Raw genomic sequence first — 53,337 nt, forward strand, 5'->3', positions numbered from 1 at the left:
GCTGTCGTGTCGGGGTGCCAGCCATTCGAGGCCCAGCAGCAACATTTTGAAGCCGATACCGATGCCGATCGCGGTCGATGCCTTCGCGATGGAATTGGGTGCGTAGAACCAGAAGGCGATCAGCGCGAACAGCATCGTCGGCTGGAACCAGGTGAAGAAGAACTGCTTCGCAGGGCCGCCCTGTACTTTGGGGATATTCTCCCAGCCCACGATGACGGGTGCCTGTGCCCCGATCACTCTCTTGCCGACGCGAACTCCGCTCATACTATCCCCGCGATGCCAAGTTTCTACGAGGAAGATGCCTGAAAATGCAGGGCGGCGTCATACGTCATCGGACGTATGCGGGGGCCGCTTGGCGAGAAGACGAGGGGGCGCTGGCACGTCTCGAATTGGTCGGGGACCGAGATGTGAGCCTGCTCACGCCCACGGACCAACTCGGCTCGCGCAATTTGCCGTTGGCCGCACCCCGCCGTCATGCAACACGATGTGTTCAGGTTTTTCGGTGTAGCGTGGACACGTCGCTGAAAGACAAGGTTCGAGGACGATCGATGCGCGCACCCCTGTTTCCCCGCCTGCTTCTTCTCGGTATCGCGACAGGCGTCCTCGCGCCGGCACCGGCGGTCGCCAGCACTGCAGATCTCGTCGGGCTCGAGCGCCAGCTGGCTAAGCTGGTCGCGGAACGCCCCGGCGACTACGGGATCGCTGCTCTCGACCTCAGCGATGGCTCGACGGTTGCCGTCAACGGCGACATCCCGTTTCCGATGGCGAGTACGGTCAAGCTCGCGATCGCGGCCGCCTACCTGGCCGATGTCGATCAGGGCCGGCGCAGCCTAAGCGACATGATCGTTGGCCGGCCCGCCGCGAAAGTCATGGAATTGATGATCATCCGCAGCGACAACCAGGCAACCGACCAGTTGCTGGCCGCGCTTGGCGGCCCCGTCGCTATCCAGCAGTGGCTGTGGACGCAGAAGATACCCGGCATCCGGATGGACCGGACCATAGCGCAGCTGCTTCGGGAACGCGGCCACCTTGCCGACTACAAGGACGTCGCCACGCCGATTGCGATGGTGACGCTGTTGCACAAGCTCGACAACGGCACCGTGCTGACGGCCCAGAGCCGCGTCTTCCTGCTCGAACTGATGAGCCGATGCGCGACGGGGACGCGCCGTATCCGCGCCCTGCTTCCGGCAGGCACTCGGGTAGAGGACAAGACCGGCACCTTGGACGGCATCACCAACGATGTCGGGTTCATCACCATGCCCGACGGTCGCCGCGTGGCGGTCGCGGTGTTCGCGCGGGGCGGACGTGATCGCCAGCCAGTCATCGCCGAGGTTGCACGCGTGATCTATGACCGTTTTGCAGATAGCGTCCGCAACGCGCTCTCCATCTTCATGCGCATGTAGCAGGACCCCATGGTTGATCCGCTATGGGCAAATCCCATACCATTTTAGCGGCAACTCTTCGCAAGTTAGCGATCGCCAGCGCCCTATGAAGTCATGAATCGGGGCTTCTGATTTCTGTAATTTCGGTGTTCGATAAGCCGGGAGTTTCCTCGTGCAGGAACCTCAGGAGTTCGCTGATATCGTGCGCGTCGAACTTGAGATCGAGGTTGTCCATTTGAATGGCGATCGAACGCTGCCTGTCTGCTGGCAGGGCGGCAACGATCTCGGCGCACTCTTCCAGCGTCCCTTGTCCAATCGCCGCCGACGTCGCGTCGCCGGGCGTGTTTTCGAGGTATATCGTTGCCGGCTCGCTCAGGGGGTAGGTCGTCATCGTCGTCATCGTCGTCACTTCCGTCGTTGGCCTGGATCGGATCGTCGCCCGCCGACATGATGCCGGCGGGCGATCGAACGTCATTCGTCTTCGGCGTCGATGTTGACGGTCGTCTCGGCGAGCTTCGTCATATATTCGTCGCCACCGTAGATGTCCTTGGTGGCTGCGCTAAGCTTCTTGTGGTCGTCCTTGAGACCCAGCGCCTTGGCGTACGCCGTCGCCGTGCCGAACCCGGCGATCCCGTAATGCGTCATCCGCTGATACTGTGCGATGATCATCACATCGAGCAGCGGACCCTTCTCCGGGCCTTCCTCAAGGACATGCTTGGTGGCTTCGGCGACGAGGCCTTCCATGCCCTTGCAATGCTCTTTCGAGACTTTCTCGTCGTTCGACGCGATCAGGTCCTTGAGCAGGTCGGTATGCTTCTCGATATCCGCCTGCGACTTGGTCAGCATGTCCTTCAGCGATGCGTCGCTCGCCTTTGACGTTATCTTCTTGAGGACCTTCTTCATCTGGTCGTTCGCGGACCACAGATCCTTCAGCTCGTCGGTGTAGATTTCCTGGAGATCTTCGGGTGCAGACATGGGATCATCCTCGTGGCTCCACCGGGCGGGATGCGCGGCGGCTGGTTTTGAATTGCGGGAAATGCAGACTTAGGCGCGGCGACCTCAGCCGGCGCCGGGCTGCTTCTGCTCGTCCTCGTAGTCGGCATCGGTACCGATCTTGCCGTTGGCCTCGGCTTCGGCGATGCCCGACGTCTCGACGACCTCGATCGTGTGACCTTCGGCCGAGATCGTATGGGGTTCGCGGTCGGCATCCGGGTCGGCGGCGATGGTCGTACGGTCACCGCCGTCCGAGCCTGCGACACCGTTGGCTGCGCTGCCGCCGTCTTCGCCGGCCTGACCGCCGCCGTGATAGGCGATGTCGGTCTGGCCGCCATGCGCCATGAAACCGGTGTTCGTCTCGGTCTTGCCGGCATGCGGGTTGGGATAGAACCCGCCGCCGCTCTCACCGCCTTCGCTCCGACCGTGAACGTCGGCGCCGTCCTTGCCACGGGGCGAGTCCGAGACGCCGTCCGGTACGCCCTCGCTCGCAGGGTTGCCGGGAACGGGGGTCTGAACCTTGTCACTCATCGGTACGTCCTTCTGAATGTAGCGGATCAAAAACCGGCCCGGTCCGCTCATCGGGAGCGGACCGGGCCGGGAAGGGGTTACGGCCGGAGCACGACCTTGATGACGCCGTCCTGCTTGTCGCGGAACTTCTGGTACATCTCGGGCGCATCCTCGAGGCTGGCCGGGTGCGTCACGACGAAGCTCGGGTCGATATCGCCCGCCTCGATCCGTGCCAGCAGCGGCTTGGTATAGGCCTGGACGTGCGTCTGGCCGGTCTTGATCGTCAGCCCCTTGTTCATCATCGCGCCGATCGGGATCTTGTCGCCCATCCCGACATAGACGCCGGGAATCGATACGGTGCCGCCCATCCGGCAGCTCATGATCGCCTCGCGCAGCACGTGCACGCGGTCGGTGGCGAGGAACGTCGCCGCCTTCACCTTGTCGATCACCGCATCCATCGCGCCATGACCCGAAGCCTCGGCGCCGACCGCATCGATGCAGCTGTCGGGGCCACGGCCCTTGGTGCGGAATTGCAGCTCGTCATAGACGCTGTCGACCTCGGCGAAGTTGATCGTCTCAGCGCCGCCGGCCTCGGCCATCGCGAGACGCTCGGGCACCTCGTCGATCGCGATCACGCGGCCGGCACCGAGCATCAGCGCCGAGCGGATCGCGAACTGGCCGACCGGGCCGCAGCCCCAGATCGCGACGGTATCGCCCGGCTCGATCTGCGCATTCTCGGCGGCCATGTAGCCGGTCGGGAAGATGTCGGAGAGGAACAGCGCCTGCTCGTCGGTGACGCTGTCGGGCACCTTGATCGGGCCGATATCGGCCATCGGCACGCGGAGATACTCGGCCTGACCGCCGCAATAGCCGCCCAGCATGTGGCTGAACCCGAACAGGCCGGCGGGGGAGTGGCCCATCGCCTTGATCGCCATCTCAGAGTTTGGATTGGTCCGCTCGCACGCCGAAAACAGCCCCTTGCGACAGAAGAAGCAATCGCCGCAGCTGATCGTGAACGGCACGACGACGCGGTCGCCGATCTTCAGATTGGTAACTTCGGAGCCAAGCGCGACGACCACGCCCATATTCTCGTGGCCGAGGATGTCGCCCGCCTGCATCGTCGGCTGGTATCCGTCGAGCAAGTGAAGATCGGACCCGCAGATCGCGCAGGCCGTAACCTTGATGATGGCATCGCGCGGATGCTTGATCTCGGGGTCTGCAACAGTATCGACCCGAACATCGCCTTTTCCATGCCAAACAAGTGCGCGCATCAGAAGATCTCCGTCATAGAATTGCAGCCTAGTGCTCACGCACGACACTACATCGCGTCAGACATGACTCGGCAATGGCGCAAACGCCGCCTGATCATCATCAACACTTTGAACCGTCGCCACGAAGTCTCGACCGCAACGTTTCTGCGTCGCCGCCGTCAGCGTGAACATATCCTGGGGAGTATAGCGATCAAAGTGGCGTCATCGTTCCTGCTTCACGCCAATATCCGTAGTAAAAATTTCATGTTGATTATGATCAATATCGATGAACTTAAACTAAATTGAGATACCACAATGAAAGTCCATAGATCGTAAGGACTTGTCTGGCCTGATCGCTCTGCGACATCGTTGCGGTTGCGACATTGATGCTGCGGCTTCCTCTGCGCGACGGCGATTGCCCTACCAAGTTTGCGGACGCCGGGGCCAATTCGGAGTGTGGACCGTTAGGACGCTATCGCAGTCTGCCGACGCCGTTCGCCCGCCACGCCTTGCACGCCGCCGCGGCGTTGGGACGGGCGGGTGCACGATTTCAGATCCGGGATAGCCTCATGCAGATCAAAGCCATTCTCTTCGATATCGACGGTACGCTGGTCGACACCAACGACATGCACGTCCTGGCCTGGGAGGCAGCGTTCGCGACTGTCGGCGCGTCGTTCGACCGCCAGGTGATCCACGACCAGATCGGCAAGGGGACCGACATGCTCGTGCCAACGCTGCTGCCCGACGCGGACGAGGCGCAGCAGGAAAAGCTCGGCGACACGCACGGTGCGATCTTCAAGGCGAAATACTTGGAGACCGCCAAGCCATTCGCGCAGGCGCACGACCTGCTGGCACACGCGCACGGCCTCGGGCAGCAGGTCGTACTGGCATCGTCCGCCTCCGAGGCTGAACTGGACCACTATATAGACTTGCTCGACGCACGCGACCTGATCGCCGCGACGACGAGCAGCGACGACGTCGAGAAGACCAAGCCCGCACCCGACATCTTCGCGACCGCGCTCAAGAAACTGCCGAACATCGATCCCACCGAGGTGATCGTCGTCGGCGATACGCCTTATGATATCGAGGCTGCGGCCCAATGCGGCATCGCCGCCGTCGCCGTCCGGTCGGGCAAGTTCAAGGACGAGCAACTCCATTCGGCAGGCGCGATCGCGATCTACGACGACGTGGCGGCCTTGCTCGCCGGCTACGCAACCTCGCCACTGGGGCGCTGATCGCCATGGCCATCACCCTGAAACCCCTCCGCGACCAGATCATCGTCGTCACCGGTGCAACCAGCGGCAACGGTCTCGCGATCGTCGAAGAGGCCGTGAAACGCGGTGCCGCCGTCGTGGCCACCGCGCGGAACGAAGCAGCGCTCGAGGCACTCCGCGATCGCCTGTCGGTCGACAGCGGACGTATCGCGATCTGCGTTGCGGACGTCAGCGACATGGCCGCGGTCGAGCGTGTCGCCGCCGTCGCGATCGAAGCGTTCGGCGGGTTCGACAGCTGGGTCAACAACGCCGGCACGGGAACCTATGGCACGATCGAGCAGGTGCCGGTCGCCGATCACCGCCGCGTATTCGACGTCAATTATTTCGGCGTGCTGCACGGATCGCTGGTCGCGGCGCGGCATCTGCGCGGCCGCGGTGGCGGGGCCATCATCAACGTCGGCTCGATCCTCAGCGATCGTGCGATCGTCGAGCAGGGCCCGTATTGCGCGACCAAGCATGCGGTGCAGGCGCTGACAGACACGCTGCGGATGGAGTTGGAGCAGGAAGGGGTCGGCATCTCGGTCACGCTGATCAAGCCCGGCGCGATCGACACGCCGTTCCCCGAGCATGCGCGGAACTTCATGGACCAGCCACCACGCCTGCCCCCGCCGCTCTACGCACCCTCGGTCGTCGCCGACGCGGTGCTGTTCGCCTGCGAGACCCCGCGACGCACACTGTATGCGGGGGGCGGGGGGCTGTTGTCCTCGCTCCTATCGCGCGCCGCGCCACGGTTGAGCGACAAGATCATGGAACTGGTCGGCACCGTCGCGCAGCAGAAGCCGGACGATCCCGGCGACCCGGCGCGCCGCGACAACCTCTATGAGCCGCGCGTCGATGCGCTGCGCGGCAGCCAGGACGTCCACGCGCGGAAATCGAGCACCGTGTTGCAGGCCCAGAAACTTCATCCCGCCATTCTGTTGCTCGGTGTCGTCGGAGCCGGGATCGCGGTTGCCCTCAGCCGGCCGAAGGATACCAGCCGGTGACACCGGACGCCGAACGGGCAGGGGCCGCGCGTGATTTCGACGTTGCGCTCGTCCTCAGCGGCGGCAACGCGCTCGGGGCGTTCGAAGCGGGCGTCTACGAAGCGCTGCACGCGCACGGCCTCCAGCCCGACTGGATCATCGGCGCCTCGATCGGTGCGATCAACGGTGCCCTCATCGCTGGTTCCGCGCCTGATCGCCGGATCGAGACGTTGCGAACGTTCTGGCGACCCGCACCGTCTGGCGCCGCGGCGCTCCCTTGGTTGAGTGCCCTCGAAACCAGCCGCCGGACGAACGCGGTCGGCTGGTCCGCAACGCTCGGTCGCCCCGGCATCTTCGGCCCCATGCTCTCCGCCTTCACGCCGTGGAGCGACAGCCAGACGTCGATCTTCGAAACCGACCAGCTCGCCACGACGCTGGAAACGCTGGTCGACTACGATCGCCTCAATGACGGCCCATGCCGCTACACCGCGACTGCGGTCGATCTCGAAACCGGCGACGACGTCGTGTTCGACAGCGCCGCGATGCAGATCGGACCTGATCACGTTCGCGCGAGCGCAGCACTGCCCGTCGCCTTCCCGCCGGTCGAGATCGACGGCCGCTGGCTGGTCGACGGCGGCCTGTCCGCGAACCTGCCGCTCGATCCGGTCCTCAGCGAACCGCCACCGCGACCAACACTCTGCATCGCGGTCGACCTGTTGCCGCTCCACGGTCCACGCCCGACGACATTGGGCGAGGCGACGAGCCGCATGCAGGATCTCATCTTCGCCGCGCAATCCCGCCGCACGATCGAACGGTGGCAAGCCGCGCACGCTGGCCGCCAGGACTTCGCACTGTCGCTCGTCCGGCTCGCTTATACCGAGCAAGAGGACGAGGTGGCGGGTAAGGCGCTAGATTTTTCAGGACCGACTATCGAACGACGATGGTCCGCGGGTCATAGTGCGGGAATGCTAGTGGTCGACGCGATCGACGCAGATACGCTGTCGATCGGTATCGCCGGTTTCAACACCGTCTAGAGTCATCGCTGCGGCATTGGCGTTCTGCCGAGACCGCTGGGCGGCTGCTGGTGAAGTGATGGGGCAAAACCACCATGCCGTAATCGAGCAGCCCGAACCGGGATGTGCGTTGTTGAGTAGTCGATCGCAGTTTTCCTGTCGATCAGCGGGACCCGTAACGCGGGCTTCCCAACGCGCTGTCGGACGTCGACGGTCAACCCTTGGCGTTAGAATAGCTGAGCGTTATCCCCACAGTGGCGAAACGCCGATAGCGGCACACGGTGTTGCACGAAGGTCGTGGTGCCGGTTGCAGGAATCGAACCCGCGACATCCAGTTTACAAAACTGGCGCTCTACCAACTGAGCTAAACCGGCCCGTTCGCGTCAGGCGTAATCGCCCCATGCTTCAAGATACGCCGAAGGTCCAGCCCTCGGTTTGCGCGATATGCGATGTCATCGCCGCCGGGTGCCAGAGTTCGGGGCGATCGGCGTTGGCGCGGAGCCACGCGGCGGTGAGGATCGCGTCGGTGGCGTGGTCGTCGTAGCGAGGGAGCGGCTGGTGCGGCTGGCTGCCGAGATTGGCGAGTGCCGTGTCGAGCGAGTTGCCGTCGCGCATCTTGCTGAAACCCTTGCGGATACCGGCGGCGCGGGCGGCGATGGTGGTGTAGATCTCGACGATTACGGGACCATGCGGTGGCAGCGGATCGAATGGCCAGATCGGTACGCGGTCGGCGAGGCGGTGGAGCACGCGCATGCCGGTGAGGCTCGACTTGCCGACCTGCGCCGCGCCGACGAGGTTGAAGCAACTCGTGGGGGAAAGGCCCATCGCGCGTTGCCCGTGTTCGCAGACGCGCATCCGCCCTGCGCCTCCGGGGAACAGGTCGCCGCAATCGCGGTGCTGGCGGAAGTGGCGGCGGATTTCGGGATCGGTGAGCAGGCTGGAGACGGCAAGGTGCGGGTCGGCTGCGGAGGCATCGTCGACCATTTTCCATAGGGCGCGGGCGTCGGATGGACTGTCGGGCGCGCCGGGAAAGTATCCGCCTTCGTCAACGAACGGAAAGGCGGGGGAGAGGTCGAGCCCGATCAGCGTCGGCACATCCTGGTCGAGCAACCAGTCGAGGACGTCGTCGCGCGACCATGCACTGGCGCTTGGTGGGACAACCAGCGCCGGCGCTGCATCGCCCGTCTCGCAGACCGCGACTGCGATGCCCTTGTGCCGATGCCCCTGCGCGCCGGACCAGTCGATCGCCGCAAACCGCGTGAAGCGTAGTTCAGCCATTCTTCTCGGCGCGCAAGCCATCCCAATAGGCGAGTCGTTCCGACAGCCGCTTCTCGAACCCGCGTTCGGTGGGCGTATAGAAGGTCTGCGCGCTCATCTCGTCGGGCCAGTAATCCGAGCCCGAGAACGCATCCTCGGTATCGTGATCGTATGCGTAGCCTTTGCCGTAACCGATATCGCGCATGAGCTTGGTCGGCGCGTTGCGGATCGATGCGGGCGGCATCAGCGAGCCCGTCTCGCGCGCCGATTTCCATGCCGCCTTTTGCGCCTTGTAGACCGCATTCGATTTGGGCGCGGTGGCGAGATAGACGCAGGCCTGGGCGATTGCCAGTTCTCCCTCGGGGCTGCCGAGAAAGTCGTACGTGTCCTTCGCGGCGATGCACTGGACGAGCGCCTGAGGGTCGGCGAGGCCGATATCCTCGACCGCGGCGCGGGTCAGGCGACGGAGCAGGAACAGCGGTTCCTCGCCCGCGGTCAGCATCCTCGCGAGATAATAGAGCGCCGCCTGCGGGTCCGAGCCGCGGATCGATTTGTGGAGCGCGGAAATGAGGTTGTAATGCCCCTCGCGATCCTTGTCGTACACCGCGACGCGGCGTTGCAGGAAGTTCGACAGGCCGGCAGGATCGAGCGGTTCGGGGAGATTCACCGAGAACAACGTCTCCGCCTGGTTTAGCAGGAAGCGACCATCGCCGTCGGCGCTGGCGATAAGTGCATCCTTGGCGGGCGGAGTCAGGGGCAGGGGGCGCTCCATCTCCGTCTCGGCGCGGTCGAGCAACTGTTCGAGCGCACCGCGGCCAAGCCGTTCGAGGATCAGCACCTGCGCGCGGCTGAGCAACGCGGCGTTGAGTTCGAACGACGGGTTCTCGGTGGTGGCGCCGACCAACGTCACCGTGCCGTCCTCGACATAGGGCAGGAAACCGTCCTGCTGCGCGCGGTTGAAGCGGTGGATCTCGTCCACGAACAATAAGGTGCGCTTGCCGATCTTGGCGTGCTCGCGTGCTTCGGCGAACGACTTCTTGAGGTCTGCAACGCCGGAGAACACCGCCGAGATCGCGACGAACCGCAGGTCGACCGCATCGGCAAGCAACCGCGCGATCGTCGTCTTGCCGGTGCCGGGCGGGCCCCAGAGGATGATCGAGGACAGGCGGCCGGCCGACACCATACGGCCGATCGCGCCTTCGGGACCGGTGATGTGATCCTGCCCGACCACCTCGTCCAGCGTACGCGGGCGCAGGCGGTCGGCGAGCGGCGCGTTTTCGGCATGCGTTTCGGTGGGGGCTGCGGGTTCGAAGCCCGCGAAGAGATCGGCCATTTCGGGAAGATAGGGGCGGGGGGCCGGTTTGCCCATCCATACGCCGCTGTCCCCGGATTGGATGGGGACAGCGGCGCTCGTCAGGTCACGGTGTCATGGCTCCGGTGAAGCCGCCCCCGCTCATGGTAAGTAAAAATATCAAGATATATCTCGGGCGCATCTTGACTACTTACATCGAAGATATATCTTAGCGCTATCGCAATATAGATGGGAACATTGATGTTTGACATGAACGGCCGCGGAGGCGGCCCAAGGGACGGTGCGGATTGGCAGCGCGATTTCCACACGATGCGCGATCAGATCCGCGAGGCGGTGCACGGTGCCCACCGGCATCATGGTCGCGGCGGCGGCGGCGGCGGCGGCGGCGGGGGGCGCAGTCGCCGGATGTTCGACGGCGGCGAGTTGAAGCTCGTGCTCCTGAAGCTGATCGCCGACGCCCCGCGTCACGGCTACGACCTGATCCGCGAGATCGAGGCGATGACCGGCGGTGCCTATGCGCCGAGCCCGGGCGTGGTCTATCCGACGCTCACGCTGCTCGACGAAATGAACCTGATCGGCGAGCAGCAGTCGGAAGGCGCCAAGAAGCGCTTTGCCGCGACGGACGAGGGCCGGGCACTTCTCGGGGAGAACGCCGGCGCCGTCGCGATGCTGATCGAACGCCTGACCGGGCTTGCCGCCGAGCAGGATCGGGTGGCGTGGAATCGGTCGCCGGTCCGTCGTGCAATGGGTAATCTGCGCGAGGCGATCCAGGGTCGCGTGCCAAAGGGCGAGACCGACGACGAAACAATCTACGAGATCGTCGCGCTAATCGACGAGGTCGCCCAGAAGATCGAGCGCCTCAAGTGAGCGTCTCGGTCGCAAGGGTGCCGACGCATTCGGCCAGCAAGTATCTTCAGCAGCTTGCCAAGCACTGGAGCCACAAGATGGAGGTCGCCTTCTCGGAGGAAGAGGGTCGTATCGCCTTCCCGAACGGCGCCGTGTTGGAGATGCGTGCGGACAGCGAAACGCTCGACGTCGCGCTGACGGTCCCGGAGGGCGACGACGTCGACCGGATGCGCGAGGTAGTGTCCAGCCATCTCGACCGGTTCGCGTTTCGCGAGGCTCCGCTGACGTTCGACTGGACCTCGTCATCCTGACGAAAGTCAGGATCCAGAGCCACGGGCGTCAGCGTCAATAACTCTGGATCCTGGGTCGAGCCCAGGATGACGGAGCCTGGGCGGAGCTAGCTTCCCCGCCGCGCCATCACCTCGAGATACGTATCCAGCACGGTCTGGTTGATCGTATCCCACAGATACCCGGCAGCCTTGTCATGCCCGGCCCACCCCATGGTCTCGCGCAGGCCCGGCTCCGACACGATCCGCCCGATCGCATCCGCATACCCGCCGATATCCGTCGGCGGCACCAGGAATCCGGTCACGCCGTCGTCCACCAGCCCGACCGCGCCCGATGCTCGCGCGGCGACGACCGGCACGCCGGCCGCCATGGCCTCCAGCGTCACGTTGCCGAATGTCTCGGTCACGCTTGGATTGAAGAACACGTCCATCGACGCGACCGCGCGTCCCAGATCGTCGCCCGACTGGAACCCCGCGAACACCGCGCCCGGGACGCGGCTCGCAAACCACTCGCGCGCCGGACCTTCGCCGATCACCAGCACCTTGTGCGGCACGCCGCGCTGTTCCAGTTCGCGGATCACGTCGGCGAAGACGTCGAGCCCCTTCTCCTTCACCAGCCGCCCGAGAAACCCGACCGCGACCTCGCCGTCGGCAATCCCGCGCGCGCGCCGCCAATCGAGATCGCGACGCGTCGGTGTGAAGCGGTCGTGGTTCACGCCGCGCGACCAGATCGCGGTCGGCGTCGTCACGCCCCAGTCGCGGACGATCTCCGCCATGCCGCGCCCCGGCACCAGCACCTCGTCCACGCGGTTGTAGAAGCGCTTGAGGATCTTCACCATGATCGGCTCGAAGAACGCCATCTTGTAATAGCGGAAATACGTCTCGAACCGCGTGTGCAGCGAGGCGACCGTGGCGATGCCGTTGCGCCGGCCATAGCTGATTGCGCGATGCCCCAGGAAATCGGGCGCCGACACATGGACGATGTTCGGCGCGAACGCATCCAGGTCGCGGCGGATCGCAGCAGGCAGCCCGCGCGCCATCTTGTATTCACCACGCCCGGCCGGCAGCGGCAGCGACGGCACCGCGACCAGATCGCCGGTCGGCGGGAAGGCCGGCCTGGCGTTGGTCGGCGAATAGACACGCACCGTCACGCCCTTCGCCAGCAGATGGCCGACGAGCAGGTTCAGCGCCTGGTTTGCGCCATCGCGTACGTAATTATAGTTGCCGCTGAACAGGGCGATGCGCAGGTCGGTGGCGTGCATCGTCGCGCGGATAACGCCGTGCGCCGCCAAGCGCCACTAAATCCGCAACATAGGCCGGCCGCCACCCATTGATGTTCCCGTATCGTTCTCGTACATCGGCGGTATGGCGAAACCCCAGAAGCGTTACGTATGTCAGGCCTGCGGATCGGTATCGCACCGCTGGGCGGGGCAATGCAGCGATTGCAGCGAGTGGAACACGCTGGTCGAAGAGGCGAACACCGCCGCTACGCCGTTCCATTCGAAGCATAATCTTCAGACCGGCGGCCGCGCGATCCAGCTTGTCGGGCTCGATGCGGAGATTAAGCTGCCCGACCGGATGGCGACCGGTATCGCCGAACTCGATCGGGCGCTGGGCGGTGGGTTCGTCGAGGGTTCGGCGACGCTGATCGGCGGTGACCCCGGCATTGGCAAGTCGACGCTGCTGTTACAGGCAGCGGCGAAGATGGCGCACGCCGGCCAGTCGGTCGCATACGTGTCTGGCGAAGAGGCGGCGGATCAGGTCCGCCTGCGCGCGCGGCGGCTGGGCTTGGGCAATGCGCCGGTGCAGTTGGCGGCGGCGACCTCGACGCGCGACATCCTGACGACGTTGCAGACCAAGCCGCCCGCGATGCTGGTGATCGATTCAATCCAGACGATGCACTCCGACCTGATCGAGGGCGCGCCCGGAACCGTCAGCCAGGTCCGTGCGTCGGCGCAGGAGCTGATCCGGTTTGCCAAGGAGCGCGGTACGGCTGTCGTTCTAGTCGGACACGTGACGAAGGACGGCTCGATCGCCGGGCCGCGCGTGCTGGAGCACATGGTCGACACGGTACTGAGCTTCGAAGGCGAGCGCAGCCACCAGTACCGCATCCTCCGTGCGATCAAGAACCGCTTCGGCGGGACCGATGAGATCGGCGTGTTCTCGATGCAGACTGAGGGGTTGGCGGAGGTCGGTAATCCGTCTTCCCTGTTTCTCACGCACCGCGATGACGCGATGACGGGGGCGACGGTGTTTCCGGCGCTGGAGGGGACGCGTCCGGTGCTGGTCGAGATCCAGGCGCTGACGGTCCGGCTGGCGTCTGGCGCAACGCCGAGACGTGCGGTGGTCGGCTGGGATTCGGGTCGTCTTGCGATGATCCTGGCGGTGCTGGAGGCGCGGTGCGGGCTGAGTTTCTCCAACGCGGAAGTGTATCTCAACATCGCTGGCGGTTACCGGGTGCAGGATCCTGCGGCGGATCTGGCGGTGGCGGCGGCGCTGATCTCGGCGATGTCGGAGCGTCCGGTCCCTGTCGACGCGGTGGCGTTTGGCGAGGTTGCGCTGTCGGGAGAGATCCGCCCGGTCGCACATGGCCCGCTGCGCTTGAAGGAAGCGAGCAAGCTTGGCTTCGAACGCGCGCTGGTGCCGGCGTCGATGACGGGGGAGAAAGGCGGGATGAAGCTGTCGGGGTTTAAAACGTTGGCGTCGTTCGTCGATCACATGATGGGGCGGGGGTAGGCGGCCAAGGAAGGCAGTTTATTTCCCCGCGAAGGCGGGGACCAGACTGGACTCCCGCCTTCGCGGGAGAACAAGGCAGCGTTAGTGACGGTGTTGGGTCAGAAGTACGTTTACGACGGGGATAGCTCCGGTTCGTTATTAACGTCCCGGCTAGTCACCACTCCGGCGGAGGTCGGGGCCCAATTTGGAAACGCTACCGGCGACCGCTGCGCTTCGTTACCACGACCTCTCCAATTGGGCCCCGGCCTCCGCCGGGGTGGTGTAGTGAGGGTCGTTGTCGGTCATCGGTCGATCGAGCTGCACACGACGTCGTCGCGGCGGGCAGGTTCGGCCAAGCGGCGAACGCATGGCCTCTCGCGACAGCCATGCTATGGCCGCCCGCATGGCGAACACGAAAAGCAATACCGGTACCGTCGAGGTCGACGGCACCCGATACGACTGGCACCTCCAGCGCGAACCGCAACACACGGATGCCGAAGGCTGGAAGGGCATGACGATCTCGTTGTTGCAGGACGACGCCAAACGTGAAGCCCTGCTCGAATTCCCCGCGCCGAAACGCCTGTTGAAGGGCTTGCCGCGCGGGCGGCTTCAGATTGACGACGCGACGATCGCGCGCGGCGTACGGGCGGCGTTGGCCGCGGGATGGGAGCCGATGTCGCGGGGCAAGCCGGTGGTCTTTACGGTGGATTCCGAAGGAAATTGAACCGTGGATCGGCGTGAAACCCCGACCCCGACGGACCCGCGCAGGCGGATGCAGCCCCATACCGACGTGGAGACCGCGCTGCTGGGGCCGATCCTGCCCGATCGAGAGTGCGGCGATTGTACTGCGTGCTGCACCGAACTGACCGTGGACACCCCCGAGTTCGCCAAGCCCGCGGGCACGCCGTGCATCCACCTCTCCGATAAGGGGTGCGGGATTCATGCGGTTCGCCCGCGCATCTGTCGCACCTGGTTCTGCGCGTGGCGACGGGTTGCGAGCTTGCCCGACGAGGCGCGGCCCGACAGGTCCGGGCTTCTCGTCTCGCTGAATTTCGTCAAGGAACCACAGAACTGCCTCGAAGGCGTCTCGATCAACGTCCGCGTGCTCGCCGGCAGCGACGCGATCGCGAACGGCATGGCCGCCATCGTGCTCGACAGCGTCTGCGACCAGCTGGTCCCGGTCTGGTTCAGCGACGGATCGAGGAAAATGCTGATGCATCCAGACACCGACGTCGCTCGCTTCGTCCTATCGGGCGAGGCTGCACCCGCGCAGCTGCAGGACGAAGTAGCCGCGTGGCGCGAGCGCTACGGTATGTTCGGTTGAACCACTAGAGCGCGTCGGTCGCCGCGCGCACTAGCGGTTCGCGCCGCGCGTCCCTATTCCAGAGACCATGAACCTCACCGCCCTAGACATCGTCGTCCTGATCGCCGTCGCCGGGTCCGCGGTGCTGGGGCTCGTGCGCGGGTTCGTCACCGAAGTGCTGTCGATGTTCGCCTGGGTGGCGATGGTGGCGATGTTGAAGCTGTTCCACATCCCGCTCGCCGCCGCGCTGTCGCCGATGGTCGGGACCGTCGGTGGTGCCGCGGTCCTCGCCTTCGCGATCATCACCGGGGTCACCTATATCGGCGGTCGACTGGTCGCCAACGCGATCGGGGCGCGGACGCGGACGTCGATCCTCGGCCCGGTCGACCGCGCGCTCGGCTTCGGATTCGGCGCACTGAAGGGGCTGATCCTCGCCAGCCTCGTCTTCCTGCTCGCGACGCTCGTCATCGACACGATGAGCGGCGGCCCGTCGCGCCGGCCTGGCTGGATGACGACGTCGCGGACCTATCCGCTGCTCAACGCGACCAGCGCGGGGATCGCCGATTTCGTCGACCGCCGCCGCCGCGGCAAACCCGTTTTCGGCGCAACCACGCCGCCTTCCAGATCCGATAACGCAAGCGAGCCGAAATCATGAGCGCGCCCCTCTACAATGCCGAGATCCTGCGCCTTGCCGCGACGATCCCGCATCACGAACGCCTGCCCGAGCCGATGGCGACCGCGGAGAAACGCTCGCCGATCTGCGGCAGCCGCGTGACGATCGACGTTGCGGTCGACGACGAGGGCAAGGTCAGCGAGGTCGGCCTGCTGGTCCGCGCCTGTGCCCTAGGCCAGGCATCGTCGTCTCTTCTCGCGTCGAATATTCTCGGCCGCACCCCCGCCGAACTCGCCGCCGCGCGCGACGCGCTGACGGCGTGGCTTGCGCGCGAGGGTGATGCGCCCGATTGGCCCGGGATGGACATCTTCACCCCCGCGCTCGACTACACCGCGCGGCACCCCTCGATCCGGCTCGCGTTCGAAGCGGCGTCGGAAGCAGCGGCCGAGGCTGCCGATACCGCTGCAAAGGCGAAGGTCTGATGGCGGAGGGTACGGCCCCGTCGCTGCTCCGCGATGGCGTCGTATTGCTCGGGTTCGGGCTGATGTTCGTGCTGCTGTTCCGCCGGCTCGGGCTTGGTGCGACGCTGGGGTATCTGGTCGCGGGTGCCGTCGTCGGGCCGCATGTGCTTGGCTTGGTCGGCGATGCGGAATCGAAGCTCGGGTTCGCCGAACTCGGCATCACGCTGCTGCTGTTCATCGTCGGGCTCGAACTGAACCCGTCACGGCTGTGGAAGATGAAGGAGGAGATCTTCGGATTGGGGCTCCTTCAGGTCGCGATCTGCGGCTTGGCAATCACGGCGATCGTCTGGGTCGGGGCGAAGTTCTCGCTTCCCGCCGCGCTCGCGCTTGGCCTGCCGCTCGCGCTGTCGTCGACCGCGCAGGTGCTGCCGATGCTTCGCTCGTCGGGGCGGATGCGGACGCCGTTCGGGGAGCGCGCGTTCTCGATCCTGCTGTTCCAGGACCTCTCGATCGTCCCCCTGATCACGATCGTCGCCGCGATGAGCCGCAATCCCGCCGACGCCAACGCACCTCCCGGGTGGCTGCTCGCGATCTACACCGTGCTCGCGGTCGTCGGCCTTGTCGTCGCAGGGCGCTTCCTGTTGCGCCCGTTCTTCCGCCTGATCGGCAATCTTGGCGAGCGCGAGATGTTCGTGTTCGCCGGCCTCTTCACCGTCATCGCCAGCGCGGCGATCATGGAATGGCTGGGGTTGTCGACAGCGCTCGGCGCGTTCATCGCTGGCGTGATGCTGGCGGACAGTCCGTATCGGCATGAGCTCGAAGCGGACGTCGAGCCGTTCCGCTCGATCCTGCTCGGGTTGTTCTTCCTCGCGGTCGGCATGGTGCTGGACCTCAACGCGATCGCCGAGCGGCCTTTCTTCGTGATGGCGATGGCGGCGGCGCTGATCGCGACCAAGACCAGCGTCATCATGCTGATCGGCATGGCGTTCAAGATGACGTGGCGGCAGGCGTTCGCGCTCGGGCTGTTGCTCAGCCAGGGCGGCGAGTTCGGCTTCGTGCTGTTCGCGCAGGCGCAGGCGGGGCTGCTGATCGAACCGCGGGCGGCCAGCCTGTTCGGCGCGATCATCACGCTGTCGATGGCGACGACGCCGTTCCTGATGGGGATCACGCGGCGTTTCCGGACCGAGCCGATCGCCGAGGGGCAGGAGCGCGACGGCCCGAAGGTCGACGGCGCGAACGCGATCATCGTCGGCTATGGGCGGTTCGGCCAGACGGTCGGCCAGATGCTGCTTGCGCAAGATATCCCGGTGACGCTGATCGACACCGATATCGAGATGATCGACATCGCCGGCGAGTTCGGCGCGAAGGTCTATTACGGCGACGGCACGCGGCTCGACCTGTTGCGGCAGGCAGGCGCGGCCGAGGCGGAGATCATCTGCTTCTGCATGGACGGCGATCAGCTCGATCCTGACACGATCGAGGGTGTGCATGAGGCATTCCCGGACGCTGCGATCTACGTCCGCGCGTTCGATCGCCGCGCGCTGGTGAAGTTGAAGAACACGTCGGCGACCGCGGTGGTGCGCGAAGTGATGGAGTCCGCGGTGAAGATGGCGCGCCTGGTCATGCGCGGGCTGGAGATCGCACCGGCCGATATCGACCGCGCGGAGGAGCAATACCGGGCGCGGGACAAGGAGCGGTTGCAGTTGCAGATCGATTCCGGCGACATGCGCGCGGCGCGTGCCGAGACCGCCAAACGCTTTCCCTGGGGGAATGATACGCAATGATTATCGCTATCTTGGCAGCGCTGTCAGGCGCGATCGCGGTGGCTGCGGGCGCTTTCGGCGCGCATGGCGCGAGCGTATTGGCGGCGGAGTGGTTGAAGACCGGCGCGCAGTATCAGCTTGTCCATGTCGTCGCGGCGCTGGTCGCGATCAGGATGGAGGCGCGGGGGCCGGCTTGGTTGTTCGTGGTTGGCGCGGCGATCTTCGCGTTGACGCTCTATGCGATGGCCCTGGGCGCGCCGCGCTGGTTCGGCGCGATCACGCCGATCGGTGGCGCGCTGTTGATCGGCGGCTGGTTGTGGCTGGCTTGGAGCGCCCGGGGATAACTAACAAGCTTGTTTCCCCGCGAAGGCGGGGACCCAGTCTGGGCACCCGCCTTCGCGGGTGAACAAACTTGTTTCTGGTTCTCGGGCGCTAACGCTTCTTCCGGCACGCATCGGAGCAGTAGATCACGCTGTCCCAGTCGCGCGCCCATTTCTTGCGCCACGTGAACGGCCGCTCGCACGCCGGACAGACCTTGGTCGGCAGGTTCTGCTTGGCGACACCGTTCGGCATCAGCGGGGCTGCGCGTCGAGGAAGGTCTCGACGTCGGCGAGGTCGACCGTCTTGTCGAGATACGTCTGGCCGATCCCGCTCGCGAGTAGAAAGGGGAGCGTGCCGGCCGCCATCTTCTTGTCGTGGCGCATGTGATCGACCAGCCGCGCACCGCTCGCGCCGATCTTCGCGGCCGCGAGACCATCCGGAAGCCCTACATCGCGCCAATGCGCCGCAACGCGCTCGGCATCCTGTCCCGAGCAAATCCCTCGCGATGCCGAGAACCCAAACGCCAGCGAACAGCCTGCCGCGACTCCCTCGCCATGGATCAGCGCCTGCGAGAACCCGGTCTCCGCCTCCAGCGCATGGCCGAACGTATGCCCGAGATTGAGCAACGCCCGGATGCCGTTCGTCTCATGCTCGTCCGCCGCAACGATCCGTGCCTTCGCCGAGACGCTATGCGCGATCGCGTATTCGCGCAGGCCGATGTCGCCCGCCAGCAACGCGGCGCCATTCGCCTCGCACCATTCGAAGAACGCGAAGTCGTCGATCAGCCCGTATTTGACGACCTCGGCATAGCCTGCGCGGAGTTCGCGGATCGGCAGTGTGTCGAGCACCTGCGGATCGATCAGCACCATCACGGGCTGATGGAATGCGCCGATCAAATTCTTGCCGGCCTTCGTGTTGATCGCGGTCTTGCCGCCGACCGAGCTGTCGACCTGCGCGAGCAGGCTCGTCGGGATCTGCACAAAGTTGCACCCGCGCTTCAGGATCGAGCAGGCGAACCCGACCAGATCCCCCATCACGCCGCCACCTAGCGCAATGACGTGATCGCCGCGCTCGACGCCGAGTTCGAGCAGCCGGTCGCACAGCATCTCCAGCGTCGCCCAGCTCTTGCTGCCCTCGCCCGGCGGAAGCACGATCGCCTCCGACGCGATCCCCGCCGCAGTCAGCGAAGCCTGTAATGTCGCTAAGTGGACCGACAAATTCTCGTCGGTGACGATCGCCACGCGCCGGCCCTTCGCGAGCGGCGCGAGGAACTCGCCGGCTCGGGCAAGAAGCCCTGCTTCGATATGGATCGGATAGGTCCGCGCACCCAGTTCGACGGTAACGGTCTTCATCGGCCAAGCGCCCTCAGGATAGCGGCGACGGTCGCTTCGTGCGGCGTCTTGTTGCTGACAATATGGATGTGCGCCTGCGCGTAGATCGGGTTGCGGACACGCGCCAGTTCGGCGAGCACTTTGCCCGCGTCGCGGTTGCGGAGCAGCGGGCGGGTGTCGCGCCGGCCGACGCGCTCGACCAGGATGTCGGGATGCGCGCTGAGCCACACCGACACCGCATCGCGCAGGATCAGCGCGCGCGTGTCGTCGTTGATGAACGCGCCGCCGCCGGTCGCGATGACCTTCGGCGTGCCGTCGATCAGCCGCGCGATCACACGGCGTTCGCCATCGCGGAAATAGTCCTCGCCGTATTTGGCGAAGATCTCCGCGACCGTCATGCCCGACGCGGCCTCGATCTCATGGTCGGCATCGACGAACGGCAGGTTCATGCGCAGCGCGAGACGGCGGCCGACGGTGGTCTTGCCGACGCCCATCAGCCCGACAAGCACGATCGGGCGATCGATCGGGGCAGGGCGGCGACCGCCCGAGGGGCCGCCGGAAGGGTTGTGGCTTTGCAACATCGTAGCCCGCGCTATACAGCGGCTCCGCGCGAGGGCAAAAGCTCTTGGCGCGCGATATTTCGCCGATCGTCCATTGCCCCGTTCACTACAAGGTTACGTCGTATGTCCCGTTTCATCGTCTCGGTCGTCGTCGTTCTTGTGGTCGTGGTCGGCGGCCTGTTCCTGCTGGCAGGGCGCGCGACCGAGCGTCCGCAGAGCCACGTCGAAAAGGCCGTGACGCTTGCGAACCTCTCTTAAGGCATCCTTAGCGGCGGCGGTTGCCGTCGGAGCCTTGGTCGCGCTGGCACCGGCGATCGGGCAGGATCGGCCTGAATCGATCCTGCCGCCGGGGTTCGGCGAACCGACGCCCGCTCCTGCACCACGACCGGCGCCGCCTGCCGGTACGCAGCCGACCCGTCCGGCTGGTCCGACGCAGCCAAGCGCTCCGGCTCCGGCACCCGCGCAACCGGGCGCGATGATCCAGCCTTTGCCGCTCACGACGCCGGGCGACGCGCCGCTAGTGCCCCCTGTCGCGACACCTGTGCCGGTCGATCCGGCCGTGCTCGCGCAGTACGAGATGCCGGCGTCCGCGCGGCGCTCGCTTGCGACGGTTGGTCCGGTCGCGGCTAGCGAAGGCGGTCTCGATACCGATGCCTTCGGTGAAGCAGACGGCCAATATGTCGAAACGCTGATGCGCCGCCTAAGTGCGCCGCTGCCGTCACGCTGGATGTCGATCCTGTTGCGGCGTGCGCTGGTATCGCATGTCGATACGCCCAGCCGCACGAACGGCGCGGACTTCGCTGCCGAGCGCGCGTGGCTGTTGCTGCGCATGGGCGAATCGGTCGCGGCGCGGGCGGTCGCGCAAAACGTCGACACCGGTAATTACACGCCGAAGCTTTATCAGGTCGCGATGAACACCGCGCTGGCGACCGGCGATCCGGCGGGCCTGTGTCCGCTGGTCACGGGCGCGATGCGCTATGCCCCGGCGCGCGGCTGGACGATGGCGCAGGCGATGTGTGCCGGCCTGTCGGGCAATCCCGCACAGGCGACCCCGCTGATCGCGACCGCAAAGCGTCGCAACGTCGCGAGCGGCGTCGACCTGTTGCTCGCACAGAAGGTTGTCGGTGCCGGCGCGCAGGGGCGTCAGGCCGTGACGATCGAATGGGACGGCGTCGACCGGTTGACCGCGTGGCGGTTCGGGCTCGCGATGGCGACCGGCGTCACCGTGCCCGACGAGCTGTACGGCACGGCGGGTCCGCAGGTGAAATACTGGCAGGCGCTGTCGCCCTCCGTTGCGCTTGGCGATCGGCTGGCCCCGGCGGAGGCTGCTGCGGGGCAGGGGGTGCTGTCCAGCGCCGCGCTCGTCGATCTCTACGCTGCGGCAGCGACCGACGACGATACGCAGAGTGGTGCGACCGCGACCGCCAATGATCTCCAGACGGCCTATGCCGACCGCAACCCGGACTCGCGTCTCAACGCGCTGCGTCAGTTGTGGGGCGGGGCAAACGCGCGTCCGAGCTATGCGCGGCTCGTGCTGACCGCGAGGGCGGCTTCCCGGTTGAACCCCAATCTCGCCAAGGCCGACGCCGATTTGCTGGTCGCTTCGATGCTGTCCGCCGGGCTCGACCGCACCGCAGCGCGCTGGCTGGGCTCGGTACCCGCCGGCAGCGACGCCTGGGCGATGATAATGCTCAGCGATCCCGACGCCTATCGCCGCCTCAGCTATTCCGACCTTGCGTCCTACACCGGTGGCGAAGGCGATTCGGCGTTGAAGCAGCGCATGTTGTTCGCAGGGTTGGCAGGCCTCGGTCGCCTCAACCAGGGCGATATCGAGCGCGCGGCACAGTCGCTCGGCGTTCGGATCGGCGCGGACAATGCGTGGACCCGTGCGCTCGATCGTGCCGCCCGTGACGGTCAAGCCGGGACGGTCGTCCTGCTCGCAGCCGTCGGCATGCAGGCGGCGAGCTGGAAGGACATCCCTCCGGAGGCGCTGTACCGCATCGTCGGCGCCCTGCGCGGCGTCGGTCTCGACGGCGAGGCGCGGATGATCGCGGCCGAGGCGATCGCGCGCGCGTGAGCAACGCCAGCGATCGTGCGCTGATCGATCGGTTCCTGGAAATGATGACCGCGGAGGTCGGTGCTGCGGCCAACACCGTCGCCGCCTACCGGAGCGATCTGACGCTTGCCTCGCAAGCGCTGGAAGGTGGACTGGTCGACGCGGACGCGGATGCGTTGGCCAAGCTCGCGAGTGGGTGGTCGGCCTTGTCCCGCTCGACCGTCGGCCGAAAGTCCGCCTCGCTCCGCCGCTTCTTCGCGTTCCTTGCCGACGAAGGCCACCGAGCCGACGATCCCGGCAAGGCGCTCCCGCGGCCGGGCACAGCACGCACCTTGCCGAAGATTCTCAGCCACGCCGATGTCGACCGGCTCTTCGCGGCGATCGCCGAACGCGCCGCACGCGATCCGCTCGACCCCAACGATCTCCGTCTCTCAGCTCTGTTCGAGCTTCTCTACGGGTCCGGCCTGCGCGCGACCGAGCTCGTCAGCCTGCCGCGTAACGCCGTCCATCCCGATCGACCGTTCCTGATCCTGCGCGGCAAGGGCGGGCGCGAGCGGCTCGTCCCCATCTCCGACCGAGCACGAGCTGCCGTCGCGATCTGGCGCATCCATGTCGCGACCGACCGACTCTGGCTGTTCCCCTCGGGCAAGGGCCATCTCTCGCGCATCCGCCTGTATCAACTCGTGAAGGCGATCGCCGTCGAGGCAGGCATCCCCCCCGACCGCGTCAGCCCGCATGTGCTGCGCCACGCCTTCGCCACCCATCTGCTCGCCGGCGGTGCGGACCTGCGCGCGCTGCAATCGATGCTCGGCCACGCCGATATTGCCACCACCGAGATCTACACGCACGTCGATTCGAGCCGCCTCGTCGAGCTCGTCAACACGCGTCACCCTCTGGCGGATATGCCGCCGCGTTGACGCGAGCGATCCCGCGCCGTAACCGCCGCTGATGCCAAGCTTCCTCGACTTCGAGAAACCGATCGCCGAACTCCAGGGCCGGATCGACGAACTCCGCGACACCGCCGCCGAAGGCAGCGTCGACCTAGCCACCGACATCGCCCGTTTGCAGGCGAAGTCCGACAAGCTGTTGAAGGACACGTTCGCGCGCCTGACCCCGTGGCAGAAGACACAGGTTGCCCGCCATCCCGAGCGTCCGCACTTCAAGGATTACGTCGCCGCATTGTTCGACGAATTCGTCCCGCTCGCTGGCGACCGCGCCTTCGGCGACGACCAGGCGATCATCGGTGGCTTCGCGACGTTCCGCGGGCGGAAAATCATGGTGCTCGGCCATGAAAAGGGCGACGACACCGCCAGCCGTCTCCGCCACAATTTCGGCATGGGCAAGCCCGAGGGCTATCGGAAAGCGATCCGCCTGATCGAACTCGCCAACCGATTCGGCCTGCCGATCGTTACGCTGGTCGACACTTCCGGCGCGTTCCCCGGCATCCAGGCCGAGGAGCGCGGGCAAGCCGAGGCGATCGCCCGCTCGACCGAAGCCTGCCTCAATGCCGGCGTGCCGATCGTCTCGGCGATCGTCGGCGAAGGCGGCTCGGGCGGCGCGGTCGCGCTCGCCGCGGGTAACCGCGTGCTGATGTTCGAACACGCGATCTATTCGGTGATCAGCCCCGAAGGCTGCGCGTCGATCCTCTGGCGCACTGCTGACAAAGCCCCTGAGGCCGCCGAAGCGATGCGCATTACCGCGCAGGACCTGAAGTCGTTCGGCGTGATCGACGACATCGTGCCGGAACCGCTTGGCGGGGCGCACCGCGACCGCGCGGCTGCGATCGAGTCGCTTGCTGATGCGCTGTCGTCCGCCTTGAACGATCTGTCGACGCTAGCACCCGCCGATCTGCGTAAGGATCGTCAGGCCAAGTTCCTGAAGATGGGACGTCTCTGACCACGTTCCGCTAATCCGCGGATATGAATAAGGCGGCAGAACCGAGGTTCCGCCGCCTTATTCATATCAATGTCCGGTGGAGGGACGGTCCGCGAGCGGCGCGTCCCTCCGCGTCGGCTGTTACTTGGACGAAGAGTTGAGCTTGGTCGAGACGTTGGTGAACGTCTTGTTGAGGCTGGCACCAAGCCCCTGCATCGCAGCAATCGCGGCGACGGCGATCAGCGCGGCGATCAGGCCGTACTCGATTGCGGTCGCACCCTTGCTGTTCTTGAAAAACTTGCGGATCGTCGTCATTCCGGTCTCCATCATTTCGATTGCTTCAGTGTCACCCGGCTGCACCGGACGGGCCGGATCAGCGACCCAAGGGATACAAGTGGTTGGTTGAGAAAGGTTTAAGGTAGCGGCCAATTCTTTTGAGGATCACCGAGCGGCCGTAATCTTGGTATCGATGCTGCTCCACAGACTCGTCGTCGCGCGCCCGAAAGCCGTCAGGCCTGCGATCATCGCGATCACGACGAAGGCAAGGATCATCCCGTATTCGACCGCGCTCGCTCCTCTTTTGTTACGCATCGCGCGCGCGATCGTTCGAATGACGACGGTCGTCGCGAAGCATATGGGATCCATGAGCAGTCTCTACTTTTGGGGAAATTAAGGAATGACCAACGATCTGGCGAAAGCGGCGAGTTCGCCTGTGCACACCGTGGTCGCTGCCACCTCGCACCTCCTGCCCGTCGTCGCGGCGGCGCTCGTCGATATCGAGGGAAGGGTGCTCCTCCAGCAGCGTCCGGAGGGCAAATCGCTTGCCGGCTTATGGGAGTTTCCAGGTGGTAAGATCGAGCCCGGTGAAACCCCCGAGGGGGCTTTGATACGCGAGCTTGAGGAGGAACTGGCAATCGCGGTGCCTCATGCCTGCTTGGCACCGGCGGCATTCGCCAGTGCGCCGCTTGGCGACCGGCATCTGCTGATGTTGCTTTACATCACGCGGAAATGGGGTGGTGTGCCCCGTGCGATCGAGGCGACTGCGCTACGATGGGTCCGGCCTGCGGATATGCACGCTTTGCCGATGCCGCCCGCGGATCGCCCATTGATCGGGCTGCTGGACGCGCTGATCTGATCGGCACACTGGGCAGCATTGTCGAGCCTATGCTGCTCGAGGCGCATGGTAATGTGCGCCCGTTACGTCAGTTCGTTGGTTGATCCGCGGGTATGTCGGCACGTCATCAACCTTTGGCTCGTCACCAAGGCGGGTCGGCATACTCCCTGTTCAAAAATCTCTTGATCCCGGACGCTTGCGAGCGCATTGATTCAGCGCTGGCTACGTCCCAAGACCGTATCCGGCCACCGGACTGCGGCTCGCACGCGTTATTCCCTTTTCTCGAGCGAGCCGTTTCCATTGAAAGATGGGCAGTTCGCGGCGCTAGCAAGGAGCGTATGCATCTGCTGGCGCTCACGCATCTGCTTAGCGCTTAAGCATTCACTGGAGGCCCGACCGGGAATCGAACCCGGGTGCGAGGATTTGCAGTCTTGATACTTGGAATTCCTAAACATTCCGAGGGGTTCCCAAGTCATTGAATGGGCGCTATTTTCATCTCCTGTTCCGGCTTGGGACATTCCCGGAACCCCCGTGTAATTCCGGGCACGATTACACAGGAATTACGCCACGCGTTGTGCGCATACTCTAGCCCAGCCGACTCCTCTAAACCCCGTACCGCTTGTTACCGCCGCTGGTGATGCAATACCGTCCACCGCGCGGGCCGACGCAAATGTTGCGACCGGAGCAAGGGCAAGATCCGCCGCCATAGTTGTAGCTGGGTGCACTACGAGCGCGGCTCTGTCGCCGGGTCGAACGGTGTGGCGTGCTGGACCAGAACGAGGAGCGGCGGCTGGGCCGGCTGATGCGCTCCCTGTTCGTGTAGGCGCTACGGCTCACAGCGCGAGTTTGACGCAGGCTCGCGCGGTTGGCGTCCGCGGTGCTCTGCTCACCGAGATAACGCGATGCTACCCAGCAGCTTCGCGGCGCATGGCGGATCAACGACCAATCATTCTGGCGCCGTTCTACGGACACGTCGGTACCGGCAGGGATTCGTGCGACGATTCGCGCAGTGGCTTTGGGCTGGTTCCGGCAGTTGACGTTGCTCGTCACAGTCGTCGCGCTCGCGGTTCCGGAAATTAGGCCGGCGACGATCACCAAGCATCTCATAATACCGCGCATCCACCGCCCCTATTTTTATCAAGCATCCGCTTGGATTGCGTAAGCGGGGTGCGCGCGTCCGATGTCAATCGGCAATGCCTGTTGCATCCATTTTGAATATGTATTTGTCGTTGACCGCGAATGACTTGCACGACACGCTTTGAACATTGGCCTGGGGAGGCCGAATCAGGAGGGGTTATCTTATGAAATTTACAATTGGCGCGCTCGCGTGCGCGCTTACTATCGCTGTGCCTGCGGTTCAGGCGCAGACCGGTCCAATCGCGACCGCGGCTACCACGTCGGGAACGCTTCGTGCTGGAACCTCAGTCCCGCTGAAGATGGCCGAAGGGCTGACCACGAAGGGTAAGAAGCTCAAGGTTGGGCAACGCTTCCAGATGGAGACCGCGGAGGCTGTCACTATCGACGGCAACGTCGTGATCCCTGCAGGCAGCCCCGCGACGGGTGAGATCACCGAAGTCAGGAATAAGGGCATGTGGGGCAAGTCCGGCCGCATCAATGGCCGCGTCCTGTACGTGCGTGCGAATGGTCGCCAGATTCGTATGAGCGGGTCGATCGATGATAAAGGAAAGACTGGAACAGCCGGCGTAGTCGGTGCCGCGGTCCTGATCCCGGTCGCGGGTTTCTTCATGACCGGGACGAGTGCTGACATCCCTCTCGGTTCACCGGTAACCGCATTCATCGACGAGGACGTCTCGGTTGCTGTCGTTCCTGCGGGTGCACCGATGGTGGTCACCGCACCGGCGAAAAACTAACGGAGCGAGCGCGGGCAATCACACCCGCGCTCGTTTCGCCTCAGACTGGCTTGGCGCCGGCCGTGCCACACTTCGCGAATTTGCCATTCGCACTTTTGCACCGAACCGTCTTGGCCGGCGCCTTCGGACATTTGGTGAAGCGCCCCTTGGCGTCCTTGCACGGCGCGGCCATCGAGGGCGCACCGACGAGCAAGGACAGCGAGGCGGCAGCGAACAGCAGTTTACGCATCTGGCATTCTCCTGCCCGAGGACCGGGCAAGTGAAACTGTCGTGAGATAGGATAGCGGTCAATGGCGGCAACGTTCAGGCAAACTCTGGTAGCAATAGGCATCCTAATGCTCCCAGCTTGTGGATCCAGCAGCAGCTCGGCGTCCCAGCCCGCTGAGGCGCACGATTACGACGCAGCGTCGGAGCGTGCTTCCGAGCAACTAGCTGATCAGACCGATCAAGAAGTTTCGGGTTCAGCGGACTGCACGGAGGGGTGCGAAGGGCACGACGCCGGTTTCGAGTGGGCCAAGGAGCATGGTGTGACCGATCCGTCAGAATGCGGTGGAGATAGCCAGTCATTCGTCGAGGGCTGTCAGTCGTACGCATCGACCCTTGAAACGAAGACCGAAGAGGAAGTCGAGGATCCTTCGGGGCAAGAAACCTGACCAAATGCCAAGACGCTGTTGACATCACACACATGATGAAAGTGGCGTAGGTCAACTATTGCCGCGTCTCATCCTAGGCAACCGCACCCATCGTCATCGCCAGCAGCAACGCGCCACGCTGTTCGTGATCCAGCTTCAATAGGCGGACCAGTGCGCGATGTGCTTGCCTGCCGCCTCGACGCCTTTGCGCTGCAACTGCGGGGTGGTCAGGTTCGTATCGTTCTGGATCACCGACGCTATCGACAGCGCGAAGAAGTCGATGATGTCGTCGGCGATCAGTGCTCGGTCGGTCGAGTGGCTGACCGGCAGCTATGATGACGTGCTAGCGTTGCAGCGGCCATATACTTCCGACCGAATGTCAGTGCGGGGGCCAGTGTTTCCGACGCGAAGTATCAACTCGGCATGACAGGTTGGGATGCGCTGGCCTGATGACCGGATTCGCCCATATCCGGACACCCGGGCATGCGATCCAAGCTCCCTATAAAAGCCACTCGTTCAGCACATCTTTCTCGGTTTGGAGTTGCCCAATATGCCCCAACCTGCTGCCCCAACTTTCACTGTCCCATGAAAGTCGTCGTGCAAACTAACTTAAATCAAGTTATGTTCGGCAACCTATGGTATAAATCACAAATTGCTGACCGATCGCGGCCCTTGGCAACTGAGAGACGCAATGCTCCCGCCAATGTTACGGGAACCCTGTTTTGATCTCGGAAATTGACCCTCATGGTCTGATTGCGAAAAGCCTATCGGCGTATTCGCGGATACAAGTTTTTGACAGCGAAGCTTTAGGCCGTCTGAAAGCTCGAACAAAAACGTTTGAGTCGGGAAGCTACGTATTCAGGGAAGGCTTGTCATCTTCCGACTATGTGTTTGTAATATCGGGCTATCTATTTCGTCAAAAGCAAACATTGGACGGTTATCGACAAATTGTATCGCTGATAATTCCCGGAGACATGATTAATCCGGAAAGCAGATTTGTGAATAGTTTGGACTACAATGTGGTTTGTGCAGAAAAATCGAGCATCATCTACGTTCAAAGATCCGAGTTTGAAGAATTAATAGATTCACACCCATCCATTCGGTTGGCTTTGGATCTAAGAACAATTGCGGAGTCGCGACAACTGCGGGAGTGGTTGTTGAATATTGGTGGGCGTTCCGCACGGACTCGTGTAGCTCATTTTTTGAACGAATTTGCCGCCAGGACTAGGTTACGGGGCTTAAGTGATGGGTTGCGTTTTTCCTTACCTATGTCGCAGGAGCAGATGGGGGATAGCGTCGGAATCACACCTGTCCACGTTAATAGGTCTATCAGGTCGCTAGTCGAAAGTGGCTTAATCAATCACGCCAACCGAAAATACGAAATAATTGATCTCGACGGCTTTAGGCAAGCTGGTCAATTCTCGGAAAGGTTTCTTTTGGTCGATGATTTGCCTCATTAATTTGCCATGTGGTGGATACCATGATGGCCGACGTTCGACGAAAAAACGCCAGTAATGTGTTAACTGCGTTCGGCCGGTCCCTGGACCCATCGAAGACGGCGCCATAGTCAACCGACTTGATCCAGATTAATCCTATATTGGTAGGGTCATCTCGCTTTCTTAATCTAGGTTATTTCCGGTGCTCACGGTACATGTCGGAATACTAGATAGGAGGCCGGGGATGACGTTCGACCAACAGGAAAAATTGAAAGCGCTCCTGCTGGAAGCGCTGGTCATAGCCGACAAAATGGAAGGGCGTGGTGTTCTCGCCCTCTACATTGTTCAGGCACTAGATACCCTAACGCCCAAGGTTCGGCGTTAAGCGGTTTAATGTCCGTTATCGCCGCCTGCCTCACGATAAGAGGACGGTCCGCTTTCCTTCCCATTCCGGCCATTCCGCTTTCGCCCAATAGCGGACATGGCTCGCGTCGCGTAGAAGGGCATCATGACCGCGGAACTGACATTGCGTTACGAGTTTAGTTCTGATCCCGACGACGACTTCGGTTGGCTAGCGGTATCAGTCCAGACGGATACGTTCACCGGTCGTGGTGGGTTCTGGGTGCAATGGCAAAACGTCAAAGAGATGGCTCCGAAGCTGGATGCCTATCCGTTTTCGCCCGCGAACCCATTCGTCGAGGAATGGGGGCAGTGCAACGGCGACGGCTCTAATTATGAAGTCATCATCGGCATTTCGATTTTGCCCGCGAACAAAACCGGCGACCTTGATGTGATCGTTCGCATAGCGTATCATCACGATACGCGACGGCAATGTCAGGCAGTGTTCCGAACAAATTATTCCAACACGGCGAACTTCGCCGTCGAACTAAAGGCATTGATGGATCGGCAGCGAGCCGAAGCAGTGCTGCTGGGACGGAACGTCGGCTAACCACCAATCCGGGTCGTTTAGCTGTCGTCTCCGAGAAGATCGGGTTCTAGTTCCATAGTCGAGCCTTTAAGGCGTGTCCTCGCACAGGCCGAGTGGGCATAGACTGCCTGCCACGGGTCATCGTCGCTCTTTGATCCCGCGTCCCAGCGCCAGAGGTTCTCGACCACAATCATCACGGCGTGGGCATCGGCAGTCCGGTCGATGCCTACCCCGCAAAACCAACATTGATATTCTTTCATGCGGGGATGATGGCCCGTTGTTGGCTCCACAGCAATGTCCGCTTCCCTCTCCATTGCGGACGTCGGAGCTTAACGCTTAGAAGGTGGCGTGCCTGATCCGACAACACCAAATGGGGTTCATCAAGTTGGCCCTGTAGACCGCCATGTAAGTGGTCCCCTGATGCTTGGGCTTTTAACCATCCCGCTCTTGTTCGGCTGGTTTCTAGCTCGTAGGGGATACGCGAACAGTACGAGGGTAATCGTTGCGGTTTACGCTTTACTCGCGCCAGCAATCGCGATTTTGTCGCGCTAGCCCGAGGCCAACGTTCGTCCGCTTTCCTGCCCATACCGGCCATTCCAAAGTTGTTTATTTGCAGACATCGGCGCGGCAAGGCATGTACCGCCGATGCATCATTCCACCTCAACGACGCCGCGGTTCAAGGCTGGGGCGTGGTTAGGGGCGGGAATAGGGGCAATCATCGCAATTCCCGCGATTTTTGCAGCGATTGTCTCAGGTGGCGCCGGGCACGGCACCTACATCGCGGCACGCGTGCTGTTCCCTTTTTCAATGCTGCTCACGAGGCTTGAGGGATCGATCGGTCTTATTGGAATGGCTGTGGGGGTGCTCCAGTTTCCCTTATACGGGGCAGTGGCTGGCCGGGCCGTAGCGGTGCGGGGAAATTCGTACTTCCTTCCGTTGACGACAGTGCACTTGGTTGCTGTCCTCGCCTGCTTTTCAGGTCTACTTCCTCACTTTTCTTGAGGAGCAAGCATGGCAGGGTTTGTGTGCGCCGATCTGGCAGAACAAGTTTCCGTGCTAAGGACCTAATGGTCAGGGGAATCTGCAAATGATCCAAGCCTTCGCCAATGTCCTCGCGCCTCTTCTCGCCGCCAGTGCAACAAGCACACCGGGACCGGAGCTCTACCACCTGCCTACGGCACAGAGCGTCGCAAGTAGCGGTGGCGAAGTTGTTCGCGCGTTCTTCGTCGATGGCTACGGCAACCAGGCGGGATCCGTCGCTTTCATGCGGCCTCGCGGCGAGGAACCACGGGTAGAGGTACGCACCGCCAGCGGCGGCGCGCTGGTGACGGTCGTGCCACTCGACACCTGGGAGCGGGTGCGGGCCGCGGCGGCGCTTTTCGACCGCAAGCTCGCACCCGCGTCGGGCCCGGACGTCCCGTCGATTTGCCTCCATCCTTGGTCGGTGTCCGTGGAAGTGGTTGACCCTGCTAGGCCCGGCCGCCCCGCCGCGGTCCGCACAGCCGCCCAGTCCTCCTGCGATGTGGGGCTGGCAGTGCCGCTTGCGTTCGAGGTTGCGCGTGAAGCGGTGGCGGCATTGCCAGCGTGCGCGCTGCTCCATGCCGAACAATACCGTAATAACGTCAGTCTGCTCGCCGGCTGCACGTTGCTGAAAGGCGACCGCGCCGCCGCCGCTCTCGCGCGCAACGCCTATGGGAGTGATTGGTTTGCCACCACCCGCGGTGATCGTACGGAATACGCAATTCGTCAGCTATTTTTCGACCGGGCCCAGCTGAATTGGGCAGGAACAATCGCCGAAGGTTCGGAAGCAGCCGCTAAACTTTGGTCGAGCCGACTGGAAAACGCGTCCATCCATCCCTTACAAATAGTAGGGGAAGCGGCCGATCGAGTGAGGATCGAGGGAATGATTTTTCGGTATGCCGACAACCGCAGCACCAAAGCGCCTGTCACTATGGTCTGGACAAAAGAAAACGGCTTCGGCTTTCGCCTCCACTCTGCCACGGTCGGTGCTGAAGAGCCGGCGGGCTGATGGTTGCCCACTGCCCACATTCCTACGTTCAATGGTAGCGGCGTAGGCTATGAGGCCCGAACCCTCGGCACCTGGGCAATGTCCGTCGTCCATGCCGGTGACCGCATCTCCGACCGCATCTTCCATTCGCGCTTGAACCCCTGCGATGCCGTCACCGCCGTCCACGTGCCGAACTTGCCGTTGATCGAGTCGAGTGCGCCCATCAACCGGTCCCGCTTCGCCGTGTCGGCTTCGAACAGCGTACGGGAGCGTTCCTCCTCGGGAAGCAGATCGTCGAGCATGATGCCGGCTTTCGTGTAGGCGTATCCGTCGCGCCACGCCTTCTCGGCGCCGCGCCTGGCAGCCGCGATCAGTTCGAGGCTGTCATTCGTCATCGGATGCAGCGTCACCATGCGCGATGCGCCGTACTGAGGCCGGTCGGGCTTGTGCTTGTTCGTATGGAAGAACGCGGTCAGCCGGGCCGCGACGAGCCCGTGCGATCGCAGTTTCTCGCCAGCTCGCAGCGCGTATTGCGACAGCGCTCCCATCATCCGCTCAAAGTCGCAGATCGGCGTCCCGAACGAGCGGGTGACGGCCATGCCCTTACGCCGGGGTTCGACAGCCTCGACCGCGTTGGAGGGGACGCCGCGCAGCTCGGCGACAAGCCGCTCGAGCACGACGGTTCCCACAGCACGCGCCTGCTTCATGGGCATCTCACGCAGCGCTCCAGCGGTATGGATCCCCAGGTCGGTTAGCTTGCGCGCAGTGGCGCCGCCAACGCCCCACACGTCACCAACCGCAAAGGCGTGCATCACATCACGTCGCACGTCGTCGTCACGGAGATCCGCCACGCCGGCGAACTTTGGGTCTTTCTTGGCCGCAGCGTTCGCCAGCTTCGCTAGCGTCTTGGTCTCCGCGATGCCAACGCAGGTGGGGATCGTCGTCCATAGCTGTACCTGGGCGCGCATCGCGTTCGCGTGCGCCACAAGATCACGCCCCTCGAACCCTGCCAGATCCAAGAACGTCTCGTCGATGGAGTATATCTCGAAGTCGCGGGCGAAGGACTCGCAGGCTGCGATCACGCGGCGCTGCATGTCACCATAGAGCGCATAGTTCGACGATCGGACCTGAATGCCGTGTTGCCGCACCTTGTCGCGCAGGTGGTGGATCGGATCGCCCATCTTAATCCCGAGCGCCTTGGCTTCCGCCGATCGTGCAATGGCACACCCGTCGTTGTTCGACAGTACAATGACCGGGACTCCGACCAAGCTGGCATCGAAGGCACGCTCGCAGGAGACATAGTAGTTGTTGCAGTCGATCAGGGCGATCGGCGTGCTCATGCCATCTTGCGCGCGACGCCGACGACCGTGCCCCAGATCTCGACATGCTCGTCGACCAGAATGTCCGCGAACCCTTCGGCCTCAGGGACGAGCCAGTGGCGGCCGTCGACATAGCGCAGACGCTTCAAGGTCCGCTCGCCGTGCACCAGTGCGACTACGATGGCACCCGTCCTTGGCGCCTTGGCCCGGTTCACAACGAGCAGATCACCGTCGATAATCCCGGCTCCCGCCATCGACCGCCCCTCGACGCGCATGACATAGCTGGCGGCTGGGTGCTCGATCAGCCACGCGCTCAAGTCGATCGGCTCCTGCATGTCGTCCTGCGCAGGCGACGGGAACCCTGCCGGCGTGTGGACCAGGAAGAAAGGCACCTCACACGGCACCAGTTCGAACGGGACGTCGTGAAGCCGTAGCGCATCGTCACGACGGTTTAGCGCAACGACGACCGGGCGGCCTGAGTTGGTCGAGCGCATGAGCTATAGGATCGCGGCAAAGAGGAGCTGGTCGTGCTGCGCAGCCAAAACCGACCGTGCGTCCTGGGCAGCGCCGACGGCTTGCCGGTACTCCACGGTTCCGAACCGTTCGGCCTCGTCGAAGCTGAATTGCACCGCATCAACAGGCGGATAGACGTTGTCGTATATCACGCGGGCAGCCGCTCTCAGCCGCAGATCGTGCTGCATTTCGTTGCTCCGTCAGTATCGAGTCGCCGGTCGTGGCGTGTCCCTAGCTAGGCGCGATCCCTGCTGATTCGCAAGAACATTGCAAGAACATCAATCCGATGCGATGGGCGGCTCAACGATTCGAGGGACGCAAGAATGACCGATTACGACGACGACCAGCAGGAGCCGAAGCCCGCGTTTGGCAAGTGGCTGCTTGCCCAAAGGGACCGCGGTGACTGGGTTGACGGGATAGCTGACGCTGCGCGTGCCGATCGCACGTTCCCGAAGAACGGTGACCCGGAAGCAGTTCGGGCCCATCTGCGCAAGCAACAGGCCGATGGCGACGCTTTCGCCGCGATTGACGATGCCGAGAGCGATTGGCTGGCGGTCTAGACGGTGCCGGTCTTCATTCTGGCCCTTGCCGCAGCGGCCCCCGCGACGACGTTCTCATGCACGGTAACCCGCGTTCATGACGGTGACGGTCCGCTATGGTGCTCGAGCGGTATCAAGGTTCGGATCGCAGGGGTGCAGGCGCCGGACTTCGAAAGTGCTTCGCCGTGCCGGGCGGCAGACCCGCGCCGGGTAAACTACCGGTGCGATGACGCCGCCGCGAAGCGCAGCCAACAGATCGTCGAGCGTCTGGTGATGCGCCAGACCCTGCGATGCGAACCGACTGGCAAAAGCTACGCTCGTGTTGTCGCTCGGTGCACGCTTCCGGACGGCCGCTCACTGTCCTGTGCGGCGATTGCGTCAGGCGCGGCGGTCCGATGGGATCGGTACTGGCGGCAGTATCGCATGGGGGAGTGCCGCTAACTTCCCCTCGTCGGAACAGCGCGGTATCGATCGTCATGGCCCGTGCGCAAAAGCTGAAAGTTTATAGGACGGTTGCAGGCTTCAATGACGCCTATGTCGCGGCGCCGAGCCAGAAGGCGGCATTAGAGGCTTGGGGCAGCGACCGAGACCTGTTCGCGCGGGGCATAGCAGAGCTCGTAACGGATCCCGCCTTTACCGCGGAGCCCTTGGCCTCACCGGGTGTCGTCGTGAAGCATTCCCGGGGCACGACCGCCGAACAGATCAAGGCGCTGCCGGACCCAGAGCCGCGGACACCGCAGGAAGATAACTCGGACCGCCCTAAACTTTCCAAACAGCCGACCAAATTGAAACAACCCGCGCCACCAAAGCCGGCACCCAAGCCAAAGCCCAGTAGCGAAAAGCTCGAGGCGGCGGAGGCAAAGTTAGAAACGGTGAAGTCCGATTACGCCGGAAGGATGAAGGCTTTGGCGGATCAGGAGGCGAAACTAGCGCGAGAGCGGCGGGATCTGGAAAAACGAAAGTCCGATGACGTTGGAAAAGCTGAAACCGCCGTCGAGGACGAACGTCGAGTGTATGACACCGCACTTCGCCAGTGGCGTAAATCGAGAACCGAACGATAGGCTCTCCAAACGCGACGGGGTGGTCTGCTATCGGCGTCGCGCGACGCCCCCATATCGCCGAGACGTTCAATACTTCAGCGGCGACCCCGCGGAACCAAGGGAGTGGTTGTTGGCCGGCTAGCGGATCCGCGCCCGGCAAGTCAGCTTGTGCGTTGGACGTGCCGGACCAAAGGAGATTTTGATGACTGAGCGCAACACACCGGAGCCCGTCGACAACGTCAGCATCAAGTCCGGCGATGCGGATCAAGCCGCGGATGGCTTCGGCAAGGGTAAAGGCTACTCCGGCGACGAATACGACAGCTCGGACCACGCAGCGGAACGCCACCTGCAGAATCGTGACGGTGCTCACAACGCCGGCGCAGATGAAGCCGCCGATGGTCGCGACATCCCGCCGGAAGCCGGCAAGCGGGCCTACATCGATAACAAAACCGGCGAGGTTCACGGCAGCGGATCGCGCGCTGGCGGTGGCAACGCTGGTGAAGACATCGATCTCGACACGTCGCGGAGCGGCCCCGAGGAATGATAAGCTGAAGGGGAGAAAGCTGATTGCACGAGGCGACTGAGCAGTCAGCGCGTTGACCCGTCGAACCAACAGGAGAGCAGTATGCCAGACGTAGATCCCAGCAATTCCTACGGCACGCCCGAGGGGCCGGAACTCAACACTAGTGACGTACCGACCGAGCCCGACGCAGGTACCAAGAACACGACTGCGGAAGGCGGCGATCGAACGTCCGCAAGTCCCGGTAAAGACCTCGATACATCGCAGAGCGGGCCTGAGGAATGACGTCTCGCCAATTCTAGCTGGTCAAATGACGGATCACAGCGCCTGCCTGATCCAGGGGAGGCACGGAGTCGTGCCCGCCTTCAAGGCGCGGCGTCGCCTCACGGCTAGGGCGGAACGGCTGGAGGCGTTCAGGTGGTGCTAGGGAGATAACCCATAGTGCCTTCTTAAACACGAGAGGCTACGTCGCGCTCGTCGCGGCGAGCTTCTATCAATCGTGCTCGTCACACGCGCTCGTCGCGGCAGTGCTTCAATCTGGGACTCGCTGAGGATTGCTTACCGTATAGGGAAGTGACAGTATCATGACATCGCAGCGGATTGAGCATTCCCAAGACGCCTCTCCGCTGCGATGCCCCGTGTTCATTGGACCGCAGTAAACTCGCGCCACCCATCCGCAACGCCGGCAGCCTTTGCCGTGTCGCCCGCCAGGACTATCGCTTTCGCGTCCTTCCGTGCTTCCTTCAGCACCCTGGCGACAGCCGCCTTCTGATCGTCCTCGTCCATCTTGCGCCACTCCTGGCTTGCGACCAGCGCGTCTAGCTCTGGCTTGGCCTGCCCACCGGTGAGATCTTGCAGGCGATCGTACTGCGCAGGTGTCCAATCAATCGACTTGCCGCCCACCTTGTGCGTGCGCTGCGGCTTTGTGACCGTCGCGCCGATGTCGAGCAGGGATTTGATGGTCGGATCCATCTTGTCGCGGCCCGAGTAGAGCGGCGATACCAGATCGGGGCCTAGCGCTTCCTGCTGCGTCATCGCCTTTCCGAACACGTCGCGGCGAGGGTAGAGGTTGGCCGACATACCGGGGATGCGCGACTTGATGCGTTCCATTGGTGCCCGCGCTTCTCGCACTAGCGGATCGTTCGACTTGGCAATCTGGGCGACGAGACTAGGCACGGCGATGGCGCCGGCAGTCCGTGAAACGAACCCGTCGAGGTATCGGTCGGGATCGTTGATGGCCTCCAGCGCCGAGCTAAGCCCCGACATCCAGGTCTTTGACGACAGGTTGTTGACGATCGCGGCCGCAACCAGCGTGAACGACTTTTCCTGCTGCTTCTCGGTCATGTGCGAGGACATCTCGACCATATCCGCAACCGTGCCGATGGTGGTCGAGAACGGGTCGAGGCGCGAGTAGCTGTAGTAGCGATCCCCGATCTTGAAGCTGTACGGTTGCCACCCGCCCGCCTGGAGCAGACGCTTGGCGCTATCATCAGCAGGACCGCCGCCAGTGATGTGACCGCCCATAGCCGCCTCATACATCGCGGCACCCATACCGGTCCCGACCAGCGCGCGTGCCATTGCCATATCCCGTCGAGCGCCGCCCGCCTGTATCTCGGCCTTCCACGACTTCATCAGGACTGCGGCTGGCGAGCGCTCCGCTGCGAACTTCAGGAGGTTAACCGGAGTGCGGACAAACGGCAGGAGCAGCTTCGCGATCGGGCGCCCCTGCGTTGCCCGCGAGACACCGGCCGCAAAGCTGTCATGGCGCAACGGCGTCTGGAACGTCAGATAGCGCGCATACTCGAACGACCCGCGCAGCATCGTGTCGTCGGGGTTCAGCACCAGGTCGGCAGCACGATCGCGCGCCGCCTTGCCCTTTAGGCCCTCGTTCCGGGCACGACGCATGGCGATCCCGTTCAGCTCCATGCGGCGAGCGATACCCTTAAATAGCTCATCCTCCGCCGAGAGAAGGCGGGTAGGGGTGCGGATCACCGTGCCGAGCTTGCCGCCGATCGCATTGGCCTGCTGCTGCTCGACCTTCGAAATTGCGTCGTCAGACTCGCCCGTGAGGAACGACCGGGCCGCGGCCTTCATCCCTTCGCGAGCGCCCGACACCATGCCGGCCGCGCGCGTGCCAAGCTCCGAGAACAACACGCGTTCGGTTTCTGCCTGCCCCGGCAACGTCTTGCGGATCGCACCGATACCCGCCGCCACCGCATGTTCTGGCAGCTGAGCGATCGACGTCAGCGTGTTGGACAGGATGTTAACCGCGTGCGTCTGTGGCCCCGACAACAGGCTGTTGATGTAGAGCTCAATCGCCTTGTCACGCCACTTCGGAAGAAGCGAGCGAAGCGCAAACTTGTTGATGCCCGCAGGCGTGACACCGACGTTCTCAAGGTCGACGATTCGCTCGGCAACTTCCTTCATGCGACCCGGCCCACCCAGGGCGTCACCCAGCGACGAAAGCACGCGGTTCGCATCGCGACTATCAGCCGTCATGCGGAACTGCTGGAGCAAGCGCCCAGCCTCCGCCGTCATGCCTGCGACCTGCTCCTGAATGGCTGCATGGCGCAGCCACGCACCACGAAACGCCGCCTCCAGCTCGTCGCCGGGGTTCTCGACCCGGCTAAGGCGCTTCGCCATGTTCACCAGATCGGCACCCGAACGGGCGAGGATCTGGCGAGCGGCTAGAGCCTCCTCCGCGTTGAACGCCTGCCCCTTGCGCCGCTTCAACAGATCGTCGGCAGTCATCCCGAGGTCTTCAGCGAGGCTCTTGGTTTCGGCGTTGGTGATACGTCCGCGGGTGGCTTCATCGAACCCACCGACGCGGGCGTGAGTATTCGCCAGCGCGCGGGCGATCGACTGCGGACTGTCCAGCTTGTCGAGACGGATGTTGCCGGCGAGCTTGGGCGCGTTCTCGCCCCACTCCTCATAGGCTTCTACCGGAGGCGCATTGCGGTCCAGATCGTCAGCCGTGACGGGCTCGCCGCGATCCTGCACCAGCGGCGCACCTTCCTGCCTAGCCGCCTCGACCTGATAGCGCTGCGATCGGGCTTGTTCGAACGCGTCGACCTCCGCCAGATCGTCGGTACGGAATGCGCGGTTGTTGCCGGTGTGCGTAGCGTTGAGCGTGTCCAGAAACTCGGCAACGGTCGGGCGCTCGACATGGTCGGGGAAGAACCCGGCTTCCCATGCGCGTTGCGCTGCGTCGTCGTAATTCATGCCCTCGTTAGCGACGAGAGGACCGAAGCGATTCTCCCCGCCGGCAAAGTCCACGCCTTTACGCGGCGCGTTGTCGATGCCGTAGCGCTCCAGTTCGCCACCCTGCGCACGGATGCCGCCCTGCGATCGGAGCCACGTCACCAGATCGAGCGGGCCGCGCTTCGCCATAGGCGTTCCCGTGTTGGCGTTCGGGATATTGCGGCGCTCCAGCACGTCGGCTTCATTCGGTGCGCGCACTGGTGCGATACGGCCGGCTGCGATGCCTTCCGCCTCCTCAAGACTGCCAACCGCGTTCGACGGTAGCGGCAGCATGTCGGACGACCGCACGTCTTCAGCCTGGGCAAGACGCTCAGCCGAAGGACCGGCGGGGCCGTCAACCGGCGTGAACTCAGCCCATTCATCGGCAGGCCCCATGATCGTTGGCGTCTGCGTCTCGTTCTCCATTGGTGCAGCACGGCGCCAGGACGACACGAACCCGGCGCCATCTGGCGTCAAATCACCGCTGCCCGACTGTTCCCCTATTGGGTGGCCTTCACGCTCTAGCGCGTTGTACAGGCGTGAGGCGACGCCCTGCCGGCGCAACTCGGGTGCGACATAGACCGACGCACCATCGAACGTCTCGCGGGCCTCTGGCGTCAGCGGGATTTGAGCCGCACCGCGCGCGACGCCATCGCTATCGCGATAGACCGCAATCGCGAGCTGCCCGTCCTCGTTGATGACCAATACGCCGGGTTCACCAGTGCGCGGCACGAACGACAAGACGCTCTTAGGACCAAGGCCGCTTTCCTCGTCCATAGCCGGCGTGTTCGGCTCGACCGGATCACGAGGGCGCGGGGCAGGGGCAGGGGCAGGCGGCACCAGGTCGCCAGCCGAGCGCGTGGCGGCGTCCTCCGCAACATCGCCAGCAATCCCGACGCTATTGGGCGTCGCACCGTTCTGCGTGCCGGCCTTAGCTGCATCCAGCGCGCCGTCCGTCAGATCTTGTGCCGAACGCTCCGCCTCCGTTCCAGCCATGCCGCTGAAGGGGCGCCCGATTAGTTTAGCTATATGCGGGGCGAGCAACCCCGTGCCGACGCCTAGCCCGAGGCCTACCGGCGCACCGACGAGCCCGCCCTGAATGCGGCCCTGCCAGTCCTCACCCTGCCCGATACCGGCAGCAGCGCCCTCGACCATGCCCGCAGTCCCGAGGCGGGCTGTCACAGCTCGTCGCGCCGCCTGCTCAGCGGCAAAGCGCGTGCCGCCCGCCTCCAGGACCGAGCGCGCAGCACCGAACCCCACGCCCTCGATCGACGCACCCGGAGCAATGAGTCCGCCGACGAGCTGCCCGCCGAACCGCGCATAAGGATGCTTGGCGTCATCGAACGCGAGGATAGAGCGGTTCTGATCGAGGTTGTTGCCGTAGACGTCACCGAACCGGCGATCCGAGGACCACACGTTTTCGCGGTCGCCAGGCAGAAGGGAGTCCGCCAGCGCGCCGGTCTCGTCCAACACGTTAAAGGGATCGGCCACACCGCGCAGAGCCGCGCCCGTTGCACCGTCCTTATGATCGGTCAGCACGCGCGGCGGGTTGCGGTATGTGACTTCGCTGCCAGCGCCCCGCGTCTCGCGGCCCTTGTACGCCTTCTCCACCTCCGAAGGATCAAGCGTGAAGCCGCTGGTCTTGGCGAACGCCAACAGATCGGCGGGCTTCGATGTCGGATCCTGCCAGATGCGGATGTATTCGTCGGCGATCCCAGGCCGCACACCCTGCGCTGGTAGCTGCTCGTCCCAGAATACAGCTTCGCTTTCGCCTTCCTTGCCAGGGACCGGCTTGGCCCAAGGGTCGGGCGTGCCGTGCCGGTAAGACGACGGCTGCTCGAATGCCCCGGCCCACGCGCCGCGACGGTTCAACCGGGCGTCGCGCTCGTCCTCCATGTAGGTATTGAGCCGCACCGGGTCCGCCTTCAGGTACTCAGGCGTGGTGATAGCTAACCCCTGCCGCAGCAGGGCAGACGCCGCATCGCCGCCATTCTCGACACTCACCACCGGGCGCCCGTAAGTCGACGCGCCAGTGTTCAGGATCGTTGCGGCAGGATCGGCAAAGGAGGCGAACCGCCCGCGCGCCTGCTGGCCGAGCCGGATTAACTCACCGTTCTTGCTCTTGCCGGTCTGGTCCAGTTCGAACGCATCGGCACCGTAGAGCCGTCCGTTCTGGCCCGTGTTCAACCGGAACGTGTCGCCGTCGTGGACTTGCCCTGTTGCCTTCATATCGTCCGCGGCGACGGGCGGACCGCTCTTGTACCGGCCACGCACACGGCGAGCTTCGCGGGTAGGCTTCACCTCGTTGAACTCCGCCCATTCGTCGGCGGGCGGGGCAACGGCTACCGGCGCGGCGGTTGGCGTGACCTCCTGGAACTGCGACCAAGGATCAGACATGCGCCGCCTCCCGCCGAGCAGCCGAACAAGCCTGTGCAAGCCGCACGCGGTACAACGGGAGCGCCGCGACACACGCGTTCACGTCCGCCGCTTGGTCCTCGTCTCCTAGATCGGCAAGATCGGAGAGAACGGCCAGCAGCTTAGCCGCGTACAGGTCGACACCGCTCGCGTCGCCGGCCTCGCAGGCTCGCTGGAGCGCGAGCGTGAGGACCGCAGCAAGCTTGCGCGTGTCGTACTCCTCACCGATCCGCTCGGCATCCTCTGCGACCCATACTGCCGCGACATGCATCGACCGTCCTAGGAGCGGGTGCTGGCAATATCCGAGAAACTCGTCGACCTTCGCGCGAGCGTTGCTCAGTTCAGTATTCATCGCTTCATCACCCTACCGTCAGCATTTTTGAAATAGGTCCCAGGCGGAAGCATCCTCGCCTGTTCCGGGGTCGTGACGGTCACGGGGAAAGCCAGCGTGCCGGGGACCATGCTGGCGGGGTTGTTTGGCGTGATGCGCCGACCGCTCCCCCGGCCACCGCTCGCGGGACGGGTTGCTGCAATCTCACGCGTCCGCCTGTCGGTCAGATCCTGTCCGCGGGTTGACGTGGTTGCGCTGATGTCCTGCCCGCGCCGACGATCACCAGAGGCCACGCCGATCCCGTACCGCCCACGCGCGTCCGTCATGTTCTGACCGCGTGCAGTCAGATCGCGCCGCGCGCCGCGGTCCTCGATCACGTTGTCGGTGTTGCGGATCGTATTACCGGCGAGAAGGTCTGAGCGCTGGTTGTCCTGCCCGACGTCGTCAATCCGCCGCTGCGTCAACGCGGAGCCTAGCTGATCCTTGATCGACTGCGAAAAGCCGATGTGGCTATCGAGCCCTTCGTCGGACAGGTCGGCCGCGCGCAGCTCGTCCGCGCTGAATCCGTATCGCATGAGCGTCGGAGCCATGCCGGCGAACACGGTGCCGCGCTGCTCGGGCGGTAACTTCTTGAGCGTGTTGGCGGCGCGCCCCATCCAATCAGCCTCGACGGCCAGTTGCTTGCGGTGGTCATCGTGCAACCCACCGATTTTACCGGCCAGGTCGTAGTCACCCGTCCCGATCGCGGCGGCTTGCGCACCCTGATAGTCCCCGGCCTGGACCTGCTGCTGGATCCCAGGGCGAGCCATCCGCTGCTTCCCGAGGTCCTGAAGCTTTTGCAGCGCCTCGCGGTTCTGGATGCCCTGCGCCTCTACCGAAGCGTCGGTCCTGCGCTCAGCGTCGTAAGCCGCCATCGCCTTGTACGGGATGTCCCAATCAATCGCCATTAGATCGCCTCCTGCATTGCCGTCACGCCACGCCTGTTGCCGATCATCGCGAGCTTGGCCCGCGCCTCCGCCGCCCGCTCCTGATGGAATGTCACCTCGCGCTCCAACGCGGTTCGAACAAGCAACGACAAAGGAACACCGCGCTTTACCGCGACGTCCTCTAATGAAGCATGCAAGGTGGAGGGGAGGCGCAACCCTACACGGCGGTTGTTCGCACAGTTGGGGCGGTCTGACTTGGCTGTCTGTATAGGCATAACCTGCGTATTTTCGCCTTGGTTGAACCAAGGTTCAACCGGGAAGACTGCTTTTATGCGTGCCGGTGTGTAAATAATTGAGCGCTTTACTGGATGGCCCATCCAGGGCGTCGCTTGTTGAGTACGAGCGGTAGGCGTGGCATTACAGGGCGATGGGAATCCCGCTACCTCGCGCCGCTGCGCTACTCGTCGTCGCCATGATGACGGGATGCGGGGAGGCCCCACGCGCACCAGCGCAACCGGCGAAGGCCGAGGAAGCAAAGCCGGATCACGTCACCCGCACGACCGTCCGGGCAATGTGCGGCCAGGCGAAAGACCGAGCGCTGGCAATCTCGCAGATCGCGGAGGAGGACGAGTTTAACGGTGAGTCCGACGACGTGTATTCGATCGCGAGCGACCTAGCCGAGAAGGGTTGCCCGAAGGTTGGGCGGTAGCTCGACCGTCAGCGGCTCGATCCGTCCTTACGCTTCTGCTGGTACGCGTATTTGACGTAGCCCTCGGCGTTCGTCTTCGATCGTTCCTCAGCCACCTCGGCATGTTCGGCCATAGCCTCCCATGCCTCCGCAGCTCTTAGATGGCGGTCGCGCACCAAGGGCAACACAGCACTCGCCGCGGCCAACCGCTCCGCATTTGCCGTGCTACGAAGCGTCTCAATGTGAGGGGTGCTCACGCTAAGCGCGCTCGCTCAAGCGAACCCCGACACCGGCCGACCCTTTTCCGTCCTTCATTGTCGCGCCTGCGGAGATGAACTCGACGCCGCCGCGTTCCAGCGCGCCCCTCATCAAACTGATGCTTTCAGCTTGGACGATCTGACCAGACTCGAACCGCGCGACGGTGGCGTATCCAATTGAGGCTTCGCGCGCGAGGTCGTGGGCTGACCACTTCAAGGCGGCCCTAGCCATGCGGCATTGTTCTGATGTCATGTGATAGAGATTATCTCACCAAGGGGCTTGTGGCAATCCTACATCGCTGATAGATACTCTATCACTCCTAAGCAGGAGCGACCGGACGAGAGGCGTAGGACCCTCCCGCCCGATCTTACCGCAAACGATCACGGAAGGATCGAATATGGCTACACACGCCCTTAGCATCGGCACGCCCGCCGCTGCTACCCCGCACTTGGCGCTCGTCGCGCTGACTGCCCCGGCCTGCTGGACCGCAGACCCCCGCGCCGTGAAGCTGCTGGCATCGTGCGCCGCGCTTCCTCCCGTCATCCTCGAACACCGCAGCCGCTTCGGCAACGCGGTCGATCGCTGGACGGCCTTCGCTGGCTACCGCGTTGAGGCCCTTGAGACGATCCGCATGGAGGTGGGCGACCGCCTGCTTCAAGCCCACATGCAGCACGGTGACGCGGCCTATGAGCCCTTCCGCCAGTGGTGCGACCAGCCGACCGCAAGCGATGCCGTCGCCGATGTCCTCTCCTCCAGCACGGAGCATTGAGCGATGGCTACGAAGACACTCAACGCGGCCGCGTTTACGGCAAAGCTGCTCGCACCGCTGCCAACGGCAGAGGTCCAATCCGCCGCCTTTACCCGTGACCTGTCCCAAGACTGGAACAAGGGGATGGAGGACGTGCGGTACGCCGAATACGGCCATTTCTATGAGGCGACAGGGCGTCGGCTGGGCATTGTAGGTCACTGCCAGCGGGTGGCTGATCAGATGTGCAAGAACTGGCAGGAGGCGCAAGCCGAGCAGTGCCTGATCCCGGCGCCGACTGCGAAGGAGCTTCGGTGGAAGAAGCGCTTGCTGTCTCACATTCGCGATGGGGAGGATGTCGCCGCAGCGATCCTCCGCGACGAAGCACGCCTTGCCCCGAAGCAGGAGGCCTGAATCATGGCAAAGTTCCCTTTCATCCCGACGTTTGAAGTCGAGCAGGCACCCGCCGAGACAGCTAAAGTGTTCGAGTTTCCGCGCGATGTGTCCTTGCGCGCGGATCTTCGCGAGGCACGCCGACAGCTTGAGCGCTGCGAACGCAACATCGAAAACGACGACATCAATTCACCCGATACTCGCGAACGTGTGCGCGCAGCCTGCTCAATCCCGATGCGCGATTATTGGCATGATGAGGTGCGCCGGGCTGAGGCCGCGGTCGCGATGCTCGAAGCCGACGACACGCTAACCTTTCGCAGTCAGATGTACCGCGCTCACCGCAGCATCAACGGGGCGAACTGACATGAGCACCCAAACCACGCGCCGCGCCCTCTTAGGGGGTGCTGGCCTCGCCGCTGCCGTCGCGATCGTCCCGGCTGTTGCTTCGGTTCGCACACCCGCTGTCGCTACCACGCAATGGGATGCCCTCGTTACGGTCTTCCACAAAGCCGACGCGAACATGAAGGCGATCGGCGCAGAGCATGACGAGGCTTACAAGCGGTATAGCCTCGCGCTCGCTAAGCTGGGACCGCGCCCGCAGGCGCCCGACTATTCTGATAAAGCCTACCTCGTGCCAATCGGCCAGATGACGATCGGCGAACTCAGTTTTGCGTCATCCACGAAGTCACCAAAATACGCCGCGTATGAAGCTGCCCTTGCTGACTGGAAGGCCGCAGCCGCCACCCTGGAAGCCGAGGTAGCTGGTGACGTTGACGCGCGGTGGGAGACTGCTGTCGACGTCCAGGACAAGGCCGCGCATGCGCTCTTTGAAGAGCCATCCCCGAACGCCGACGCCCTCCACTTCAAAATGCAGTTGGTGGAACGATCGTACGAGGGCGGGGATATGGACAGCTATGTCACTAAAGCCATCTTCGCGGACGTGCGCCGCCTCCTGAGCAAGGAGGCATGAGCATGGACACCAACACCACCCGCCGCAACCTCCTGCGCTTCGGCACCACCGCAGCCGCCTACGCTGCCGGCGCGTCGATCGTCACCGGGGGCATCGCTCTAGCTTCGCAGGCGAAGGGCGCGGCCCCGGCCGTCACCCCACAACTCGCCAAGTTGCTGCGCGACTACACCGCCGCCGATGACGCGCTGAACCACTTCTACGAGACGGCGCACAACCCGGCGGTCGAGCGTGAGGCTGCGATGCGCGAGGCTTATCCCCACATCGAACATGCGATCCCTACGACCAGCGGGAACGTGCAGACATTCACAACCGCCAAACCGATGGACATCGCCCAGGCGCGCCACATCGCGAAGTCCAAAAGCAGCGCCGAATGCCAGCACCCGGCGTGGCCTACGAAGCGAGAGCGCGCCCGCGCATTCTACGCAGCCCACCTCCGCCGAGAGCGGGCGTTTGCGAGCATCCGGCGCACCTGCCGAATGGACGCGATCAACGCCCGGGAAACAGCGTTGTTCGTGCCGTATAAGGCTGCGGTGGCCGGCATCGCTGCGTTCCCCGTTGCAACCGTCGCGGACCTTAATGCGAAGATGGCGCACCTCCTGGAGAACAGGACCGACCAAGACGACGATCTGTTCGACACGATTCAGGCCGACGTTCGCCAGCTTCTGACAAGGGAGGTCCGCTGAGATGGCTCACACGATCAACCGTACCGCTATCGGTACAGTAACCCGCGCCGTCATCGACGCGATCGAGCCCTGGTATGACTGGGGCAAAATCAGCGTGCAGCGCATGGAGACGCTACGCCCAGGCAAGAGCATCACAGACGGCGAGGTGCGGTATTTCGAACTGCAATGGCTCGGCATCCACATCGCATTTCAGGTCGGCCGCACACCGAAGGGAGCTCGCTGACATGGCAACCCAATTCAACCAGGGGGCGGCGCGGGCTGCCCCGACCTTCGACCCTGCGGCTTGGCTCAGCGTGCTCGTGTCGATCGGCGGAGGCTATGCCCTCGCATCCGGTCGCAAGCTCTGGCTGGTGGTCGAGGAATGCGCGGCCATCGACATTGAAGACTTGATGCGCCCGTTGATCGGCCACCCTGATCGCGTCGAGGCGGTGCGGACCGCGATCGAGCGCCGCCAGAATGGAGGGACGCTGTAATGGCAAGTCGCGCACCAGCCTTTGAGGCGCCCCCGCTGGACATGTTGCTGGCTTCCGTTCCCAGCCTGCCCCGCGCACTACTGTCCCGCCTCACCGCCCGCATGATCAATCGGATGGACGAGCTGGACGGCGACCCCGACCTGGAGCCCGACGAGGATTGTTGTGCGGCCGGTGACGACGATCTGGCTGGCGTGTCGGTCCACTAAGCCTCCGCCGTTAGAGCACCCTGCCGGCCATGGTAGGCGCTCCGTCGCGTGCTGGAGCAGCAGCCCTTGTAAGCAGATCAGAAGAGGTGCGCATTAGCTGTTCTCAGTTCGGAGGGCTTCAGGTGAGTCGCGACTATAGAGGGAGCCATGATGAGCACGGCCCATCGCATCTCCCAGGCCCGCCCAATGGGAACCGGGTAGGTAGAAAGTGACTGGCGCCCGCCCGGATATGCACAGGGCTCGTCTTGCGATGCTCGCCAGCGGCATGACAGATGGTGCGATTGCGAAAAGCAGCGGAGTGAGCAGGTGCTCGGTGGCCCAGTGGCGCACACGGCATGGTCTCCCGCCCAGCGTTGGCCGGAATAAACCCCTAGACCAGCAGGAGGATAGGAAGCGTCGCGATCTGTACGAACAGGGCTTTGACGATCAGTCACTCGCTGCGGCACTTGGAATGACACCACGGGCAGTTTGGAAATGGCGGCGCCGGTCAGGGTTGGCCTCAAACTCGGATCGCGTGCAGATCAAAGATCCGCTAGTTGCTGTCCCAACGCCTGAGACCCGTGCTACGTGTGAACGCCTGCTCCGGCGGAATGTTACTACGAAGGTGGTCTCCGCAATATTCAAGCTCGCAGTCTCCACGGTACAGCGCTGGCGCAGCGAGGTGCTGCGGGCAGAGCCGGACCTCAGACGGCCAAGTACCGCGCAGAAAATGCGCCCTCGGGCCACGAACGGCCGACTGCATTCGCGGCTGCCGCCGGAACGCCTGAGAGAGGCTTTCGAGCTATACGCCTTGGGGCATAGCGACGTAATGATAGCGGCGACGATGAGTCTTCGTTCGCAACAGATAGGCGATTGGCGAGCTGCGTATTCGTTGAGGCCCAACGCTCGGAGACGCCGGGTGCCAGGACGCCGACGTGCGCCGTCCGTCCCGTTCCAGGCGATCCGCACAGACCGCGATCAGCTTTATGCTCGTATCCGGCGGTCACTCCGCGGAGATTGGGCAACCGTTGATGACGCGGCCAGTGACCTCTACCTGGCAGTGATCGAAGGGCGTCTCAAGATCGAGCAGATTGAGGGAGTCGCCACACAGTACCGAAACCGCGTCATCGCTGATTATGCCTCCGCGTTCGGACAGGTACCGCTCAACAAGGCCGTCCCAGGGACCGAAGATCTGATGATGATCGACACGCTCCGCGATGAGCGGTCGTCGGACTGGCTGGAGGAGATGGGGGCTACGGTTTGGTGAGATAATAAAACGCGCCGGGTTAAACCGGGCTGAGCAATGACTCGACTCTTGCGGTGCGCCGTTTCAACCTAACGGTATGACATTGCAGTTTATCGCCTACATAGACGAAGCCGGTGACGAGGGCATCAACAAGCTACGCGACCCAGACAGCGGCCAGTCTCGATGGCTTATGTTAGGCGGTATACTGGTATCAGCGGAAAACGATCGGTTGCTTCCAAGCTGGCGTGACGAAGTGTTGGACCTATTTCCCAAAAAGCAAAAGCGCGATCTACATTTTCGCTACCTAAAACATGACCAAAAAGTCGCGACTTCGGAAGTTTTGGCAACTAAACGTATGGGCATTTGTTGCATTTGCTCGAACAAAGAAACGCTATTGGACGGCGGAAGGTACGAGGCGCTTTATGGCAAGAAGGGGCATCTTTACAATTATCTTACCCGTTTTCTTCTGGAGCGTTTAACAGCTTCGGTAGCTGCTACCGCAAGGAGGCAGGGTGAGACCGCCCGTTTAAGCATCGTTTTCTCTCGGCGCGCAAATACCGATTACGCAGTCATGCGCGAGTATCTGGAAATGATGCGCGACGGCAAAGAAAAGATGAGGCCAGTCCGGAGTATCGATTGGTCAGTTTTCGATCCATCTGACATCCGTGTCGAGAACCATTCTAAGTGGGCGGGCCTCCAGTTGGCAGATTGCGCGACGTCCGCCGTCTTCTCATCCCTAGAGCGGAACATGTACGGCAACTATGAGCCGCGCTATGCCCTTACACTCGCCAAACGGTTCATACCCCGCAGCCATTCAATCTTAGACTGCGGTTTCACACTGGTGCCGCAACGCAACCGGTGCCCTCTGGACGAGCGCCAAGCGAAATTCGTGGACGATCTGGTAGGAAGTTGGCGAGCCCCCGGACCCTGATACCACGTCTTTCGACGCTGCCACCCTAAGGCAACTCGGGCTTATTCCGACGCATGCTCGCCACGAGTGCATATAGTCGTTATCCGGCAACGATACAAAACTTTTTTGGCCAAATGCCGCATCATGGGGTTGGTGCCACTGAGGGCTTAGGCCAGGCCATGCCGTCGCGGACCTCGGCCTTACCCAGCGCTACCAGCTGGTCGATGATGAGCGAGCGAGGCTTGGGCCGCTCGCCCTCATTGAACGGCGCCCATCCCTCGTAACTGCACGGCATCAGCTCGAGAACGTTGGTTTGGTCCTTCGTCATGCCGGCTTCCTCGTGATGTAGGTTGCGTTGAGCGACGCCAGATTGATCGTTGCGGCTGTGGGGTTGGTGAACGTCTGATCGACCACTCCCGCGCCGGCTGTTGGCATCTGAGCAATCAACCCGCCTAGCGATGCGCTGAACCCGACCGAGACATTGTCGCCGAAAGACACCGCCGGGAATGCAACCGTCGTCGTGAAGCTTGCGCCGGCCGCGATCGTGGGCGGGGCGATAGGGACCGTTTTCTCGAACGAGCCGCCGCGAGACGCTACAGTCGTGGCGCTTTCGACATGGCCACCCAGGGTCATGCCGCGGCGATCACCGGGTTTAAGCGTTAGCCGGCCAAACTTTCCCTGAAGGAATGACGCGTAGCCGCACTGAGGGGGCAGGCGGAAGTCGATCGCATTAGGGCGGTCGATGATCAGGTGATCGATCTGGGCGCCGCTCGCGTCCATGCTGATGTTGGCCGCGACACTGAACACGCCAGCTGGCGTCAAGTTGATGCCCTCGCCACCATCGAGTGTGAGCGTACCGATACCGCGCAGCGCGTTAGTGCGTCCATAATGGCGGAACGTCGTGCCCCAGGCTCGGACGTTGCGGAACGTGAGCTGGTCGTGGATCCCCGGCATCGTCGGCGCATTCACGGCCGTTGCGGTCGAGGCTACAGGGTTGCCAGGCGGCGAGATGACCCGCAGCCCGTCGACCGTCACATCCCGCCGCGGATATAGGGAAGTAACCGAAACGCCCTGCTTTAGCGGGTAGCCAGGATGAAGCAGGCTGTCGAAGATGATCGTGTTGTCTACGATATTGTGATTGTACGTGACGAACGCAGAGTCGTTACCGAACGTCGCGATACCGATCGCCTTGATACGCTTGAACGTGTTGCCGCTGATCAGGGTGTTGTTCACGTCGTCGGTGCGGTTCTCTCCGATCCACATTCCCTGCATAAAATTGTCGACGGTGTTGTTGATGAACTTGTGATTGCTACCGTGGACCTCGTAGCCGACGAGTCCGCCGGTTCCATAGTCATCGACCTGGATGTCGTTGCGGAACGTGCAGCCGGACGCGGTGACATCATCGGCCCACGCGAAGATGAATGAGCAATCGTCGGTGTCGTTGCCGGTGTTCTGCAACAGGCAGTTTTCGAGCTTCCAACGCTTACCGAGCGTCACGCCGTCCGTGTTGGACTGCGCCATGACGATGCACGACACACCGGGGCCGTTCCGAATGGTGAGGCGCCGAAGCTGCACGTCGTCCATGCGAGCAGCGACACGCACGCCATCGACTAGCGGGGTTCCCGATACGTAGATCGCGGCTTGCGGAAACCGGTTGAAGATATGTTCTGCGCGCCGCGGACTGATGCGGTTATTTGCGCCGTTCATGTCCAGCACGACGTCCTCGATCGTCACGTCGTGTGGCGTGCCGTTCGTGCCGAACAGGCACGTCGTGTGGCGTGCCGTTCGTGCCGAACAGGCTCATGAGGCGCGGCGCGAGGTCGGTCGATATGCCGTCGACTACCCGCAATGTAGCACCGGGGCCCGAGAGGTTCATGAAAGGAACAAGGGGAAGCGCGTTCAAACAGTCCCCGGCTTCCGATGCGAAGATGGTATCGGGTCGGACGTTGTAGACACCGGCCGGCAGCACCAGCCGCAACCGCTGCGCAGCGCTGTCGATGATCGCTTTGCGCAGATCCGCGGTCGACTCGTAATCCGTCGTACGCGCCTGGATTGCGGCGTGCTTTGCCGCCGGGATCACGTCGAAGATGCTGGCGATGTCGTTGTTCTTGCTACCCTGATCACGCGTCGGGGCAACGGTCCAACTCGGCTTGGTCGAGATACCCGTCGCGCCCTGCGGCACCCATCCGCCGACAGTCTCGGTCGGGTTATTGTAGGGCCCGTCAGCGTGCGGCGGTACATCGGTATCTCCGACGAGACGCGCCGATTGCCGCGTCGGATCGGACTGCTGCATGGCGGTATAGCTGGTATAGGTGTTGTCAGCCGGTCCGGTCGCCCCGGCTGGGCCGGATGCCAAACCGCTAGCAGACTTCAGCCACCGGCCTACCTGCATGGGAGTGCGGTCGCTCGGACGGAGAACCGTGGCGCCGTCGTCTGCAGCGGACGAACCCGGATCGAAGCGGAACACCCCCTCCAGTCCCACGACCAGGTACAGCGTGCCGCCCGGTATCAACGTCGTGGGGATACGCCGCAGATCGTTCGCAGTTTCAACCTGCGCAAGATTGCCGGGGAAAGTTACGTTGACAGCTGCCACTTACCTGGTCCCTGAATAAGCATAGGTTCAAGGTATTTTAGGCCATCGCCGGGGCTTATAAGTCCCTATTCGCGCCGGGTTCCCGGCGTCTATCCGCCGTCTATTTTGCTAGGCTGCTGACTCTTTAGGGCATGACAAAACCCGCCGAGGCTGAACGTTGAGAACAATCGCGCCTGCCCATGCACGGCTTCCGAAAACTCCGCCGCCCTTCGCGCGTAGAGGCTTCCATAAACCCGGTCCCGCGTGCGCGTAGAGGCTTCGGAAAACTACCCGCCTCGCGTGCGTGCGCGTACTGGTCCGCGGTGCGGCCTCACGCGCGTAGAGGCAGTCAAAAACCAATCTCCGCTTTGCGCGTAGAGGTGTCGGAAAACCTGCCCTCGCGCTCGTTTACCTGTCAGGAATTGCGACTTTAAGGGGTCGCAAAATTCATGACTGCCTCGCGCGCATGCGCGTATTGCTGACGAAACCCTCGCGCGCGTGCGCGGAACTGTGCAGAACCTCGCGCATAGAGGTGTCAGAAAACCCCGCGCGTGGAGGCGTCAAGAAACCCCTTCGGCTCGCGTAATGATCCCGATTAAATCGGCTCGCAATACGATCGGGATTAAATCGGGCCGCGTCAGTGCATCCACTTCGATATTGAGGCATCTAGTTCGCGAATGCGCTGCCTTAGCTCATCGTCGGTCAGATCCTCGTCGCTTGGCGCGGTCGACAGGTTGATGTCCTTCGGGAGTAGCGAGGCGATCACCTTGAGGTATTGGTCGGGCTTCTCCGCCCGTACCCGCTCAATCGCGTCCCGGCCGTACTTCAGGAAGTCCGCCAGCAGCTCAGCAACGAACGCCTCGCCCAACTTGGCGCGCGCACCGGCGGGGCGACCTGCAGGATTGCCGGACTTGCCGGGTTCGAACTTTGCCACCGCCTGCGCTCCTACCTACTCGATACCACTTTGGTTTGCGGCCGCTCGCCTATCCGAGCCTATTTTACGCGCCCCCGCTCGGCACTCCGCCAGCACTATGTCGACCGCCTACGCGCCTGTTGATCCCTGTAGAAACAGGGCTAATGCGTCATACAGAACAGCCGCAAACAGGCCACCGCGCCGACCTATTGTCCCTATTGTAGCTATTGTTTCCCGGCTCTCTCTCAATCTCAGCCTGCGTAGATAGATAGATAGATAGGTCTTTTTTTCGGTACGACGCGAGGGCCAACGGAGGCAGAGAGATTGAGACACGGACACCGAAACAATAGCTACAATAGGGACAATAGCTTTCGTCACCGGCCAA

At 63.4% G+C, this 53,337-nt stretch carries 64 protein-coding genes and 1 tRNA gene (2 of these 65 running past the window's edge); 38 read left to right on the forward strand and 27 right to left on the reverse strand.

The genetic code is table 11. The annotated features are described in order from the left end of the window. Positions 1 to 264 carry the 5' end (the start) of a sterol desaturase family protein gene (locus O6X71_RS19175; RefSeq protein ID WP_353467272.1) on the reverse strand. It extends 741 nt beyond the left edge of the window, so 264 of the gene's 1,005 nt are visible here — the first part of the coding sequence; the start codon lies at positions 262 to 264; the stop codon falls past the left edge of the window. A 284-nt stretch (positions 265 to 548) separates the two neighbouring features. On the opposite strand from O6X71_RS19175, the gene O6X71_RS19180 reads away from it, so the two are divergent. After that, a complete protein-coding gene (locus O6X71_RS19180; RefSeq protein WP_353467273.1) occupies positions 549 to 1,403 on the forward strand; it encodes a serine hydrolase in 855 nt (284 codons plus the stop codon). A gap of 91 nt (positions 1,404 to 1,494) precedes the next feature. Here the strand turns inward: O6X71_RS19180 and O6X71_RS19185 are convergent, their stop codons facing one another. The 4 genes from O6X71_RS19185 to O6X71_RS19200 form a co-directional block, all read right to left on the reverse strand. Next, complete coding sequence (locus tag O6X71_RS19185) at positions 1,495 to 1,782, reverse strand: hypothetical protein (protein WP_353467274.1); 288 nt, start codon at positions 1,780 to 1,782, stop codon at positions 1,495 to 1,497. 71 nt (positions 1,783 to 1,853) lie between these two features. Further along, a complete protein-coding gene (locus O6X71_RS19190; protein ID WP_353467276.1) occupies positions 1,854 to 2,357 on the reverse strand; it encodes a ferritin-like domain-containing protein in 504 nt (167 codons plus the stop codon). An 84-nt stretch (positions 2,358 to 2,441) separates the two neighbouring features. Beyond that, positions 2,442 to 2,906, reverse strand: a complete 465-nt coding sequence (locus O6X71_RS19195; RefSeq protein ID WP_353467277.1) for a hypothetical protein — start codon at positions 2,904 to 2,906, stop codon at positions 2,442 to 2,444. Between the two features lie 77 nt (positions 2,907 to 2,983). Beyond that, positions 2,984 to 4,027: a zinc-dependent alcohol dehydrogenase gene (locus tag O6X71_RS19200; protein ID WP_353467278.1), complete on the reverse strand. Its 1,044-nt coding sequence runs from the start codon at positions 4,025 to 4,027 to the stop codon at positions 2,984 to 2,986. On the opposite strand from O6X71_RS19200, the gene O6X71_RS19205 reads away from it, so the two are divergent. From O6X71_RS19205 to O6X71_RS19220, 4 genes are all read left to right on the forward strand, one after another. Further along, positions 4,028 to 4,441, forward strand: a complete 414-nt coding sequence (locus O6X71_RS19205) for a hypothetical protein (RefSeq protein WP_353467279.1) — start codon at positions 4,028 to 4,030, stop codon at positions 4,439 to 4,441. Between the two features lie 263 nt (positions 4,442 to 4,704). Continuing rightward, complete coding sequence (locus tag O6X71_RS19210) at positions 4,705 to 5,370, forward strand: HAD family hydrolase (protein WP_353467280.1); 666 nt, start codon at positions 4,705 to 4,707, stop codon at positions 5,368 to 5,370. Positions 5,371 to 5,375: 5 nt separating this feature from the next. Next, positions 5,376 to 6,392 carry an SDR family oxidoreductase gene (locus O6X71_RS19215; RefSeq protein ID WP_353467281.1) on the forward strand — a complete coding sequence of 339 codons (1,017 nt, stop codon included), beginning with the start codon at positions 5,376 to 5,378 and terminating at the stop codon, positions 6,390 to 6,392. After that, complete coding sequence (locus O6X71_RS19220) at positions 6,389 to 7,405, forward strand: patatin-like phospholipase family protein (RefSeq protein ID WP_353467282.1); 1,017 nt, start codon at positions 6,389 to 6,391, stop codon at positions 7,403 to 7,405. Before O6X71_RS19215 ends, O6X71_RS19220 begins: the two co-directional genes overlap by 4 nt. A gap of 277 nt (positions 7,406 to 7,682) precedes the next feature. Here O6X71_RS19220 and O6X71_RS19225 read toward each other — a convergent pair. From O6X71_RS19225 to O6X71_RS19235, 3 genes are all read right to left on the reverse strand, one after another. Further along, positions 7,683 to 7,758, reverse strand: a tRNA-Thr gene (locus O6X71_RS19225). Between the two features lie 31 nt (positions 7,759 to 7,789). Continuing rightward, complete coding sequence (locus O6X71_RS19230; protein WP_353467283.1) at positions 7,790 to 8,662, reverse strand: hypothetical protein; 873 nt, start codon at positions 8,660 to 8,662, stop codon at positions 7,790 to 7,792. After that, positions 8,655 to 9,974 carry a replication-associated recombination protein A gene (locus O6X71_RS19235; RefSeq protein ID WP_353467284.1) on the reverse strand — a complete coding sequence of 440 codons (1,320 nt, stop codon included), beginning with the start codon at positions 9,972 to 9,974 and terminating at the stop codon, positions 8,655 to 8,657. The genes O6X71_RS19230 and O6X71_RS19235 overlap by 8 nt, the downstream gene beginning before the upstream one ends. A gap of 219 nt (positions 9,975 to 10,193) precedes the next feature. On the opposite strand from O6X71_RS19235, the gene O6X71_RS19240 reads away from it, so the two are divergent. After that, a complete protein-coding gene (locus O6X71_RS19240) occupies positions 10,194 to 10,820 on the forward strand; it encodes a PadR family transcriptional regulator (protein ID WP_353467285.1) in 627 nt (208 codons plus the stop codon). Next, the gene (locus tag O6X71_RS19245; RefSeq protein ID WP_353467286.1) at positions 10,817 to 11,110 is read left to right on the forward strand and encodes a DUF2218 domain-containing protein; all 294 of its coding nucleotides are present in this window, start codon (positions 10,817 to 10,819) and stop codon (positions 11,108 to 11,110) included. Before O6X71_RS19240 ends, O6X71_RS19245 begins: the two co-directional genes overlap by 4 nt. A gap of 86 nt (positions 11,111 to 11,196) precedes the next feature. Here the strand turns inward: O6X71_RS19245 and O6X71_RS19250 are convergent, their stop codons facing one another. After that, entirely contained in the window at positions 11,197 to 12,348 is a 1,152-nt protein-coding gene (locus O6X71_RS19250; protein ID WP_353467287.1) for a glycosyltransferase family 4 protein, read from the reverse strand. A gap of 103 nt (positions 12,349 to 12,451) precedes the next feature. On the opposite strand from O6X71_RS19250, the gene radA reads away from it, so the two are divergent. The 7 genes from radA (at position 12,452) to O6X71_RS19285 (ending at position 18,285) form a co-directional block, all read left to right on the forward strand. Next, the gene (gene radA / locus O6X71_RS19255; protein WP_353467288.1) at positions 12,452 to 13,822 is read left to right on the forward strand and encodes a DNA repair protein RadA; all 1,371 of its coding nucleotides are present in this window, start codon (positions 12,452 to 12,454) and stop codon (positions 13,820 to 13,822) included. A 370-nt stretch (positions 13,823 to 14,192) separates the two neighbouring features. Further along, a complete protein-coding gene (locus O6X71_RS19260) occupies positions 14,193 to 14,525 on the forward strand; it encodes a hypothetical protein (protein WP_435368513.1) in 333 nt (110 codons plus the stop codon). 48 nt (positions 14,526 to 14,573) lie between these two features. Then, positions 14,574 to 15,125 carry a YkgJ family cysteine cluster protein gene (locus O6X71_RS19265; RefSeq protein WP_353467350.1) on the forward strand — a complete coding sequence of 184 codons (552 nt, stop codon included), beginning with the start codon at positions 14,574 to 14,576 and terminating at the stop codon, positions 15,123 to 15,125. Between the two features lie 67 nt (positions 15,126 to 15,192). Beyond that, on the forward strand, positions 15,193 to 15,759 hold the full coding sequence (locus O6X71_RS19270; RefSeq protein WP_353467290.1) for a CvpA family protein: 567 nt from the start codon (positions 15,193 to 15,195) through the stop codon (positions 15,757 to 15,759). Next, a complete protein-coding gene (locus O6X71_RS19275; RefSeq protein ID WP_353467291.1) occupies positions 15,756 to 16,199 on the forward strand; it encodes an iron-sulfur cluster assembly scaffold protein in 444 nt (147 codons plus the stop codon). The genes O6X71_RS19270 and O6X71_RS19275 overlap by 4 nt, the downstream gene beginning before the upstream one ends. Continuing rightward, complete coding sequence (locus tag O6X71_RS19280) at positions 16,199 to 17,962, forward strand: cation:proton antiporter domain-containing protein (protein ID WP_353467292.1); 1,764 nt, start codon at positions 16,199 to 16,201, stop codon at positions 17,960 to 17,962. Before O6X71_RS19275 ends, O6X71_RS19280 begins: the two co-directional genes overlap by 1 nt. After that, the gene (locus O6X71_RS19285) at positions 17,959 to 18,285 is read left to right on the forward strand and encodes a DUF423 domain-containing protein (protein WP_353467293.1); all 327 of its coding nucleotides are present in this window, start codon (positions 17,959 to 17,961) and stop codon (positions 18,283 to 18,285) included. The genes O6X71_RS19280 and O6X71_RS19285 overlap by 4 nt, the downstream gene beginning before the upstream one ends. Before the next feature lie 88 nt (positions 18,286 to 18,373). Here the strand turns inward: O6X71_RS19285 and O6X71_RS19290 are convergent, their stop codons facing one another. From O6X71_RS19290 to O6X71_RS19300, 3 genes are read right to left on the reverse strand one after another with little or no spacing between them, the layout of a single operon-like run. Next, complete coding sequence (locus O6X71_RS19290; protein WP_082444318.1) at positions 18,374 to 18,514, reverse strand: DUF2256 domain-containing protein; 141 nt, start codon at positions 18,512 to 18,514, stop codon at positions 18,374 to 18,376. After that, positions 18,514 to 19,614 (reverse strand): 3-dehydroquinate synthase, encoded by a 1,101-nt coding sequence (gene aroB, locus O6X71_RS19295; RefSeq protein ID WP_353467294.1) that lies wholly within the window; start codon positions 19,612 to 19,614, stop codon positions 18,514 to 18,516. The genes O6X71_RS19290 and aroB overlap by 1 nt, the downstream gene beginning before the upstream one ends. Continuing rightward, a complete protein-coding gene (locus O6X71_RS19300) occupies positions 19,611 to 20,174 on the reverse strand; it encodes a shikimate kinase (protein WP_353467295.1) in 564 nt (187 codons plus the stop codon). Before O6X71_RS19300 ends, aroB begins: the two co-directional genes overlap by 4 nt. A 102-nt stretch (positions 20,175 to 20,276) precedes the next feature. On the opposite strand from O6X71_RS19300, the gene O6X71_RS19305 reads away from it, so the two are divergent. From O6X71_RS19305 to O6X71_RS19320, 4 genes are read left to right on the forward strand one after another with little or no spacing between them, the layout of a single operon-like run. Beyond that, a complete protein-coding gene (locus tag O6X71_RS19305) occupies positions 20,277 to 20,411 on the forward strand; it encodes a hypothetical protein (RefSeq protein WP_258191373.1) in 135 nt (44 codons plus the stop codon). Beyond that, positions 20,395 to 22,230: a hypothetical protein gene (locus tag O6X71_RS19310; protein ID WP_353467296.1), complete on the forward strand. Its 1,836-nt coding sequence runs from the start codon at positions 20,395 to 20,397 to the stop codon at positions 22,228 to 22,230. The genes O6X71_RS19305 and O6X71_RS19310 overlap by 17 nt, the downstream gene beginning before the upstream one ends. Before the next feature lie 41 nt (positions 22,231 to 22,271). Next, a complete protein-coding gene (locus tag O6X71_RS19315) occupies positions 22,272 to 23,126 on the forward strand; it encodes a tyrosine-type recombinase/integrase (protein WP_435368514.1) in 855 nt (284 codons plus the stop codon). A gap of 31 nt (positions 23,127 to 23,157) precedes the next feature. Beyond that, positions 23,158 to 24,105, forward strand: a complete 948-nt coding sequence (locus O6X71_RS19320) for an acetyl-CoA carboxylase carboxyltransferase subunit alpha (protein WP_353467298.1) — start codon at positions 23,158 to 23,160, stop codon at positions 24,103 to 24,105. 120 nt (positions 24,106 to 24,225) lie between these two features. Here O6X71_RS19320 and O6X71_RS19325 read toward each other — a convergent pair whose 3' ends face one another. Then, positions 24,226 to 24,399: a Flp family type IVb pilin gene (locus O6X71_RS19325; RefSeq protein ID WP_353467299.1), complete on the reverse strand. Its 174-nt coding sequence runs from the start codon at positions 24,397 to 24,399 to the stop codon at positions 24,226 to 24,228. Between the two features lie 126 nt (positions 24,400 to 24,525). After that, complete coding sequence (locus O6X71_RS19330) at positions 24,526 to 24,675, reverse strand: Flp family type IVb pilin (protein WP_353467300.1); 150 nt, start codon at positions 24,673 to 24,675, stop codon at positions 24,526 to 24,528. Positions 24,676 to 24,760: 85 nt separating this feature from the next. Here O6X71_RS19330 and O6X71_RS19335 point away from each other — a divergent pair, with 85 nt between their 5' ends. Continuing rightward, complete coding sequence (locus O6X71_RS19335; RefSeq protein ID WP_353467301.1) at positions 24,761 to 25,219, forward strand: (deoxy)nucleoside triphosphate pyrophosphohydrolase; 459 nt, start codon at positions 24,761 to 24,763, stop codon at positions 25,217 to 25,219. Positions 25,220 to 25,801: 582 nt separating this feature from the next. On the opposite strand, the gene O6X71_RS19340 is transcribed toward O6X71_RS19335, so the two are convergent. Further along, positions 25,802 to 26,317, reverse strand: a complete 516-nt coding sequence (locus O6X71_RS19340; protein ID WP_353467303.1) for an SH3 domain-containing protein — start codon at positions 26,315 to 26,317, stop codon at positions 25,802 to 25,804. Positions 26,318 to 26,634: 317 nt separating this feature from the next. Here O6X71_RS19340 and O6X71_RS19345 point away from each other — a divergent pair, with 317 nt between their 5' ends. Further along, complete coding sequence (locus O6X71_RS19345; protein ID WP_353467304.1) at positions 26,635 to 27,069, forward strand: hypothetical protein; 435 nt, start codon at positions 26,635 to 26,637, stop codon at positions 27,067 to 27,069. Positions 27,070 to 27,109: 40 nt separating this feature from the next. Here O6X71_RS19345 and O6X71_RS19350 read toward each other — a convergent pair whose 3' ends face one another. Continuing rightward, positions 27,110 to 27,298 carry a hypothetical protein gene (locus O6X71_RS19350; RefSeq protein WP_132897256.1) on the reverse strand — a complete coding sequence of 63 codons (189 nt, stop codon included), beginning with the start codon at positions 27,296 to 27,298 and terminating at the stop codon, positions 27,110 to 27,112. Positions 27,299 to 28,423: 1,125 nt separating this feature from the next. Here O6X71_RS19350 and O6X71_RS19360 point away from each other — a divergent pair. From O6X71_RS19360 to O6X71_RS19375, 4 genes are all read left to right on the forward strand, one after another. Beyond that, entirely contained in the window at positions 28,424 to 29,161 is a 738-nt protein-coding gene (locus tag O6X71_RS19360) for a Crp/Fnr family transcriptional regulator (RefSeq protein ID WP_082441517.1), read from the forward strand. 220 nt (positions 29,162 to 29,381) lie between these two features. After that, a complete protein-coding gene (locus O6X71_RS19365) occupies positions 29,382 to 29,522 on the forward strand; it encodes a hypothetical protein (RefSeq protein WP_156348902.1) in 141 nt (46 codons plus the stop codon). Positions 29,523 to 29,645: 123 nt separating this feature from the next. After that, positions 29,646 to 30,086, forward strand: a complete 441-nt coding sequence (locus O6X71_RS19370) for a hypothetical protein (protein ID WP_353467305.1) — start codon at positions 29,646 to 29,648, stop codon at positions 30,084 to 30,086. Positions 30,087 to 31,152: 1,066 nt separating this feature from the next. Further along, positions 31,153 to 32,094, forward strand: a complete 942-nt coding sequence (locus tag O6X71_RS19375; protein ID WP_353467306.1) for a hypothetical protein — start codon at positions 31,153 to 31,155, stop codon at positions 32,092 to 32,094. Between the two features lie 47 nt (positions 32,095 to 32,141). Here the strand turns inward: O6X71_RS19375 and O6X71_RS19380 are convergent, their stop codons facing one another. Genes O6X71_RS19380 through O6X71_RS19390 form a run of 3 tightly spaced genes read right to left on the reverse strand, consistent with a single transcriptional unit; the run spans position 32,142 to position 34,093 of the window. Continuing rightward, positions 32,142 to 33,413: a Y-family DNA polymerase gene (locus O6X71_RS19380; protein ID WP_353467307.1), complete on the reverse strand. Its 1,272-nt coding sequence runs from the start codon at positions 33,411 to 33,413 to the stop codon at positions 32,142 to 32,144. Further along, entirely contained in the window at positions 33,410 to 33,886 is a 477-nt protein-coding gene (locus tag O6X71_RS19385) for a LexA family protein (protein WP_353467308.1), read from the reverse strand. The genes O6X71_RS19380 and O6X71_RS19385 overlap by 4 nt, the downstream gene beginning before the upstream one ends. Before the next feature lie 3 nt (positions 33,887 to 33,889). After that, positions 33,890 to 34,093: a hypothetical protein gene (locus O6X71_RS19390; protein WP_333929496.1), complete on the reverse strand. Its 204-nt coding sequence runs from the start codon at positions 34,091 to 34,093 to the stop codon at positions 33,890 to 33,892. 135 nt (positions 34,094 to 34,228) lie between these two features. Between O6X71_RS19390 and O6X71_RS19395 the strand changes: the two genes are divergently transcribed. The 4 genes from O6X71_RS19395 (at position 34,229) to O6X71_RS19410 (ending at position 36,289) form a co-directional block, all read left to right on the forward strand. Next, positions 34,229 to 34,465 carry a hypothetical protein gene (locus O6X71_RS19395; protein ID WP_353467310.1) on the forward strand — a complete coding sequence of 79 codons (237 nt, stop codon included), beginning with the start codon at positions 34,229 to 34,231 and terminating at the stop codon, positions 34,463 to 34,465. Between the two features lie 455 nt (positions 34,466 to 34,920). Beyond that, positions 34,921 to 35,505 (forward strand): hypothetical protein, encoded by a 585-nt coding sequence (locus O6X71_RS19400; protein ID WP_353467311.1) that lies wholly within the window; start codon positions 34,921 to 34,923, stop codon positions 35,503 to 35,505. A 181-nt stretch (positions 35,506 to 35,686) separates the two neighbouring features. Further along, positions 35,687 to 36,028: a hypothetical protein gene (locus O6X71_RS19405; RefSeq protein ID WP_353467313.1), complete on the forward strand. Its 342-nt coding sequence runs from the start codon at positions 35,687 to 35,689 to the stop codon at positions 36,026 to 36,028. 81 nt (positions 36,029 to 36,109) lie between these two features. Next, positions 36,110 to 36,289: a hypothetical protein gene (locus O6X71_RS19410; RefSeq protein ID WP_353467314.1), complete on the forward strand. Its 180-nt coding sequence runs from the start codon at positions 36,110 to 36,112 to the stop codon at positions 36,287 to 36,289. Positions 36,290 to 36,646: 357 nt separating this feature from the next. Here the strand turns inward: O6X71_RS19410 and O6X71_RS19415 are convergent, their stop codons facing one another. From O6X71_RS19415 to O6X71_RS19425, 3 genes are read right to left on the reverse strand one after another with little or no spacing between them, the layout of a single operon-like run. Then, positions 36,647 to 41,641 carry a thermonuclease family protein gene (locus O6X71_RS19415; protein WP_353467315.1) on the reverse strand — a complete coding sequence of 1,665 codons (4,995 nt, stop codon included), beginning with the start codon at positions 41,639 to 41,641 and terminating at the stop codon, positions 36,647 to 36,649. Further along, positions 41,634 to 42,011 (reverse strand): hypothetical protein, encoded by a 378-nt coding sequence (locus O6X71_RS19420; protein WP_353467316.1) that lies wholly within the window; start codon positions 42,009 to 42,011, stop codon positions 41,634 to 41,636. Before O6X71_RS19420 ends, O6X71_RS19415 begins: the two co-directional genes overlap by 8 nt. Next, positions 42,008 to 42,937 (reverse strand): hypothetical protein, encoded by a 930-nt coding sequence (locus tag O6X71_RS19425; RefSeq protein WP_353467317.1) that lies wholly within the window; start codon positions 42,935 to 42,937, stop codon positions 42,008 to 42,010. Before O6X71_RS19425 ends, O6X71_RS19420 begins: the two co-directional genes overlap by 4 nt. 406 nt (positions 42,938 to 43,343) lie before the next feature. Between O6X71_RS19425 and O6X71_RS19430 the strand changes: the two genes are divergently transcribed. The 10 genes from O6X71_RS19430 (at position 43,344) to O6X71_RS19475 (ending at position 49,488) form a co-directional block, all read left to right on the forward strand. Then, on the forward strand, positions 43,344 to 43,625 hold the full coding sequence (locus O6X71_RS19430; protein WP_353467318.1) for a hypothetical protein: 282 nt from the start codon (positions 43,344 to 43,346) through the stop codon (positions 43,623 to 43,625). A 634-nt stretch (positions 43,626 to 44,259) separates the two neighbouring features. Then, positions 44,260 to 44,631: a hypothetical protein gene (locus O6X71_RS19435; RefSeq protein WP_353467319.1), complete on the forward strand. Its 372-nt coding sequence runs from the start codon at positions 44,260 to 44,262 to the stop codon at positions 44,629 to 44,631. Between the two features lie 3 nt (positions 44,632 to 44,634). After that, entirely contained in the window at positions 44,635 to 45,021 is a 387-nt protein-coding gene (locus O6X71_RS19440; protein WP_353467320.1) for a hypothetical protein, read from the forward strand. 3 nt (positions 45,022 to 45,024) lie between these two features. Further along, positions 45,025 to 45,363: a hypothetical protein gene (locus tag O6X71_RS19445; RefSeq protein ID WP_353467321.1), complete on the forward strand. Its 339-nt coding sequence runs from the start codon at positions 45,025 to 45,027 to the stop codon at positions 45,361 to 45,363. A 1-nt stretch (position 45,364) separates the two neighbouring features. Continuing rightward, positions 45,365 to 45,970, forward strand: a complete 606-nt coding sequence (locus O6X71_RS19450) for a hypothetical protein (protein ID WP_353467322.1) — start codon at positions 45,365 to 45,367, stop codon at positions 45,968 to 45,970. 2 nt (positions 45,971 to 45,972) lie between these two features. Continuing rightward, a complete protein-coding gene (locus O6X71_RS19455; protein ID WP_353467323.1) occupies positions 45,973 to 46,653 on the forward strand; it encodes a hypothetical protein in 681 nt (226 codons plus the stop codon). 1 nt (position 46,654) lies between these two features. Then, positions 46,655 to 46,876, forward strand: coding sequence for a hypothetical protein (locus O6X71_RS19460; protein ID WP_353467324.1), 222 nt, complete (start codon positions 46,655 to 46,657; stop codon positions 46,874 to 46,876). Between the two features lies 1 nt (position 46,877). Continuing rightward, positions 46,878 to 47,126, forward strand: coding sequence for a hypothetical protein (locus O6X71_RS19465; RefSeq protein WP_353467325.1), 249 nt, complete (start codon positions 46,878 to 46,880; stop codon positions 47,124 to 47,126). Between the two features lie 1,245 nt (positions 47,127 to 48,371). After that, positions 48,372 to 48,578 (forward strand): hypothetical protein, encoded by a 207-nt coding sequence (locus tag O6X71_RS19470; RefSeq protein WP_353467326.1) that lies wholly within the window; start codon positions 48,372 to 48,374, stop codon positions 48,576 to 48,578. 82 nt (positions 48,579 to 48,660) lie between these two features. Beyond that, positions 48,661 to 49,488, forward strand: a complete 828-nt coding sequence (locus O6X71_RS19475; protein ID WP_353467327.1) for a DUF3800 domain-containing protein — start codon at positions 48,661 to 48,663, stop codon at positions 49,486 to 49,488. Positions 49,489 to 49,609: 121 nt separating this feature from the next. Here the strand turns inward: O6X71_RS19475 and O6X71_RS19480 are convergent, their stop codons facing one another. The 5 genes from O6X71_RS19480 to O6X71_RS19500 form a co-directional block, all read right to left on the reverse strand. After that, a complete protein-coding gene (locus O6X71_RS19480) occupies positions 49,610 to 49,795 on the reverse strand; it encodes a hypothetical protein (RefSeq protein WP_353467328.1) in 186 nt (61 codons plus the stop codon). Continuing rightward, a complete protein-coding gene (locus tag O6X71_RS19485; RefSeq protein WP_353467330.1) occupies positions 49,792 to 51,201 on the reverse strand; it encodes a right-handed parallel beta-helix repeat-containing protein in 1,410 nt (469 codons plus the stop codon). The genes O6X71_RS19480 and O6X71_RS19485 overlap by 4 nt, the downstream gene beginning before the upstream one ends. Then, positions 51,158 to 52,060 carry a hypothetical protein gene (locus O6X71_RS19490; protein WP_353467331.1) on the reverse strand — a complete coding sequence of 301 codons (903 nt, stop codon included), beginning with the start codon at positions 52,058 to 52,060 and terminating at the stop codon, positions 51,158 to 51,160. Before O6X71_RS19490 ends, O6X71_RS19485 begins: the two co-directional genes overlap by 44 nt. A gap of 616 nt (positions 52,061 to 52,676) precedes the next feature. Beyond that, positions 52,677 to 52,973, reverse strand: a complete 297-nt coding sequence (locus O6X71_RS19495; RefSeq protein ID WP_353467332.1) for a DUF5681 domain-containing protein — start codon at positions 52,971 to 52,973, stop codon at positions 52,677 to 52,679. A 353-nt stretch (positions 52,974 to 53,326) separates the two neighbouring features. Next, on the reverse strand, positions 53,327 to 53,337 hold the final stretch of the coding sequence (locus tag O6X71_RS19500; RefSeq protein WP_353467333.1) for a hypothetical protein. 433 nt of this gene lie beyond the right edge of the window; 11 of the gene's 444 nt are visible here — the last part of the coding sequence; the start codon falls outside the window, past its right edge; it ends in the stop codon at positions 53,327 to 53,329.

It is taken from the genome of Sphingomonas faeni (assembly GCF_040407505.1).
Lineage (GTDB): Bacteria > Pseudomonadota > Alphaproteobacteria > Sphingomonadales > Sphingomonadaceae > Sphingomonas > Sphingomonas faeni_E.

Excerpts from the sequence above, each read along its gene's own strand:
- O6X71_RS19180 (WP_353467273.1), top strand. The coding sequence starts at position 549 with ATGCGCGCACCCCTGTTTCCCCGCCTGCTTCTTCTCGGTATCGCGACA.
- O6X71_RS19185 (WP_353467274.1), bottom strand. The coding sequence starts at position 1,782 with ATGACGACGATGACGACCTACCCCCTGAGCGAGCCGGCAACGATATAC.
- O6X71_RS19190 (WP_353467276.1), bottom strand. The coding sequence starts at position 2,357 with ATGTCTGCACCCGAAGATCTCCAGGAAATCTACACCGACGAGCTGAAG.
- O6X71_RS19195 (WP_353467277.1), bottom strand. The coding sequence starts at position 2,906 with ATGAGTGACAAGGTTCAGACCCCCGTTCCCGGCAACCCTGCGAGCGAG.
- O6X71_RS19210 (WP_353467280.1), top strand. The coding sequence starts at position 4,705 with ATGCAGATCAAAGCCATTCTCTTCGATATCGACGGTACGCTGGTCGAC.
- O6X71_RS19215 (WP_353467281.1), top strand. The coding sequence starts at position 5,376 with ATGGCCATCACCCTGAAACCCCTCCGCGACCAGATCATCGTCGTCACC.
- O6X71_RS19230 (WP_353467283.1), bottom strand. The coding sequence starts at position 8,662 with ATGGCTGAACTACGCTTCACGCGGTTTGCGGCGATCGACTGGTCCGGC.
- O6X71_RS19235 (WP_353467284.1), bottom strand. The coding sequence starts at position 9,974 with ATGGCCGATCTCTTCGCGGGCTTCGAACCCGCAGCCCCCACCGAAACG.
- O6X71_RS19240 (WP_353467285.1), top strand. The coding sequence starts at position 10,194 with ATGTTTGACATGAACGGCCGCGGAGGCGGCCCAAGGGACGGTGCGGAT.
- O6X71_RS19250 (WP_353467287.1), bottom strand. The coding sequence starts at position 12,348 with ATGCACGCCACCGACCTGCGCATCGCCCTGTTCAGCGGCAACTATAAT.
- radA (WP_353467288.1), top strand. The coding sequence starts at position 12,452 with ATGGCGAAACCCCAGAAGCGTTACGTATGTCAGGCCTGCGGATCGGTA.
- O6X71_RS19260 (WP_435368513.1), top strand. The coding sequence starts at position 14,193 with ATGGCCGCCCGCATGGCGAACACGAAAAGCAATACCGGTACCGTCGAG.
- O6X71_RS19265 (WP_353467350.1), top strand. The coding sequence starts at position 14,574 with ATGCAGCCCCATACCGACGTGGAGACCGCGCTGCTGGGGCCGATCCTG.
- O6X71_RS19270 (WP_353467290.1), top strand. The coding sequence starts at position 15,193 with ATGAACCTCACCGCCCTAGACATCGTCGTCCTGATCGCCGTCGCCGGG.
- O6X71_RS19275 (WP_353467291.1), top strand. The coding sequence starts at position 15,756 with ATGAGCGCGCCCCTCTACAATGCCGAGATCCTGCGCCTTGCCGCGACG.
- O6X71_RS19280 (WP_353467292.1), top strand. The coding sequence starts at position 16,199 with ATGGCGGAGGGTACGGCCCCGTCGCTGCTCCGCGATGGCGTCGTATTG.
- O6X71_RS19285 (WP_353467293.1), top strand. The coding sequence starts at position 17,959 with ATGATTATCGCTATCTTGGCAGCGCTGTCAGGCGCGATCGCGGTGGCT.
- O6X71_RS19290 (WP_082444318.1), bottom strand. The coding sequence starts at position 18,514 with ATGCCGAACGGTGTCGCCAAGCAGAACCTGCCGACCAAGGTCTGTCCG.
- aroB (WP_353467294.1), bottom strand. The coding sequence starts at position 19,614 with ATGAAGACCGTTACCGTCGAACTGGGTGCGCGGACCTATCCGATCCAT.
- O6X71_RS19300 (WP_353467295.1), bottom strand. The coding sequence starts at position 20,174 with ATGTTGCAAAGCCACAACCCTTCCGGCGGCCCCTCGGGCGGTCGCCGC.
- O6X71_RS19305 (WP_258191373.1), top strand. The coding sequence starts at position 20,277 with ATGTCCCGTTTCATCGTCTCGGTCGTCGTCGTTCTTGTGGTCGTGGTC.
- O6X71_RS19315 (WP_435368514.1), top strand. The coding sequence starts at position 22,272 with ATGATGACCGCGGAGGTCGGTGCTGCGGCCAACACCGTCGCCGCCTAC.
- O6X71_RS19320 (WP_353467298.1), top strand. The coding sequence starts at position 23,158 with ATGCCAAGCTTCCTCGACTTCGAGAAACCGATCGCCGAACTCCAGGGC.
- O6X71_RS19325 (WP_353467299.1), bottom strand. The coding sequence starts at position 24,399 with ATGACGACGATCCGCAAGTTTTTCAAGAACAGCAAGGGTGCGACCGCA.
- O6X71_RS19330 (WP_353467300.1), bottom strand. The coding sequence starts at position 24,675 with ATGCGTAACAAAAGAGGAGCGAGCGCGGTCGAATACGGGATGATCCTT.
- O6X71_RS19335 (WP_353467301.1), top strand. The coding sequence starts at position 24,761 with ATGACCAACGATCTGGCGAAAGCGGCGAGTTCGCCTGTGCACACCGTG.
- O6X71_RS19340 (WP_353467303.1), bottom strand. The coding sequence starts at position 26,317 with ATGCGCGGTATTATGAGATGCTTGGTGATCGTCGCCGGCCTAATTTCC.
- O6X71_RS19345 (WP_353467304.1), top strand. The coding sequence starts at position 26,635 with ATGGCCGAAGGGCTGACCACGAAGGGTAAGAAGCTCAAGGTTGGGCAA.
- O6X71_RS19350 (WP_132897256.1), bottom strand. The coding sequence starts at position 27,298 with ATGCGTAAACTGCTGTTCGCTGCCGCCTCGCTGTCCTTGCTCGTCGGT.
- O6X71_RS19365 (WP_156348902.1), top strand. The coding sequence starts at position 29,382 with ATGACGTTCGACCAACAGGAAAAATTGAAAGCGCTCCTGCTGGAAGCG.
- O6X71_RS19370 (WP_353467305.1), top strand. The coding sequence starts at position 29,646 with ATGACCGCGGAACTGACATTGCGTTACGAGTTTAGTTCTGATCCCGAC.
- O6X71_RS19375 (WP_353467306.1), top strand. The coding sequence starts at position 31,153 with ATGATCCAAGCCTTCGCCAATGTCCTCGCGCCTCTTCTCGCCGCCAGT.
- O6X71_RS19380 (WP_353467307.1), bottom strand. The coding sequence starts at position 33,413 with ATGAGCACGCCGATCGCCCTGATCGACTGCAACAACTACTATGTCTCC.
- O6X71_RS19385 (WP_353467308.1), bottom strand. The coding sequence starts at position 33,886 with ATGCGCTCGACCAACTCAGGCCGCCCGGTCGTCGTTGCGCTAAACCGT.
- O6X71_RS19390 (WP_333929496.1), bottom strand. The coding sequence starts at position 34,093 with ATGCAGCACGATCTGCGGCTGAGAGCGGCTGCCCGCGTGATATACGAC.
- O6X71_RS19395 (WP_353467310.1), top strand. The coding sequence starts at position 34,229 with ATGACCGATTACGACGACGACCAGCAGGAGCCGAAGCCCGCGTTTGGC.
- O6X71_RS19400 (WP_353467311.1), top strand. The coding sequence starts at position 34,921 with ATGGCCCGTGCGCAAAAGCTGAAAGTTTATAGGACGGTTGCAGGCTTC.
- O6X71_RS19405 (WP_353467313.1), top strand. The coding sequence starts at position 35,687 with ATGACTGAGCGCAACACACCGGAGCCCGTCGACAACGTCAGCATCAAG.
- O6X71_RS19410 (WP_353467314.1), top strand. The coding sequence starts at position 36,110 with ATGCCAGACGTAGATCCCAGCAATTCCTACGGCACGCCCGAGGGGCCG.
- O6X71_RS19415 (WP_353467315.1), bottom strand. The coding sequence starts at position 41,641 with ATGTCTGATCCTTGGTCGCAGTTCCAGGAGGTCACGCCAACCGCCGCG.
- O6X71_RS19420 (WP_353467316.1), bottom strand. The coding sequence starts at position 42,011 with ATGAATACTGAACTGAGCAACGCTCGCGCGAAGGTCGACGAGTTTCTC.
- O6X71_RS19425 (WP_353467317.1), bottom strand. The coding sequence starts at position 42,937 with ATGGCGATTGATTGGGACATCCCGTACAAGGCGATGGCGGCTTACGAC.
- O6X71_RS19430 (WP_353467318.1), top strand. The coding sequence starts at position 43,344 with ATGGGAATCCCGCTACCTCGCGCCGCTGCGCTACTCGTCGTCGCCATG.
- O6X71_RS19435 (WP_353467319.1), top strand. The coding sequence starts at position 44,260 with ATGGCTACACACGCCCTTAGCATCGGCACGCCCGCCGCTGCTACCCCG.
- O6X71_RS19440 (WP_353467320.1), top strand. The coding sequence starts at position 44,635 with ATGGCTACGAAGACACTCAACGCGGCCGCGTTTACGGCAAAGCTGCTC.
- O6X71_RS19445 (WP_353467321.1), top strand. The coding sequence starts at position 45,025 with ATGGCAAAGTTCCCTTTCATCCCGACGTTTGAAGTCGAGCAGGCACCC.
- O6X71_RS19450 (WP_353467322.1), top strand. The coding sequence starts at position 45,365 with ATGAGCACCCAAACCACGCGCCGCGCCCTCTTAGGGGGTGCTGGCCTC.
- O6X71_RS19455 (WP_353467323.1), top strand. The coding sequence starts at position 45,973 with ATGGACACCAACACCACCCGCCGCAACCTCCTGCGCTTCGGCACCACC.
- O6X71_RS19460 (WP_353467324.1), top strand. The coding sequence starts at position 46,655 with ATGGCTCACACGATCAACCGTACCGCTATCGGTACAGTAACCCGCGCC.
- O6X71_RS19465 (WP_353467325.1), top strand. The coding sequence starts at position 46,878 with ATGGCAACCCAATTCAACCAGGGGGCGGCGCGGGCTGCCCCGACCTTC.
- O6X71_RS19480 (WP_353467328.1), bottom strand. The coding sequence starts at position 49,795 with ATGACGAAGGACCAAACCAACGTTCTCGAGCTGATGCCGTGCAGTTAC.